The organism is Pseudomonas sp. GW821-FHT02B10, assembly GCF_059421865.1.
The window spans coordinates 1-55,607 of the sequence record NZ_JBWKVU010000022.1 but is presented as its reverse complement, the minus strand read 5'-3'; the positions used below and the strand labels follow the sequence as shown (position 1 = coordinate 55,607).

General features: G+C 62.3%; 36 protein-coding genes and 1 pseudogene. 31 read left to right on the top strand and 6 right to left on the bottom strand.

Going from position 1 to position 55,607, the window contains the following annotated elements:
- Positions 1-12,525 (top strand): polymorphic toxin type 43 domain-containing protein (locus AC07VU_RS30200; RefSeq protein ID WP_495031004.1); only part of this gene is annotated, 12,525 nt, incomplete at its 5' end.
- A complete protein-coding gene (locus tag AC07VU_RS30195) occupies positions 12,522-13,034 on the top strand; it encodes a hypothetical protein (protein ID WP_169897787.1) in 513 nt (170 codons plus the stop codon). The genes AC07VU_RS30200 and AC07VU_RS30195, both read left to right, overlap by 4 nt.
- Positions 13,035-13,223: 189 nt before the next feature.
- Here the strand turns inward: AC07VU_RS30195 and AC07VU_RS30190 are convergent, their stop codons facing one another.
- A complete protein-coding gene (locus AC07VU_RS30190) occupies positions 13,224-13,484 on the bottom strand; it encodes a hypothetical protein (RefSeq protein ID WP_169897786.1) in 261 nt (86 codons plus the stop codon).
- A gap of 336 nt (positions 13,485-13,820) precedes the next feature.
- Here AC07VU_RS30190 and AC07VU_RS30185 point away from each other — a divergent pair.
- The 4 genes and pseudogenes from AC07VU_RS30185 to AC07VU_RS30170 form a co-directional block, all read left to right on the top strand.
- Positions 13,821-17,555, top strand: a pseudogene (locus AC07VU_RS30185) (DUF637 domain-containing protein); the annotation flags it as partial.
- Positions 17,556-17,568: 13 nt separating this feature from the next.
- On the top strand, positions 17,569-17,826 hold the full coding sequence (locus AC07VU_RS30180) for a DUF8617 domain-containing protein (protein ID WP_256583187.1): 258 nt from the start codon (positions 17,569-17,571) through the stop codon (positions 17,824-17,826).
- Between the two features lie 636 nt (positions 17,827-18,462).
- Positions 18,463-18,897 carry a hypothetical protein gene (locus AC07VU_RS30175; protein WP_169897785.1) on the top strand — a complete coding sequence of 145 codons (435 nt, stop codon included), beginning with the start codon at positions 18,463-18,465 and terminating at the stop codon, positions 18,895-18,897.
- 366 nt (positions 18,898-19,263) lie between these two features.
- Positions 19,264-19,632, top strand: a complete 369-nt coding sequence (locus tag AC07VU_RS30170) for a hypothetical protein (RefSeq protein WP_169897784.1) — start codon at positions 19,264-19,266, stop codon at positions 19,630-19,632.
- Positions 19,633-19,738: 106 nt separating this feature from the next.
- On the opposite strand, the gene AC07VU_RS30165 is transcribed toward AC07VU_RS30170, so the two are convergent.
- Together AC07VU_RS30165 and AC07VU_RS30160 are read right to left on the bottom strand one after the other, a co-directional pair.
- The gene (locus tag AC07VU_RS30165) at positions 19,739-20,011 is read right to left on the bottom strand and encodes a hypothetical protein (RefSeq protein WP_169897783.1); all 273 of its coding nucleotides are present in this window, start codon (positions 20,009-20,011) and stop codon (positions 19,739-19,741) included.
- A gap of 463 nt (positions 20,012-20,474) precedes the next feature.
- Entirely contained in the window at positions 20,475-21,077 is a 603-nt protein-coding gene (locus AC07VU_RS30160) for a GNAT family N-acetyltransferase (protein ID WP_186353017.1), read from the bottom strand.
- Positions 21,078-21,353: 276 nt separating this feature from the next.
- Between AC07VU_RS30160 and AC07VU_RS30155 the strand changes: the two genes are divergently transcribed.
- The 11 genes from AC07VU_RS30155 to AC07VU_RS30105 all read left to right on the top strand — a co-directional run bounded on the left by AC07VU_RS30155 (position 21,354) and on the right by AC07VU_RS30105 (position 32,406).
- Positions 21,354-21,965, top strand: coding sequence for a transposase (locus tag AC07VU_RS30155; protein ID WP_007928988.1), 612 nt, complete (start codon positions 21,354-21,356; stop codon positions 21,963-21,965).
- Positions 21,966-22,039: 74 nt separating this feature from the next.
- A complete protein-coding gene (locus AC07VU_RS30150; protein WP_274306701.1) occupies positions 22,040-23,701 on the top strand; it encodes a ShlB/FhaC/HecB family hemolysin secretion/activation protein in 1,662 nt (553 codons plus the stop codon).
- 20 nt (positions 23,702-23,721) lie between these two features.
- On the top strand, positions 23,722-25,545 hold the full coding sequence (locus tag AC07VU_RS30145; RefSeq protein WP_495031003.1) for a DUF2341 domain-containing protein: 1,824 nt from the start codon (positions 23,722-23,724) through the stop codon (positions 25,543-25,545).
- Positions 25,546-25,556: 11 nt separating this feature from the next.
- A complete protein-coding gene (locus tag AC07VU_RS30140; RefSeq protein ID WP_007928991.1) occupies positions 25,557-25,982 on the top strand; it encodes an ExbD/TolR family protein in 426 nt (141 codons plus the stop codon).
- Between the two features lie 3 nt (positions 25,983-25,985).
- A complete protein-coding gene (locus tag AC07VU_RS30135) occupies positions 25,986-26,693 on the top strand; it encodes an energy transducer TonB family protein (protein WP_053260994.1) in 708 nt (235 codons plus the stop codon).
- Between the two features lie 43 nt (positions 26,694-26,736).
- Positions 26,737-28,431, top strand: coding sequence for a putative porin (locus AC07VU_RS30130; RefSeq protein WP_495031002.1), 1,695 nt, complete (start codon positions 26,737-26,739; stop codon positions 28,429-28,431).
- A 48-nt stretch (positions 28,432-28,479) separates the two neighbouring features.
- The gene (locus tag AC07VU_RS30125; protein ID WP_274306787.1) at positions 28,480-29,124 is read left to right on the top strand and encodes a DNA repair protein; all 645 of its coding nucleotides are present in this window, start codon (positions 28,480-28,482) and stop codon (positions 29,122-29,124) included.
- A gap of 20 nt (positions 29,125-29,144) precedes the next feature.
- Positions 29,145-29,681 (top strand): YbjN domain-containing protein, encoded by a 537-nt coding sequence (locus AC07VU_RS30120; RefSeq protein ID WP_277588937.1) that lies wholly within the window; start codon positions 29,145-29,147, stop codon positions 29,679-29,681.
- Positions 29,678-30,631: a peptidylprolyl isomerase gene (locus tag AC07VU_RS30115; RefSeq protein ID WP_495031001.1), complete on the top strand. Its 954-nt coding sequence runs from the start codon at positions 29,678-29,680 to the stop codon at positions 30,629-30,631. Before AC07VU_RS30120 ends, AC07VU_RS30115 begins: the two co-directional genes overlap by 4 nt.
- 99 nt (positions 30,632-30,730) lie before the next feature.
- Positions 30,731-31,726: a LysR family transcriptional regulator gene (locus tag AC07VU_RS30110; RefSeq protein ID WP_053260999.1), complete on the top strand. Its 996-nt coding sequence runs from the start codon at positions 30,731-30,733 to the stop codon at positions 31,724-31,726.
- Between the two features lie 161 nt (positions 31,727-31,887).
- Positions 31,888-32,406 (top strand): GNAT family N-acetyltransferase, encoded by a 519-nt coding sequence (locus AC07VU_RS30105; RefSeq protein WP_053261000.1) that lies wholly within the window; start codon positions 31,888-31,890, stop codon positions 32,404-32,406.
- A gap of 70 nt (positions 32,407-32,476) precedes the next feature.
- On the opposite strand, the gene AC07VU_RS30100 is transcribed toward AC07VU_RS30105, so the two are convergent.
- Entirely contained in the window at positions 32,477-33,178 is a 702-nt protein-coding gene (locus AC07VU_RS30100; protein WP_495031000.1) for an aspartate/glutamate racemase family protein, read from the bottom strand.
- Between the two features lie 79 nt (positions 33,179-33,257).
- Between AC07VU_RS30100 and AC07VU_RS30095 the strand changes: the two genes are divergently transcribed.
- Entirely contained in the window at positions 33,258-34,064 is an 807-nt protein-coding gene (locus tag AC07VU_RS30095) for a helix-turn-helix domain-containing protein (protein WP_277588934.1), read from the top strand.
- A 69-nt stretch (positions 34,065-34,133) separates the two neighbouring features.
- Positions 34,134-34,625 carry a hypothetical protein gene (locus AC07VU_RS30090; RefSeq protein ID WP_277588933.1) on the top strand — a complete coding sequence of 164 codons (492 nt, stop codon included), beginning with the start codon at positions 34,134-34,136 and terminating at the stop codon, positions 34,623-34,625.
- Positions 34,626-34,678: 53 nt separating this feature from the next.
- On the opposite strand, the gene AC07VU_RS30085 is transcribed toward AC07VU_RS30090, so the two are convergent.
- Both AC07VU_RS30085 and ccoN read right to left on the bottom strand, forming a co-directional pair.
- The gene (locus AC07VU_RS30085) at positions 34,679-34,906 is read right to left on the bottom strand and encodes a CcoQ/FixQ family Cbb3-type cytochrome c oxidase assembly chaperone (protein ID WP_085530978.1); all 228 of its coding nucleotides are present in this window, start codon (positions 34,904-34,906) and stop codon (positions 34,679-34,681) included.
- An 81-nt stretch (positions 34,907-34,987) separates the two neighbouring features.
- Positions 34,988-36,415, bottom strand: a complete 1,428-nt coding sequence (gene ccoN / locus AC07VU_RS30080) for a cytochrome-c oxidase, cbb3-type subunit I (protein ID WP_037035619.1) — start codon at positions 36,413-36,415, stop codon at positions 34,988-34,990.
- A 481-nt stretch (positions 36,416-36,896) separates the two neighbouring features.
- On the opposite strand from ccoN, the gene AC07VU_RS30075 reads away from it, so the two are divergent.
- From AC07VU_RS30075 to AC07VU_RS30020, 12 genes are all read left to right on the top strand, one after another.
- Entirely contained in the window at positions 36,897-38,570 is a 1,674-nt protein-coding gene (locus AC07VU_RS30075; protein WP_495030999.1) for a nitrite/sulfite reductase, read from the top strand.
- 75 nt (positions 38,571-38,645) lie between these two features.
- The gene (locus AC07VU_RS30070) at positions 38,646-39,140 is read left to right on the top strand and encodes a DUF934 domain-containing protein (protein ID WP_274306710.1); all 495 of its coding nucleotides are present in this window, start codon (positions 38,646-38,648) and stop codon (positions 39,138-39,140) included.
- Positions 39,141-39,374: 234 nt separating this feature from the next.
- Positions 39,375-40,340, top strand: coding sequence for a hypothetical protein (locus tag AC07VU_RS30065; RefSeq protein ID WP_101337832.1), 966 nt, complete (start codon positions 39,375-39,377; stop codon positions 40,338-40,340).
- Between the two features lie 171 nt (positions 40,341-40,511).
- Positions 40,512-41,183, top strand: coding sequence for a DUF3313 domain-containing protein (locus AC07VU_RS30060; RefSeq protein ID WP_007927665.1), 672 nt, complete (start codon positions 40,512-40,514; stop codon positions 41,181-41,183).
- A gap of 380 nt (positions 41,184-41,563) precedes the next feature.
- Positions 41,564-42,067 (top strand): SRPBCC family protein, encoded by a 504-nt coding sequence (locus AC07VU_RS30055; protein ID WP_495030998.1) that lies wholly within the window; start codon positions 41,564-41,566, stop codon positions 42,065-42,067.
- Between the two features lie 86 nt (positions 42,068-42,153).
- Entirely contained in the window at positions 42,154-42,654 is a 501-nt protein-coding gene (gene tpx / locus AC07VU_RS30050; RefSeq protein ID WP_087091112.1) for a thiol peroxidase, read from the top strand.
- Between the two features lie 175 nt (positions 42,655-42,829).
- Positions 42,830-44,146, top strand: coding sequence for an MdtA/MuxA family multidrug efflux RND transporter periplasmic adaptor subunit (locus tag AC07VU_RS30045; protein WP_277588930.1), 1,317 nt, complete (start codon positions 42,830-42,832; stop codon positions 44,144-44,146).
- The gene (locus AC07VU_RS30040; RefSeq protein ID WP_495030997.1) at positions 44,143-47,247 is read left to right on the top strand and encodes an MdtB/MuxB family multidrug efflux RND transporter permease subunit; all 3,105 of its coding nucleotides are present in this window, start codon (positions 44,143-44,145) and stop codon (positions 47,245-47,247) included. Before AC07VU_RS30045 ends, AC07VU_RS30040 begins: the two co-directional genes overlap by 4 nt.
- Positions 47,244-50,351 (top strand): efflux RND transporter permease subunit, encoded by a 3,108-nt coding sequence (locus AC07VU_RS30035; protein WP_150050924.1) that lies wholly within the window; start codon positions 47,244-47,246, stop codon positions 50,349-50,351. The genes AC07VU_RS30040 and AC07VU_RS30035 overlap by 4 nt, the downstream gene beginning before the upstream one ends.
- Positions 50,348-51,826: an efflux transporter outer membrane subunit gene (locus AC07VU_RS30030; RefSeq protein WP_007927657.1), complete on the top strand. Its 1,479-nt coding sequence runs from the start codon at positions 50,348-50,350 to the stop codon at positions 51,824-51,826. Before AC07VU_RS30035 ends, AC07VU_RS30030 begins: the two co-directional genes overlap by 4 nt.
- Before the next feature lie 533 nt (positions 51,827-52,359).
- Complete coding sequence (locus tag AC07VU_RS30025; RefSeq protein ID WP_277588927.1) at positions 52,360-54,438, top strand: putative bifunctional diguanylate cyclase/phosphodiesterase; 2,079 nt, start codon at positions 52,360-52,362, stop codon at positions 54,436-54,438.
- Positions 54,439-54,723: 285 nt separating this feature from the next.
- Positions 54,724-55,470 (top strand): SDR family oxidoreductase, encoded by a 747-nt coding sequence (locus AC07VU_RS30020; protein WP_053261011.1) that lies wholly within the window; start codon positions 54,724-54,726, stop codon positions 55,468-55,470.
- Positions 55,471-55,607: the final 137 nt, after the last annotated feature.

The following is a 55,607-nucleotide window of genomic DNA, read 5'->3' as shown; positions in this document are numbered from 1 at the left end:
ACGCTCAACGCCAGCAACGTCGACCGCTTCGAGATCATCACCCGCAGCGCCAGGATCAACGCCGAGATCCAGGCGAACAACCTGACCATCGTCACCGGGCGCAACGACGTCGACGCCCGCACCCTGAACGCCACGGCGCGCGCCGACGACGGCAGCATCAAGCCGGAACTGGCGATCGACTCCTCGGCCCTGGGCGGCATGTACGCCGGGGCGATCAGGCTGGTGGGCACCGAGGCCGGGGTCGGGGTAAAACTCGACGGCAAACTGATCGCCAGCGGCGGCGATATCCAGCTCGATGCCAATGGCCATCTGCGCATGGTCGACGCCTCGGCGGCCAATGGCGCGGTCAAGGTCACGGCGGCGAGTCTGGATGCCCAAGGATCGGTCCATGCCGGCAGCGCACTCACTGTGCAGACCCAGGGCGACTTGAACAACCGACAAAACCTGACCGCGCGCGACAGCATCAGCCTGAGCGCCGGCGGCCGCCTGACCAACAGCAGCATCATCGAAGCCGGAGTCAATGCCGACAACAGCCGCAATGCCAATGGCGATGTCAGCCTGAGCGCGCAGCACCTCGACAACAGCGGCAAGAGCGTGATTGCCAGCCGTAACCTGAGGGTGAACGCGGCACAGGCGCTGAACAACCAGGGCGGGACCTTGAGTGCGGGGCAGAGCGCCAACGTCAGTGCCGCGACCCTGGATAACCAGAACAAGGGGCGGGTGCTGAGCAGCGGTAGCCTGAATCTGAATGCCAACCAGTTGCTCAATAGCCAGGGCGGGCTGGTGAGCAGCAATGGTGAACTGGTCGCCAATGTGGCGGCGCTGGGTAACGCTGGCGCTGAGATTTCCAGCCTGGCCGGGGTGAGCTTGAATGTTGCCTCCCTGGATAACGTCGCCGGTCTGATAGCGGCCGGTAGCGCTCTGAATATCAATGCCAGCGGTGCCTTCAATAACCAGGGCGGCCGGGTCCAGAGCACCGGCGCTGCGCTGGTCAACAGCGCCAGCCTCGATAACAGCCAAGGCACGTTGCTGAGCAGTGCGAGCCTGAGGGCGAAAATTGCCGGGCACTTGATGAACCAGGCCGGCCTGTTGTCAGCGAACGATTGGCTGGCCCTCGACAGTGCCAGTCTCGACAACCAGCTCAAGGGACGAGTCGTCAGCAAGGGCGGCCTCGACCTGAACACGGCGGGAGTACTGGATAACCGCAGCGGCAGTGTCAGCGCCGGTGGCGTCCTGACGCTCAATGCCAACCGAGTGGATAACCGTCAGGGCGGTTCGCTGGGCGCCGTCCAGGGAATGAACCTGGGGGGTGGCAGTCTCGACAATCAGGGCGGCAGCGTCTCCAGCCAGGGCTATCTGAAACTGACGGGGACCACGCTGAATAACAGCAATGGCGGCAAACTGCTCGCCAATGGCGACATCAACCTGAACCTCGAACAACTCGACAACCAACTCGATGGCCAGTTGTCCGGGCAGGCGGCTGTGCAGGTCAAGGCTGCGCGGTTGAACAACGGCCAGGGTGGCAATCTCTACGCCAAAGGCAATCTGGACCTTGCAGCGAGCGAGCAATTGCTCAACGCCCGAGGCACGCTCAAGGGTGATGGCGCCGTTCTGCTCAAGGTCGGCAGCCTGAACAACGACGGCGGCAACCTCTCCAGCGTCAAGGATTTGAAGCTCACCAGCCCGGGAACCGTCAGCAACCTGGGCGGCACTCTGGTCAGCGGCGATACGCTCGACCTCAGCGGCGGCCAGCTCGACAACGGCGCCCAAGGCAGCATCTCCAGCACCAAGGCCCTGACGGCCAGCGTCAGCGGCCTCGATCAACAAGGCGGCAAACTGTTCAGCAGCACGGGGCTGAGCCTCGACCTGAACAACGGCCAACTGAATAACCAGGGCGGCTTGATCAACGCCCCAGGCCAGTTATTGCTGAAGAACCTCAAGGGTGTCGCGAACCAGAAGGGCGAGATTTCCAGCGACCAGGGCTTCACCCTGGCCGCGCAAACGCTGGACAACACCGACGGCAAGGTGATCAGTCAGAACGCATTGGTCCTGCGCATCGACCAAGCCTTGAACAACGTCAGGGGACTGGTGTCGGCCGATGGCCTGGATGTCCGGGCCGCTAGCATCGACAACACGGCCGGCAAGATGGGCAGCGACTCGGGCCTGGCCTTGCACGTCGAAGGTGCGGTGATCAACGTTAATGGCTCCGTTTCCAGTGCCGGGTTATCGACCTTCAAGGCGATGAGTCTGGACAATACCCAAGGCCAGCTGACGGCCGACCTTGGTCTTGGTGTCGAGTTGAGCGGGGCATTGAACAACCAAGGCGGCAAGGTCGGCTCCGGCAAGGCGTTGAACCTGGCCGCCAGCAGCCTCGACAACCGCGCGGCGGGAACGCTGCTGGCCGTCGATGGCAGCCTGACGGCAACAGTTGCTGGAGCCTTCGACAATCGGGAGTTGGGGAAACTCAGGGCCGGCGGCGGCATCGAGCTGACCACCGGCCGTCTGGATAACCGTGGCGGTAGCCTGTCCGGCAAGGATCGGCTGACCTTGCGCAGCGACCTGGCGGATAACCGGGGAGGGCTGATCCAGGCCGATAAGGACCTGAAGCTACTGGTCGGACAGTTGGATAACCGCGATAAGGGCGTGGTGACCGGCAAGGCGGCGATGGACTATGAAGGCTCGCGACTGGACAACAGCGGCGGCCTGCTCAGTGCGGTCGGTCCGTTGACGCTCAAGGCCCTGGAAGTCACCAACAGCAAAGGCCGGATCGCCAGTCAGGGCGATCTGGTCGCAACCCTCGAGACCCTGAACCAGCAGGGGGGGGAGTTGGTCGCCAAAGGCAGTTTGCTGCTGACTGGCAAGACCCTCGACAATCGCGGCGGCCTGGTGGGCAGCACCCACGCATTGACCCTCAATGTCGACCAGGTGGACAACCGGGCGGGGGAGATCTCCAGTACCGAAAGCAGCCTGAGCCACACGGGCCAGCATCTGGACAACAGCGACGCTGGCAAGCTGCTGTCCGCTAGCGACCTGCAGCTGACCGTGGCGCAACTGATCAACCAGACCAAGGGCAAGCTGTTTGCCCAGGGCGCGGCTCACCTGACCGGCACCACACTCGATAACGCCGGCGGTAGTTTCTCTGGTCTCAAGGGCCTGGATATCCGCCTGGACGGGGCCCTGCTCAACAACACCGGATTGCTCAGCAGCGAAGAGGCCCTGACCCTCAATGTCGCCACGCTGGACAACACCGCGGGCAAGCTCAGCGGCGCCCGCGCCCTGTCGCTTGCCAGCCTGGGGGCAGTGCTCAACCAGGGTGGCTCGATCATCACCGACCAAGGGTTGATCCTGTCCAGCGCCAGCCTCGATAACAGCCACAACGGCGTGATCAATGGCAAGGGCGCAACCGGTGTCACCACCGGTGTCTTGGACAACAGCCAGGGCGGCCACCTCACCAGTGACGGTACGCTGGAGCTGACCGCCACCCAGGTCAGCAACGGCGCCACCGGCCGCATTGCCAGTGAAAAGGATCTGACCGCCAGCGTCACGGGCCTGGATCAGCAAGGCGGCGAGTTCTTCAGCAAGACCCGTCTGGAGCTGGACCTGAACAACGGCCAGCTCGACAACCGCAACGGTCTGATCAACGGGCCTGTGCTGGTACTCAAGAACCTCAAGGATGTCGCCAACCAGAAAGGCGAAATTTCCAGCGCCCAGGCCTTCACCGTCGCTGCGCAAAATGTCGACAACAGCGGTGGCAAGCTGCTGAGCGACCAGGGCCTGACCCTGCGTATCGCCCAGCGCCTGAACAACCTCGACGGGCTGGTTTCCGCTGCGTCCCTCGATAGCCGCAGCACCTCCCTGGACAACAGCCGCGGCATGATCAGCAGCCGTGGCGCTGTCGATCTGGGCGTGGCCCAGACCTTCAACAACCGCAATGGCACGCTGATCGGCGACGGGGCAGTGCTGTTGGCGGCCAACCGTCTCGACAACAGCGATGGTTCGGTGGCCGGCAAGGCCGATGTGTCGGCCACCCTCGGCACCCTCGACAACCAGAACGGTGAATTTATCGCCAGCGGTGCCCTGAATCTGACCGCCAGCGCGCTCGACAACCGCCAGGATGGTCTGGTGGCGGCTACAAAAGCGCTGAAACTCGAGGTCGGCGAGATCGACAACCGGGGCGGCGAACTCTCCGGCAGTGCCGGCATCAGCCTGACCGGCAACCGCCTGGATAACAGTGACGGCGGTCAGATCATCGCGGCCATGGGCTTGAGCATGACCCTCGGCCAGGTGCTCAACCGCAATCAGGGCTTGATCGACGGCAAGGCCGGTTTGACCCTGGATGGCCAGACCCTGGACAACACCGCAGGTCACTTGCTCAGCGGGCAGGACCTGCGGCTGGGCCTGGGCAGCGACCTGACGAACGATCAGGGCCAGATCAGCAGCGAAGGCACACTCGATGTCACCGGCGCCAACCTGAGCAACGCCGGCGGCAGCCTGTCGAGCGCAGGCGCCTTGAAGGTCAAGGTCAGCGCTACGCTCGGCAACCAGGGCGGGAAACTGGTCAGCGACGGCAGCGTCGACCTGCACAGCGCCAGCCTCGACAACCGCCAGCAAGGCGTGATCAGCGGCAAGGGAGTGGTCGGCGTGACCACTGGCGCCTTCGACAACAGCCAGAAGGGTAGCCTGAACAGTGGCGACAGCCTGACCCTCAGCGCTGGCCAGGTCACCAATCGGGACGGCGGCAGCATCGGCAGCGTCAAGGCCCTCACGGCCAGCGTTACCGGCCTCGACCAGATGGGCGGCAAGCTCTTCAGCGAAACGAGCCTCACCCTCGACCTGCACCAGGGGCAACTGAATAACCGCAACGGCCTGATCAATGCGCCGTCGCTGGTGCTCGACAACCTCAAGGACGTTGACAACCAGGGCGGTGAAATCTCCAGTGCCCAGGCCTTCGCGCTTGTCGCCGACAGCCTCGACAACAGCAACGGCAAGCTCCTCGGCAACCAGGCCGTGACCCTGCGGGTCAATCAGGCCTTGAGCAACCTCAAAGGCCAGATTGCCGCGGCGGCCCTCGATGTACGCGCCGCCAGCCTGGACAACGCCGAGGGAACCGTTAACAGCCGTGGCGATTTGAACCTGAATATTACCGGTCTGTTGAGCAACCGAGACAAAGGCCTGATCAACGCGAAGCAGAACCTGACACTCGGCAGCGCTGACCTGAATAACCAGGGGGGAACCCTGCTCGGTGGCAGCGCCGTGACCCTCAATGCAATGGCACTGAACAACAGCGCCAACGGCTTGATTAACAGCCAGGGCGGTTTGAGCCTGACCGCCCACAGCCTGAACTCCAATGACGGCGGGGAAGTGTCGGCCAAAGGCGACATGGCCTTGACCCTGGGGGCATTGACCCAGAATAGCGGTCGCCTGCTGGGCGACAGCGGTGTGCGTCTCGAGTTGTCGGGCAGTGACCTCGACAACCGCAATGGCTTGCTGATCGCCAAAGGCCCGCTGAGCATCAACCGCTTGCGCGACCTGAATAACCAGAATGGAGAGATTTCCAGCAGCCAGAGTTTCAACCTTATCGGTCGTACGCTGAACAGCAGCGGTGGCAAGGTGATCAGCCAGAACCAACTCGGGCTGACAGGCGACACCTTGCTCAACCAGGGCGGCCTGATCTCTGGCTGGCAGGGGCTGGCAGTCAATGGCGGCAGCCTCGACAACCGCAACAACGGCACGCTGTCCAGCCGCAGTGGCGACCTGGATGTGAGCGTCAGCGGTGCCTTGCTCAACAGCAACGCCGGCGCGCTGGTCAGCCAGAAGACCCTGACCGTCAAGGCGGCCAGCCTGGATAACAGCGCAGGCATTCTGTCCAGCGGCGGGGCCCAGTTACTGACCGTTGGCGGGCTGTTGAACAATGCGCTGGGTGGTTCGATCGACAGCGGCGCGGCCCTGACGTTGCAAGCCATGGCCTTGAACAACGGCGGCAACATCAATGCCCAGCAGTCGCTGGGCTTTACCGGCACGACCCTGGATAACTCCGGCGGCAGCCTGGCCAGCAATGGCGCGGTGAACCTCGACCTGCTGGGCAACCTGACGAACACCAACGGCAAACTGGCCAGTGGCGGTCCGCTGGTGATCAGCCGTAGCAGCCAGATCAACAACCAGGGCGGCCAATTGGTCAGCCAGGGGTTGCTGAGCGTGCTCAGCGGTGGCCTGGATAACCGCAATCGCGGCACTGTCGCGAGCAATGACAGCCTGGTCATCAATAGCTCCGGTGCTGTCCAGAACAGCGGCGACGGCCTGATCTACAGCCAGAACGGCAACCTGCAACTCACTGCCGCCAGCCTGGGCAACGCCAAGGGCACCGTGCAAAGCCAGGGCGCGTTGAACCTGGCCGTGACCGGCGATATCGACAACCAGAGCGGCCGGCTCCTGGCCCAGAACGGCGATCTCAAGGTCAGCGCCACCAATCTCGATAACCGCGGCGGTACTCTCGCCAGCCTCAAGGGCGCGCTGGAAGCGCGTGTCGTCGGCGTGTTGAAAAATGGCTACGACCTGACCAACAACCGTCAGGGCGGCATTACTCAGGCTCAGCGCCTGAACCTCAGCGTATTGGGCGGCATCGATAACTACGGTGGGCGCATTTCGGCCCAGGGTGGCGATGCACTGATCACCACCGCCAACTTCGACAACCGTAACGGCGGCCTGTATGCCAAAGGCCTGGTCAAGGTCAGCGGTAATAACTTCGACAACAGCGGCGACAACGATGGCCAGATCGCCGGTCACCAGGTCGACCTCAGCCTCAACGGTCACTTGAACAACCGCATGGGCATCATCGAGAGCGACAGCACCCTCAGCGTGCGTGCCGCCAGCCTCGATAACCAGACCGGCCAGCTTCGGGCCCTGGGGGCCGGTGGCAAGACCGACTTCCAGATCGGCGGCCTGTTCGACAACCGCAACGGCAAACTGGAAAGCGCCAACAGTGACCTGACCCTGAATGCCGCAAGCTTCCAGAACCAGGGCGGCAGCTTGTTGCATGTGGGCAACGGCACCTTCGATATCGCCACGGCCAACGTCACCAATGCCGGTGGCAGTCTCGTCACCCGAGGCGGGCTGACGCTCGCTGCCGACAGCTGGACCAACAGCAGCGTGATCCAGGCCGGGCGCCTGACCATCAACGTCAACAACCTGACCCAGACCGGCAGTGGGCAATTGCTGGCCTCCACCAGCCTGGTGGGCAACGGCGGCAACTGGAACAACGATGGCCTGATTGCCAGCGACGGTACGGCCAGCCTGAACCTGGGCGGCAGTTATGGCGGCAACGGGCGTTATACCAGCCTGGGCGACCTGGGGCTGACGGCCGCTGCCGTGAGCCTGGGCAGTGCCGGCAGCGTCGCCAGCGGCGGCAATGCCACGATCAATATCGGCGGGCAGCTCAACAACTATGGGCGCATGACTTCTGCTTCCGGGATGAACGTCAATGCCGGGTCGATCAACAACTTCGGGACCCTGGGCAGCAGCGCCAACCTGCAGTTGGGGACGTCCAGCCTGCTGAACCAGAAAGGTTTGATCTTCAGTGGCGGCGACATGACCTTGAGCGTCGCCAACCTGACCAACCAGAACGGCGACCTGTACGGGCTCGGCAATGTGGCGATCGGCGGCTATGGCGGCGCTGCCCGGGCCGCAGGGGTCTACAACGTCTCCGGTTCGATGGAGAGCGGCGGGACCTTCGCGTTGAACGCCGATGTGTTCCAGAACCGGACCGATGGTGCAGTGGCGTCGGGCAGCCGCAAGCTGCTGTCGGGGTTTATCGCTAATTTATGTAATGACTGCCGGGGGGACTATTACACCTTCACGCTGGCTGCCCGCGAGGTCTTCGAAAGTGTCGACAACGACACCAGTGCCTCGGCGGTGCTGACCGCCGGCCAGGATCTGGTGCTCCAGGGCGGCAGCTTTCTCAATAGCAAAAGCACGGTGAGCGCCGGCGGCAATATCAATATCACGGCTGACAGTCTGCAGAACATTGGCGCGCAGAATGGGACCATTGAACGCACGCGTATGTATCAGGTCGCCGGTATGAGTGATGGCAGCACCGGGAGACTTTTCTCCAATGTCCTGATGCCCTACAACCAGCGCAACAACCCTGATTTTCCTTATGAGTACTATCTAGATCTGGATGGCGGCATCCACAAGGCCATTCCCAAGTCGGGTCATGGCAGAGAGCCAGGGCATGATGGTGGATCGTATACAACGGTGTTCCTCAAAGACAGTGAAACAGGAGCGAGCGTCAATATACGCAATGCCTATAACACTGTAATGACTGGCCTTAGTTACGGCTTCGAGAACTCGACTCCATCCCTGTACGACCCGAACAACCTGCTTGAACTGCCGAGCCAGTTCTCTCAATACAAACTGCTCAGCGACGTTGAAGTCGCCAAGGACAGTAGCGGTGCCGTTAGCACCGCAGGCAACCGTAATGCGGTCATTCAGGCAGGCGGCAATGTTTCGATCACCGCCGCCAAGGACCTGCAGAACAGCGTCATCCATCAGGACTACAGCGTCGGCGGTGGTACCAACAAAGTCGCCGATACCCGCGTAAACGCCAGCGGTACCACCGTTGTCCGGATCAATAGCCAACTGCCGCCCGACTTGGCCCAGCAACAAGTCAACCCGTTGAGCCTGCCCGGCTTCGCATTGCCGACAGGGCCCAATGGCCTGTTCCGCTTGAGTGGGCAGGGCGCAGCGGTGCAGCAGGCGACCCAGGCCAATAGCGGGCCGCAAGACTGGAGCATGGGCAGCGCCTCGGTCAGCACCGCCCAGCGTCAACAGAACCTGCCGGATATTCAGGCGCGTAGCTTCCAGATTGCCGATGTTGCCCCAGTGGCCTCCAGCGATCGACAACTGACCCGGGTTACTCGCCAGGTCACCGACAGCAACGTGGGTGCCAGTGCGCTCGATGTCAGTGCCCCGGCCGACAATGGCGGCAACCTGCTGTTGCCAGGCTATGAAGGCCATGCTGGTGCGATCACCCAGGTGGGAGCCGTGCAGGTCGAAGGCGCCAGCCATAGCGCAGTTGCCACGGGGCCGGACCTGAGCGTGCCAACGCTGCCGCTCGCCCCCTCGACCGGCGTGACCACGCCTGGGAACAGCCAAACCCCCGGTGCAATGGTCGCGACACCTGTGGCCAGCCAAACCCTGGCCCGGGTGCAGGGCCTGCCGGATACCAGTTTCAAGCCCAATCCGCAGAAGTACCTGATTGAAACCAATCCGGTGCTCACTGACCTGAAACAGTTCATGAGCTCGGACTATCTGCTCGCCAACCTGGGCTATAACCCCGACGAGAGCCAGAAGCGCCTGGGCGATGGTTTCTATGAGCAGAAGCTGATCCAGCAGGCGGTCGTCGCCCGCACTGGCCAGCGTTTTATCGACGGCCAGACCTCGGACGAAAAACTCTTCAAATACCTGATGGACAACGCCCTCACCAGCAAGCAGCAGCTCGGCCTGTCGGTGGGTGTGACGCTGACCTCACAGCAGGTCGCGGCGCTGACCCACGACATCGTGTGGCTCGAAGAGCACGAAGTGAATGGGGAAAAAGTGCTGGTGCCGGTGTTGTACCTGGCCCAGGCCGAAGGCCGCCTCGGCCCGACCGGTGCCTTGATTGCCGGTAACGATGTCAGCCTGATCGCCGGGCAGAACCTCGACAACGTCGGCACCCTGCGCGCCACCAACAATCTGTCGGCCACGGCGGGCAACAACCTGGTCAACAGTGGCCTGATCGAGGCCGGCAAGCGCCTGGACCTGTTGGCGGGCAACGATATCGTCAACAAGGCGGGCGGCATCATCGCTGGCCGCGACGTGACCATGACCGCGATCGGCGGCGATGTGCTCAACGAGCGCAGCGTCACCTCGGCGGACAGCGTGGCACGGGGCTATTCGCACAAGGATTACGCCAACAGCGCCGCGCGTGTCGAAGCCGCCAACGACATGAGCATTTCCGCCGGTCGTGACCTCAGCACCCCTGGTGGTGTGCTGCAAAGCGGCCGGGACATGAGCCTGAGCGCGGGGCGCGACGCCAATCTGGTGTCCACTGAACTCAGCAACAGCCTGGTGCTGGGTAAAAAACACTACAGCAGCGATATCACCCAGATCGGCGCCGAGGTCAGTGCCGGCCGCGACCTGACGGTCAAGGCCGGTCGCGACATCAACGCCATCGCCAGCGAAATCGAGGCCAAGCGCAACATCGCCATGGCGGCCACCGAGAACCTGACCCTGTCCTCGGCGGCCGACGAGCAGCACTCCTACGAAAAAACCAAAAAAGTCACCCGCCAGGAAGACCACGTCAGCCAGGTCGCCACCACCCTCAACGCCGGCGGCGATGTCTCGCTCAGTGCCGGCAAGGACATGGCGCTGATCTCCAGCCGCATCACCGCGGGCGACGAAGCCTACCTGGTGGCCGGTGACAAGCTTGAACTGCTGGCGGCGCAAGACAGTGACTATTCGCTGTACGACAAAAAGAAAAAGGGCAGTTTTGGCAGTAAGCAAACCAAGCGCGACGAAGTCACCGATGTGAAAAACATCGGCAGCGAAATCACCACCGGCGGCGACCTGACCCTGGTCAGCGGCGGCGACCAGAAGTATCAGGCCGCCAAGCTGGAAAGCGGCAATGACCTGACGGTGCAGAGCGGTGGGGCGATCACCTTTGAGGGGGTGAAGGATCTGCATCAGGAGAGTCACGAGAAGAGCAGTAGCAGCCTGTCGTGGAACAGTGCCAAGGGTAAAGGCAACACCGATGAAACCTTGCGCCAGAGCCAACTGGTAGCGCAAGGCGATCTGGTGATCAAAGCCGTTGATGGTCTGAAAATCGATATCAAGCAGATCGACCAGAAATCGGTGAGCCAGACCATCGATGCGATGGTCAAGGCCGACCCGCAACTGGCTTGGCTCAAAGACGCCGAGAAGCGTGGTGATGTGGATTGGCGCCTGGTGAAGGAAACTCACGAGTCGTTCAAATACAGCCACTCCGGCCTTGGCCAGGGTGCGATGTTGGCGATCATCATCATCGTGACGGTATTGACGGCCGGTACTGCTAGCGCGGCGGTGGGGACTGCTGCCAGTGCGACGGCGGGCTCTGGATCTGCGATGGCAGCGGCGACCACTGCTGAGGCGGTTGCCGCAGGGGCTGAGGCTGTGGCTGCTGGTTGGGGGAATGTGATGGCCTCAACAGCGCTTACCTCAATGGCAGGCACTGGTGCAGTGAGTGTGATTAATAACAAAGGCAATTTTGGGGAAGCCCTCAAGGACACCTTCAGATCCAATAGCCTTAAGAACGCTGCTATTGGAGGTTTAACTGCTGGCGCGATCAGTTATGTCGACAGCAATTGGTTCCAGGCTCCCAGTGGTGCAACTAATGGCGGCTCGAAGGTTATAGGAGCTGGTCCAGTCCAGAATCCTGGGTACTCAAAAGACATGCTCAGCTGGAGCAATGCTGAGCAAACAGTGCTTAGAAGTGGAACCCATGCCCTCATCAACAGCGGCGTTTCCACAGCCATCAACGGTGGAAGTTTTGGCAAGAACCTTGGCGGTGCAGTCGTCGGGGAGGGGTTTGATCTCGCGGCTGCCGCCGGGAACAAAGGGATAGGGGATCTTGCCGATAAGCTTAAGGTTGGCCCAGGAACCGCAAAGGCGATGTTTTTCCATGCGGCTTTGGGGGGCTTGATATCCACAGCTAAAGGAGAGGGGTTTACCAGTGGAGCTCTTGCCGGAGGAATTGCCGAGGGGCTCACACCGCTGGCCAATGAGGTTTTGGCACAGCATGTGAGCGACTACTTCAAGGCAAACGATCTGAGTGTGCAGGGCAGTCAAGCGAAGATAACGACGGCTCAGATTATTGGATTGCTGTCCGCTGCAATGGTAGGCGGTAATCCTGATACAGGTAGCTTGATTGGTGGCGCAGGAGAGAAGTACAACAGCGAGCTGCATCGAAATCAGCAAGAAGAAACTGATTATGAACTGAGGAAAATGATGGGGGAGCCTATCCCCCAGCAAGAACAGGATGAGCTTGGTAAGGTGGAGCCCATTGAGATTATGCAGGGGCCTCATGGGGGAGGCAGTCCTTCTGGCTCTAGCCTTCCCGGGTTGAGTAAGATTCCAGTTATTGGGGGAGCAAACTCAGGTGGAAGTGGGCCCGCGAAGGGATTTCTAGAAGTGAGTGATGGGTACTCATCTTCAAATGCGGTAAAAAATCTAAGCAACTCTAAACCGATCGACTTTATCTTTGATCCACAAAGTCAAAGATTTATAATGGGTAAAAATCGATTTGGGCATGATGGGATTTTGGATGCAGGAAAAATTCCATCATCTGATAGCATTCTTGGTGGTGGAATTTGGCGGGAAAATGGTGCTCTCCGCACATATGAGTGGAGTGGGCATTATGGAATGAACTGGAATCCTGAACTTCGTGAGCAGTTTAAAAAATTCATGAGTAGTCATGGCGTGGAAGTTGTCCATACTCCAGGAATATCGAGATGAAAGAAAACCTAAAAATGACGTTTGCTAAGGATCTGGAGGCGCTCGTTATTCCATGGAATAAAAGTCCTCAGTGCGATTCTGAAAAAGCGCAAGATTACTATTGGCTGCCGATTTTGGATTTGTCAGAAGGGCGAGCCAAGGTAGGCATTACCCCTGAAGGGGTGTGGGGTATAGCTAAAGATGGTTGTATTCGAATCTTGTCTGATGAAAGGTCCTATGTTTTCTTGCTTCCTATTCTAGAAAAAAGCCCTCAAGCTGCCTTCTCGTTAATAGCTGAAGGTTTTATAAATATTGGACTGTCTAGAGAATATTTAGATTTGTTCCCCTTCGAAGGCGTGATTCTTGCAGCTCTTAAAAGTAACAGTGAATATTGGTCAAGTATGGGATTGCAATGGGTTGGGCTCTTTGTCAGGACTCCCGAGCTACAAGTTTCTTTAGAAGTTTTAAGCAGGGAAGGCGCTACTCAGGAAGTTCGTCATCGGGCCAGGAAGCTTGCCAGGTATAGATAGTTTTGCCTTGTTTGTGTCGTGATCTTCTGGGTAAAGTATGACATCCCTGAAGTCGATGTGCTGACAGTCAACTAATTCGGTAATTATCTTTGTGGTCAGCGGAATGTTGGAATTTTAAATGGCTGATAAGAGGTGTCGAAAGGTAAAGCGAGCGACTTTAAGGTCGCCCGCTATTACTTAGGCTAAAAGCTATTCCTGTAGTTTTCGTCCAGTTACATCTAGAAGGTCACAACCATCGCGCAGCAGAATAGTGCAGACCAACGTCAACTCCTGAAGAACCACAGGGTGGCTTCCAGCATTTTCAGGTTCCACAAAATTTTCCAGCAGTTGGGTCACCGCACGAATGCGATAAGCCGCTGCATCGTGAAGCACATCGACAGGTGCTTGGGTGTCGATCAGCAGGTAGGGGATGTTGCAATTGTGGCCGGTAATGGGCATGTAGCGATTCATAGGTGTAACTCCATTCAGTTGAAAAGAGCTATCACTCAAACGTCGCCAAACGAAAGGTGGCAGCTGTACGCGGGTTGGCGAGCCGGGAATGGAAAACCGACAGGCCCGAAGGCCTCCCGCGCACAACTGCCATAAAGCAGCTTTGCATGTGCAAAAGCTTCTGTAATCAGAAATCTTTTGCACTCCATTCACCAGGTCGCCAAACCTAGTCGCCATCTGGGCGACCGAACGACTGTAGACCGTACTGTGGTCGGCAGAAATAAGGGGAGTGCACTGCAGGCTGTAGGGTATTTCTGATTAGTCGATCGAGATGTATCTGTGAGTTGATCGCATCTGCTTTATTGCAAGCAGCAGCTCAACTTAGTGCTCTGCGTTGATCTGACTTCCGAGCAGGTTACAGCCCTGATCCATGACATCGTCTGGCCCGAAGAGCACGAAGTGAATGGGGAAAAAGTGCTGGTACCGGTGTTGTACCTGGCCCAGGCCGAAGGCCGCCTCGGCCCGACCGGTGCCTTGATTGCCGGTAACGATGTCAGACTGATCGCCGGGCAGAACCTCGACAACGTCGGCACCCTGCGTGCCACCAACAACCTGTCGGCCACGGCGGGCAACAACCTGGTCAACAGCGGCCTGATCGAGGCCGGCAAACGCCTGGACCTGCTGGCGGGCAACGACATCGTCAACAAGGCGGGCGGCATCATCGCCGGGCGTGATGTGACGATGACCACGATTAGCGGCGATGTGCTCAACGAGCGCAGCGTCACCTCGGCGGACAGCGTGGCACGGGGCTATTCGCACAAGGATTACGCCAACAGCGCCGCGCGTGTCGAAGCCGCCAACGACATGAGCATTTCCGCCGGTCGTGACCTCAGCACCCCTGGTGGTGTGCTGCAAAGCGGCCGGGACATGAGCCTGAGCGCGGGGCGCGACGCCAATCTGGTGTCCACTGAGCTCAGCAACAGCCTGGTGCTGGGTAAAAAACACTACAGCAGCGATATCACCCAGATCGGCGCCGAAGTCAGCGCCGGCCGTGACCTGACGGTCAAGGCCGGTCGCGACATCAATGCCATCGCCAGCGAAATCGAGGCCAAGCGCAACATCGCCATGGCGGCCACCGAGAACCTGACACTGTCCTCGGCGGCCGACGAGCAGCACTCCTACGAAAAGACCAAGAAAGTCACCCGCCAGGAAGACCACGTCAGCCAGGTCGCCACCACCCTCAGCGCCGGCGGCGATGTCTCGCTCAGTGCCGGCAACGACATGGCGCTGATCTCCAGCCGCATCACCGCCGGCGACGAAGCCTACCTGGTGGCTGGCAATAACCTCGAATTGCTGGCGGCACAAGACAGCGATTACTCGCTGTACGACAAGAAGAAAAAGGGCAGTTTTGGCAGCAAGCAGACCAAGCGCGACGAAGTCACCGATGTGAAAAACATCGGCAGCGAAATCAAGACCGGTGGGGATCTGACGCTGGTTAGCGGTGGGGACCAGAAGTATCAGGCTGCCAAGCTGGAAAGCGGTAATGACCTGACGGTGCAGAGTGGTGGGGAGATCACCTTTGAAGGGGTGAAGGATCTGCATCAGGAGAGTCACGAGAAGAGCAGCAACAGTCTGTCGTGGACCAGTGCCAAGGGTAAAGGCAACACCGATGAAACCTTGCGGCAGAGCGAGCTGGTGGCCCAGGGACAATTGGCGATGAAGGCGGTCGATGGCCTGAAAATCGATATCAAGCAGATCGACCAGAAATCGGTGAGCCAGACCATCGATGCCATGGTGCAGGCAGACCCACAACTGGCGTGGCTCAAGGAGGCCGAAAAACGCGGTGACGTGGACTGGCGCAAGGTGCAGGAGGTTCACGAAAGCTTCAAGTACAGCCACTCGGGCCTTGGCCAGGGGGCGATGCTGGCGGTCATCATTATTGTGACGGTGCTGACGGCGGGGGCTGCTAGTGCAGCGGTAGGAGCCGCGACGAATGCTGCAGCAGGGAGCACCATGGCTGCAGCGACGACAGCAACTGCAACATCAGCGGCAACGAGTGCGGGTTTAGGAAACGTCATCGCTTCGGCTGCTTTAACGTCAATGGCCAGTACAGGTGCTGTCAGTGTCATTAACAACAAAGGCAATGTAGGCGCTGCTTTCAAGGACACATTCAGCAGTGACAGCCTGAGTCAGGCATTGATCGCAGGTGCTTCAGCAGGCTTTATCAATTACGCCAGTGGCAACTGGTTTGGAGCACAAACCGACCCAGTTACAAACAAGGTCACTGGCCCGAGCGTAGTCCCTCATCTGGCTGACCCGGCCGCTATTGGACGTTTCGGAGCGGTCCAGCTTGCGGGAGGCGCTGTCCGAGGGACACTGTCCGAGGCTCTTGGACAGGGAAAATTCAAGGATGCGATGACAGGGGCCTTTTTTGACATCCTGCAAGCGACAGCCTTTACGGGTGCAGGTGATCTAGGCGCAGAGTTTAAGCTTCAAGACAGTCGCCCCGGCAAAATTGCATTACATGCTGCTATCGGTGGATTGCTTTCAGAAGCAATGGGGGGGGATTTCAAGACTGGGGCGATTGCTGCGGGTGCTAATGAGGCACTCATTACCACGCTTGAGAAGAGCCCGCTATTGAGAGGTGACAATCCAGCTGAGCATGATCGGCTTGTAAACGCGGCCTCCAAACTCGTCGGTCTGTTGGCGGCTGCTGGCGTCAATGGTGATGTTGCACTGGGGTCTCAGATAGCTGGTAACGCGCAGTCGTACAACCGCAAACTCCATGCTTTAGAGGAAAAACGGCTTGCTGAAGAAGCTAAAAAGCTGGAAGCATCATTAGGTAAAAGTAGTTCCGGCCTTGATTGGGGCATGTTGCTCACCTATGCCGCTGATGGCGAACTTGATGCGCAGTCTAATAAACAGCTACAGGCAATCTTGATCGGTTATGGGCCGAACAACCCTGAGGGCGTGCATCTGGCTGAGGACCTTGATAGAGCCAGGGATGTTGTTAAGCAACTACAGAGTGAAAAAGTTCTTCTGACTTGGGCGGATGGTTCTCCTATCGTTGCGAATGGCGACAAGGTTTACGCATTTGGTGCAACCTCCAAGCAGTACAAGGACCCTCTGCTGTTCAACTCTGCAAGTAATACCACTTACAACAACTCTCCGGATGGATCGGGTGTCGTTCCTGATAAATGGATTGATCAGTATGGTGAGTCAGTTGCAACCAAGAAGCTCCGAGAGATCGGGGCTATCAGTAACGATGCTGAACTCACGGAGGCCCAATGGGGCGCGCTGAGACGTTACGCGACTGGTGGAGTTACCTCAGATATTGATCTAGAGGCGCTTCTCGCGGTGTTGCCGGTAGGTAGGGCAAGCAAGGGAAGCATTGCTGGCTTTTTGAAAGAGTTGGTGTCGCGTGATGCGCTTGCGACTAAAGGAGCACTCACTGCGGAGAAAACCGCACTGCCGGTAGGTTATCGCGAAGGCGCTTCAGTAGGGGCTGCTTTCAATGAGACGGGGGGGTTACCAGAGGGCTATCGCCGGGTTATCAATACCAAGACTGGCAACACAGAAGTTTTAGCTGCGGATGGCAAGCTTTATTTTGAGACCAGTAATGGACTGAAGCCGAAAGAGGGAGGTAATCTAGCGGGGTTGGTTGAGGCAGAGAAAAATATTGCTGGTGCGAAAGTAGCAGGTGCAGGGAAGATAAAAGTAGAAGTAGGTGCAATACCTGATGCAAATGAAGTGCGTGCAGGACAAGGGTTGTCAAGTCTCGGTTACGATGTTACTCACCTGGCAACAGCATCATCGAAAGGTGTTCAGGGACAACGTACTGCGGATTTAAAGGTTGATGGACTAGGGGCGATTGACGTGTACACACCGCAAAATTTGTCTCCTTCAAATATAGTTAAAAATATTGAGAAGAAATCAAATCAGGCGGGTGGCGTATTTGTTCAGGCGGATCTATCAAGTGAGGATATGTCTTCAATTGCAGCTCGAATGTGGGGTAAACCCAATGCTCAAAGCATAAAGACTTTGTTTTTTCAGAAAGCTGACGGCTCTGTCGCTCGCTACGATCGTCCTTAAGGAAATGATCAATATGTCGAAATTTGCATGTGTTTGTGGATATATAATTAATCTATCTAATGGAACATCTGAGTCTGAAATGAGCTTGATTTCAGAAAGAAAGATAGATGATATTGGTAGTTTGCTTTCTGTTAGAAGCATGTCCGAAGATGAGTTTTATGATGCGATAGGTGAGGGGGCGAAAACAGTTTATTCTTGCCCGAAGTGCGGTCGGCTCCATGTGGATGAAGGAGATGGGGTGTTTCGTTCCTACATTAAAGAAGGGATGTAGTCGGCACGAGAAAGGAACTGCTCAAACTACGTTTAGGCTTGGTGGAAAGTGGTTGGTGATGTAGGATTTCGCATGTGGTAAGCAGATTGTGAATGTATTGTATTCTTCAGAATAGAAAGCTTGACCTCTCAGTTTTTAGAGAGTTTATAAATATCCTTGAGGGGGTCATAAATATCCCTGGCGTTGCTGGGATGTTTTTTATTCTTTCATTGTAACCAGGCGCCCTTTTGTTGTTTGATCTAATGCTCTCAGTTATATTGCCCAGTCTCACCTTAGTTGCAGTCCTTGTGACTTTATATTCAGGGTGGGCTTTTCCGTATTGCTGGATGAGTAGTGGTCTATGACGACTTTTAACTTTAAGCCAACTAAAAAATTGGCGGCCTGAAATCGCGCATTACTACTTGTACTGAAAGCCATTCTTATAACTTTCGTCCCGCCACATCCATCAAATCACAACCATCGCGCAGCATGATGCTGCAAGCCAAGGTCAGTTCCTGAAGGAGAACAGGTTCGGGACGAGGGACGTCAGCTATCAAATTAATGCTTTGATCGAAAGGAAGACGCACCACATCTCACGTTTTATGGTACTTCTGGGAAAGTAAAAATTGACTGAACAGTTTAAAAGGTAGTTGGCTGATGGGCCAGTATTTTGATGGGGAATTGATTTCAGAGTTGGAACAGTATATCGCGTCTGGGGAGGTGGCGATTGTTGATAATATTGACTGTTATGTGGATGGGATAAATTCACGGTTGCCTATTAAGAATCGAAAGCTAGATTGGAGTGCGAGTTTTTTAGCTGCGGGGCTCGAGGTTGATCGCAGGAAGAAGGCGTCAGCATTTTCAGTTTTTTTTCAAGAGGTAAAGTTAAGGTATGGGTTGGAGGGAAAGGTTTTTTATATAGGGGATGGGGCTACCGATATTGTTGTTCTTGGAGATATAGATATTTTTGTGAAGGTTCTAGATTACTTTGTTACGATTCCGCAGCATCATTATTTTTTAGCGGAGGATTATTCTTGGTTTATATGCTTTTCGATAGAAGGAGATATGGGGTTTGATTTTTTGAAAAATTAATTGTTTTTCTTCTGCCAGTGTAAGTAGTCGCCAAGCGAGTAAGTGACAGCTATACGCAGGTTGGCGAACCGACACCAGAGGTAGGGCCGGCAGATCCGAAAAAACGCTCCTGTGTAGATAATAGTCAAAAAGTGCAGTTGATTTAAATACGCTTGTTGGTAAGGAGCTGCTCGACTTCCTGAAACGTGATGTTCCTTATGATATGCCGGGGCTGCTGACGGGTAACCCAGGGGCGATTGCTGTTCCTGCGCAGGGTGTTGACGGTTGGGGGCATTGTTTGCCTCTGATAAACAGATGGTCTATGCGAAGAACCTCGCAACACCCAGAGGGACGTTGAGTATGCTCGTGAGTTATTGAGGGATTTGAATGATGCACTCAAGCGATAAGGTGTTTACTGGATTTGTAAGTCGGTTGCTCTCTCTGCGGCTTTTTTCTGAGGAGCAACTGCTTGAGATACTTGAGGAGTTTGATGGTGCTCAGGGGGTTGTAGAAAGCAATTTGTATATATCGGCATACGAGGAAATTGCTCGCTACCTTGCCCGCTTTCAATCGCTTGATGAAATGATTTGCTTTGTCGAGTCGAACAGTGAAATGTTGAGCGAATTGCCAGGGGAGCAGTACTACTTCGTTGAGGCATTAGTTGATGCTTACTCTGCTGGCGGGGTAAATGTAGCCACCTTGATTAATGCTTCGTCGGAAAGATACAGGGGGTATTTGATTAAGCGCTTTGGGTAGTTGGTGCAAAAGGTACTACTGAACTACTGAAGCCCGCTGTAGAGCTGTTAGGTGTTATCGATTTTGAAAAGTAAAAAATGGGCGGCCCAACACCGCCCATCACGATTCAAACCAAAATCTTTTCTTGCAACTTCCGTCCCGCCACATCCATCAAATCACACCCATCGCGCAGCATGATGCTGCAAACCAGCGTCAGTTCCTGAAGAAGAACAGATTCATGCCGAGGGGTATCCGCTACCGAAAAGCTTTCCAGCAATCGGGTCACCGCACGTATTCGATAAGCCGCCGCATCGTGCAGCACATCGATAGGCGCTTGGGTATCTATAAGCAAGGAAGGGATGTTGCAGTCGTGGCCGGTAATTGGCACGTAACGGTTCATAAACTCACCTCTGGTTGATTATCTGAGCTGTCACCCCATCGTCGCCAAACGAAAAGGGTGACGGCTGTACGCAGGTTGGCGAACCGACACCAGAAGTAAAGCCGGCAGACCCGAAGATCTCCCACGCACAGCCGTCATCAAGCGGTCGTGCGGATGCAAAAGTACCTGCAAGCAGGAGGTTTTGCATCAGTTCTGGTGTCAGGTCGCCAAACCCGGTCGCCATTTGGGCGACTAGTCGAAGGTAAACCGGCCTGTGCTGGGCGGGAATAAGGCGAGTTCACCGCCGCTTGTAAGGCTTTTCTGGTTATCAACGCAGCAGGCAGTTCTGTTTGATCTAGTCCTTCTCAAGGCATGACGACGTCGCGGCCGTTCCGGCCGATCGCAGCCTGCGGCAGCGGCTACGGGGGATCGCGCTCGATGCCTGCTGCGCAGCAGCGGCCTGCCCATCACCCCAGCCCTGTCACTACAAAAACTGTCCATCCGGAAGGTCGAGATCGATGACCCCGTGGGTCAATACAGAGGCTGCCGCGATTGCCTTGGGTGAAAACAGGCGCAACAGAACGACTTTACCCAGCGTATCGCTGTGTAACGCCATTTCGTGCCGATTGCCGATCAGCACTATATCGGGCGCAATGGGCCAGCCGCCTGCCCGGGCATAAAAGCGCGCCAGCGGTGGGTCGCAGGTGAAGACGCCGATATCGAGGTTGCTGTGTTCCATGCAGCGCGTGGCCGCGGCGACGGTTCTCAGGCCCAGGCCTTGTCCCTGGCAAGCGGGATCGGTCATGACGCAGCTGAGCCCGGCGATGTCGAATGTGTGGCCGGCATGCTCGATCGTCTTCATGGCGACAGCGGCGTAGCTGAGCACCCGGTCGGGTGCGCAGATGTAGAACGAGAAGGTGTCGAACACGGGAGCGTGCAGCGGGGCGTCTTCGGCGTCTTCAGGCGCGTCCGGCTCGGGATAGACGCGTTGCTGCAGCAAGGCAAATGCTCGCTGCAAGGCCGAGGAGGCCCGCTGGTAGGCGATGGCGTCGACAGCCCCGGGTTCCGTGGGCCTGAGGTCTGTCATGGGTGTGTCCTTGTCGGCAATAGCCTGGTTGAGGGATCGATATTCTCGCATGCCGGCCGTGTGGCGTTCACCGCTCCCCACCTTTCCACTCCATATTTCCGAGCCGAGCACCCTGGCGCCCTCTGGTCTGTCCTGGCCGAACCTTCCTGGGGTGAATGAAGCTTTTGTGACAAAAGTTCGGTAGCACTTCGCCAGTCCCGTCATGGATATGTGACGCGCTTGAGGGGGCCTTCTGGCCACTGTTCTGAGCCGAGGCGGGACGCCGGGAGTGAGGTGATGGGGACTATGGAACGCTACGCGAAAGTGGGCATGCAGGAGCTGGACCAGCGGTTGTCGAAGATCGTCGAAGCCGCGCGCAAGAAGCCGGTATCGGTCTATCGCTACGGGGCGCCGTGGGTCTGGATCGTTTCCCAGGATGACTGGCAGGGCGCCTTGAAGGAGGTGTCGAGCTACATCCCGCCGGGCCATTCGCTGGTGTTGCTGCGTCCGCAGATCGACGCCTTGCTCGACCAGCACCGCGACATTCTCCAGGGCCTGGATGCCGAGCCCGGCATGCTTATCGCCCCACGCACGGTGATGCACATCCTGCTGTTGCAGCTCTTGTACTCGGTGCCCGGCGAGCAGCAGCTGTACGAGCAGCTCAATTACAACCTGCTGTTTCGCTGGTTCGTCGGCCTGGACCTGAACCACAAGGTCTGGAGCCTCGGCGTGCTGAGCCGCGATATCGCCACGCTGTTGAACGATGCGCGGGCGGTGCTGCTGATCCAGAAAATCATCGGTGAAGTGTTCTGTGGCGCCTTGCTGCAAATGCCCGAGTTCTCGTTGAACTTCGCGCTGCTGCACAGCTGGCTGGCCAAGCACGCCACGACATCGACCTTGAGCAATTGAGGCGGCCAAACGCCGTACAGACGGCGACGGCGGTTTCGACGCGGTTGGACATTCTTGGAAATCTAGGGGGCGGTGTGGAGCATCTGTTCGATAGGGGGCGGCCGGGGCCGACCAGGCGCTGGCTGCCGGTATGCGGCTGGCTGGCGCTGGTCGCGCTGAGCCAGCCGTTGTTGGCCGAGGAGGGCGGCCCGGTGGAGGGCGAACCGGTGCAAGGCGGCGCATCGCAAGGCGCGGCCGCGCCCGCGCGGCTGGTGGATGTGAATGAGTACTTCGTGCGCGGCAACACCGTGCTCGATGCCCGGGCCATCGAAGAAGCGGTGTATCCCTTCCTCGGCCCGCAGAAAGCCCTGAGCGATATCGAGGGCGCCCGCGACGCCTTGCAGAAGGTCTACCAGGCCCGCGGCTACCAGTCGGTGTTCGTCGAGCTGCCGGAGCAGAAGGTCGAGGACGGCATCGTCTACCTGCAGGTCAGCGAGACCAAGGTCGGGCGGGTGCGGGTGGTGGGGGCCAAGCATTATTCGCCGGTGGAAATCCGCGACGAGGTGCCGGCGTTGCAGGAAGGCGAGGTGCCGGACTTCGCCAAGGTCCAGGGCCAGCTGGCGAGCCTGAACAAGACCCCCGGGCGCCAGGTCATGCCGCTGGTTCGCGAAGGCCAGCGCCCCGGCACCATGGACGTCGACCTGCAGGTGGAAGACCAGAACCCGTGGCAGGCCAGCGTCGGCCTGAACAACGACTACAGCGCCGACACCAAGCACCTGCGGGCGGTCACCAGCCTGGGCTACAACAACCTCTGGCAACTGGGCCACAGCATTTCCCTGACCTATTTCACCGCGCCCGAGGACCAGGACAACGCCAAGGTCTGGTCCGGTTCCTACACCGCGCCGCTGAACGAGCGCTGGAGCCTGCAGTTCGCCGGCTACCAGTCCGACAGCAACGTCGCCACCATCGGCGGCAGCAACGTGCTGGGCAAGGGGCACTCCTACGGCCTGTCGCTGATCTACAGCCTGCCGGCCAGCGGCAGCTGGGCCAATTCGTTCTCGGTCGGGGTGGATTTCAAGGACTTCGAGGAGGAGCTGAGCCTGGGCGGCGACAGCGACAAGGTGCCGCTCAAGTACGCGCCGTTCACCTTCGCCTACAACGGTTTCCGCTACACCGAGACTTCCCAGCTGGGCCTCGGCCTGAGCCTGGTGGCCGGCACCCGCAGCCTGTTCGGCTATGGCAGCTCGGACGAAGACTTCGACTACAAGCGCTACCGCGCCAACCCCAGTTTCGCCGTGCTCAAGGGCGACCTGAATTACACCTACACCTTCGCCAACGACTGGCAGACCGGGTCCAAGGCGGCGTTCCAGCTGGCCTCGGGGCCGCTGGTGTCCAACGAGCAGTTCTCCGCCGGCGGCGCCACCTCGGTGCGCGGCTATCTGGCGGCCGAGCGCACCAGTGACGACGGCTACCTGTTTTCCCAGGAGCTGCGCACGCCGTCCCTGGCCAAGTACCTGGGCGGTTATGTCAACGAATGGCGCTTCTACGCCTTCGCCGAAGGCGCACGGATGTACCTGCGCGACGAGCTTCCCGACCAGGAGGCCGACTACAGCCTGGCCAGCGTCGGCCTGGGCACCCGCGCCAGCTTGAGCAAATGGCTTTCCGGCAGCCTGGACTGGGGTTACCCGCTGCTTGATGGACCGAACACCCAGAAACAGGACTCGCGCGTGCACTTCAGTGTGCAGGCGACGTTTTGATCTTTCACGGAGTAACTTTCATGCAGCGCTTACTGATTTCCCTGTTGATCTGCCTGGGCTTGGTGCTCCCGGCGACCGCCCAGGCGTGGTGGCAGGACGACTGGCACTACCGCAAGCAGATCTCGATCGACACCACGCCGCAAGGCGCGGCCATCAACCAGGCCCTGGGCCGCACCGCGCTGCTGGTGCGCCTGCACACCGGCAACTTCAGCTTCGACGGGGTCAAGGAAGACGGCTCCGACCTGCGCTTCGTCAGCGCCGATGACAAGACCGTGTTCAACCACCAGATCGAAAGCTTCGATCCGCTGATGGGTATGGCCCTGGTCTGGGTCGATGTGCCGAACGTGGAGGGCGGCCAGCGCCAGGACATCTGGATGTACTACGGCAACCAGAAGGCCCCGGCGACCGCCAACGGCCAGCTGACCTTCGACCCGAACTACATCGCCCTCTATCACTTCGACGGTGCCAACGGCACCCCGGCCAAGGACACCACGGCCTACGGCAACCATGCGCAGAACGCCACCGGCGCGAGCATCGACGGGGTCATTGGCCGGGCCTTGCAGTTCAACGGCCAGCCGCTGCTGTTGCCGGCCAGCCCGTCGCTGCAACACAGCGCCGACGGCGCCTTTACCTTCAGTGCCTGGCTGCGTCTGGACCAGGCCAGCGGCGAACAGTTGCTGCTGGCCCGGCGTGAAGGGGCCAGCAGCCTGCTGATCGGGGTCAACCAGGGCGTGCCTTTTGTCGAGGTCGACGGCCAGCGCGCGGTGTCGACCCAGCCGCTCAATCCCGGGCAGTGGCAGCACCTGGCCCTGACCGCCCAGGGCAGCCAGTTGGCATTGTTGGTCAATGGCCGCGAAAGCGCGCGCCTGGCGGTGGCGCTGCCGGCGTTCAATTCGCCGCTGGCCATCGGCGCCGATTTGCCGCCGGCATCAACGCCAGGGGCAGCGGCCGAGGCCAGTGCCTTCCTGCCGTTCAATGGCGCCATCGACGAGCTGCGCCTGTCCAAGGTGGCCCGTCCCGCTGGCCTGCTGCTGGCCGATGCCGTGGCCCAGGGCGCCGAGTCGAAGCTGGTGGTGTACGGCGTCGATGAAGAACAGTCGGGCTTCGGTTTCGGCAGCCTGGGCTTTTTGCTCAAGGCCGTGCCGGTGGACGCCTGGGTGATCATCGCGGTGCTGGTGCTGATGATGTTCCAGTCGTGGATCATCATGATCCGCAAGAACCGCATGGTCGGCCGCGTCAGCAGTGCCAACCAGCTGTTCCGCGAGCAGTTCGCCCGGGTCGGCACCCGCCTGGAAATGTTCGTCGACGATCGCGAGCTGGCCCAGCGCCTGGAGCATTCCTCGCTGTGGCGCCTGTACCAGGTGGCGGTCCAGGAGATCCGCACCCGTCGCGAGCAGGGCGCCGACACCTCGTCGGTCTCGGCGGCGACCATCGAGGCCATCCGCTGCTCCATGGACGGCGTGCGCACCCGCGAGAACCAGCAGCTCGGTTCCAAGCTCTCGACCCTGTCCAACGCCATCGCCGGCGGGCCCTACATCGGCCTGCTGGGCACGGTGCTGGGGATCATGGTGGTGTTCCTCGGCACGGCCATGGCCGGCGACGTGAACATCAACGCCATCGCCCCGGGCATGGCCGCGGCCCTGCTGGCCACCGCCATGGGCCTGTTCGTCGCGATCCCGGCGCTGTTTGGCTACAACCGGCTGATCACCCGCAACAAGGAAGTCAGTGCCGACATGCGGGTGTTCGTCGACGAGTTCATCACCCGCCTGGCCGAGTTGCATGGCGCCAGCCAGTCCAGTGAAGCCGCGCCCGCGCGGGCTCATAACGCCAGCGTGCCGGCCTGAGGAGAAACGTCATGGCTTCTGTGAACGCCTCCCACGACGACGATGACGACGCGCCAGTGGACAGCATCAACATCACGCCCCTGGTGGACGTGCTGATGGTGGTGCTGGTGATGTTCATCCTCACCGCCACCGCCCAGGTCTCCGGGATCCAGATCAACCTGCCCAAGGCCAGCGCTTCGGTGTCGCTGTCCGAGGCCAAGACCAAGGCGATCTCGGTCAACGACGGCGGCCAGGTGTTCCTCGACGCCTACCCGGTGACGCTGCCGGAGCTGGAAGAACGCCTGCGCATGGAAAAGGCCTTGAACCCGGACTTCCCGGTGATCGTGCGCGGCGACGCCACGGTGCAGTACCAGAAGGTCATCGAGGTCCTGGACCTGTTGCGCCGGCTGGAGCTGTCCCAGGTCGGGCTGGTCACCGGCAAACCGAGCCAGGGCTGAGCCATGACCGCACAACAACCTATCCAGTTGCCGCCAGTGAAGAACCGCACGGCGCCGCGCCTGCTCAAGTGGGGCGTGGGCCTGCTGCTGGGCGCCGGCGCCGCCTGGCTGCTCTGGCAGTGGGCCAACGACATGAGCGGCGTGCGCCGTGAGGCGCCCAAGGTGCCGACCATCATCCCGCTGCCGCCACCACCGCCACCGCCGCCGGAAAAGCCCAAGGAGCCGGAGCCGCCGGTCGAGGAGAAGGTGCCCGAACCGGAACCGACCCCGGAGCCGGAGCAGGTCAAGCCCGAGGAAGAGGCACCGCCGTCGCCGGTGGACGACCTGGCCAATCCCATGCAGATGGATGGCGATGCCCAGGCCGGCAGCGACGCTTTCAATATCGGCGCCGGCAAGGGCGGTGGCATGGCCGGCTCCGGCGGTGGGCGCCTGGGCAACGGCACCTACAGCCAGTTCCTGGCCTTCACCTTCCAGCGCGTGCTGCGGGAAAACCCGGACCTGCGCAACCAGGCCTTTTCGCTGCAAACCGACGTCTGGCTGAGCGCCGTCGGCGAGATCACCCGGGTCGAGCTGGTCAAGTCCAGCGGCAACCCGCAAATCGACACCCAGGTGCTGGCCGCCTTGCGCGGCGCGGCGCATTTGACGGAGCGGCCACCGGCCTCCCTGACCCTGCCTGTACGCCTGTCCCTGCAGGGGCGGCGTCCGGGTTAACCGAACGACTGATGCAAGTTTTGCCAAAAGGAGCTGTGTGCAAATGATTTCCAACGTGAATCGATTGTCCCTGGCGATCGGCATGGTCATCGCGACCCTGGTGGGACCGGTAGCGGCCGCGCCCGCTGCGCCCTCGGAAAACGCCACGATCAATCTGATCCGTTTGCTGGTGCAGCAGGGCGTGCTGAAACAGGAACAGGCCGACGGCCTGATCGCCCAGGCCGAGCGCGAAGCGCAGCAGGCGCGCCAGGCCAGCACCGCGGTGGCGGCAGGACCGGCGGCAACGCCGGGGGATGTGCGGGTGCAATACGTGCCGGCCATCGTCCGCGACCAGATCCGCGACCAGGTCAAGGCCGAGGTCATGGCCACCGCCAAGCAGGAAAACTGGGCCCAGCCCAATACCTTCCCGGACTGGGTGTCGCGCATCAGTTTCGACGGCGACATTCGCCTGCGCGACGAGTCGCGCTACTACTCGGGCAGCAACAGCAACGAAATCGTCGACTTCGCCAAGCTCAACGACAAGGGCCCGTACGACGTCAACCCCAACAGCAGTTCCAACCTGCCGCCCTTGCTCAACACCCGCGAGGACCGCGAGAACCTGTTCCGCCTGCGCGCCCGGCTGGGCATGAAGGCCCAGGTCGCCGAGGACTGGACCGCCGGCATCCGCATCGGCACCGGCTCGGACAACAACCCGGTGTCCACCACCCAGACCCTGGGCGGCGGGTTCGGCAAGAAGGACATCTGGCTCGACCAGGGCTACCTGACCTGGAAGGCCACCGACGCGCTGACCCTGACCGGCGGGCGGATCGCCAACCCGTTCTTCTCCACCGACCTGTTGTATTCCAACGACCTGAATTTCGACGGTGTGGCGGCGATCTTCAACCACAAGCTCAATCGCGACTGGGGCCTGTTCGGCACGGTCGGCGCGTTCCCGGTGGAGTACACCAACGACACCTCCACCAGCAATGGCTTCGACAAGGAAGAGAGCGACAACAAATGGCTGTACGGCGCGCAGATCGGCGCCAACTGGGCGATCAACGGCAACCACCGGCTCAAGGGCGCGTTGGCCTACTACCGCTTCGACGACATCGAGGGCCAGCGCTCCGGTGCCTGCGAACCCTGGGCCGGGGCGCCGGGCTGCGACAGCGACGGCAGCCGCGTGGCCTTCATGCAGAAGGGCAACAGCGTGTTCCTGCTGCGCGACATCACGCCCAACCCGCTCAACCCGGCTGCCACCGCGCAGCCGCAGTTCGTCGGCCTGGCTTCGGAGTTCAACCTGCTGGACTTGAACCTGGTGTGGGACGCCGACCTGCCGGAGAACTTCAAGCTGCGCAGCCAGGCCAACTACGTCCACAACCTGGGTTACGACGAAGGCGAGATGCGCAAGCGCTCCGCGGGCCAGATCGTCAACAACCTGGACAGCGACGGCGAGCTGGAAAGCGGCGCCAACGCCTGGATGGTGCAGTTCACCCTGGGCAACAGCCTGGAGCTGGCCAAGCAGGGCGACTGGAACCTGTTCGCCGGCTACAAGTACATCCAGCCCGATGCGCTGCCTGACGGCTTCAACGATTCCTCGTTCCACCTCGGCGGCACCAACGCCAAGGGTTATTTCCTCGGTGGCAACTACGGCCTGGCCAAGAATGTCTTCGCCACCGGCCGCTGGCTGAGTTCCGAGGCGGTGTACGGTGCGCCGTTCGACATCGATGTCTTGCAGCTTGAAATCAACACGCGCTTCTAGGGCGCAAGGGGCATTGTCATGACCAGTCTTGCTATGAACAGCACGGCGATGAACACGCGAGCCAGGGCAGGGCGCTGCCTGTTGTTGGCCCTGGGCGTGCTGATGGCCAGCGGGGCCAGCGCCGAAGGCATGGAGGAGCGCCTGCGCACCCAGTTGCGCAGCACCACCCAGCAGTTGCAGGCCCTGCAGAGCGAACAGGCCCAGGCCAGCGCGGCCCGGGTCGCCGCCGAGAACCAGGCCAAGCAGGCGCAGGCGCAGATCAAGCAACTGAGCGCCGACCTGGCCAAGGCCCGCGGTGTCGCCGAGCAACTGGCCGGCCAGCAGCAGAACCTGCACAGCCAGGCCCAGGCGCAGATGGCCGCCAGCAGCGAGCAGATCGGCAAGTTCAAGAAGGCCTATGACGAACTGCTGGTCATGGCCCGGGCCAAAGAGGCCGAACGGGCCAGGCTTGAGGCGCAATTGAGCGAACGTGACACACAAGTGCAGCAATGTTCGGTCAAGAATCAGCAGATGTATGGCGTGGCCAAAGAGATCCTCGCGGCCTACGAGAAGATCGACGTGGCGCAGGTGATGAAAATCCGCCAGCCCTTCGCCGGCGGCGCCCGGGTCAAGTTCGAGGAACTGGCCCAGGGCTTTGGCGACGAGCTGTACAAAACCCAGTTCGATGCCCCCCGGGCAGCGAGCACCCACTGAATATCAGGGAAGAATCGAGCATGACTGAACAAGCGCAACTGATCGCCAGCGTCACCCCGCAGAGCCTCACCGAGCTGCTGCAAGGGGCCGGCTACCGGGTCAACCAGACCGACCAGAACGGCATCGTGCAACTGCTCAGCGCCAGCCAGGGCATCGGCTACGCCGTGCGCTTCGGCAACGCGGTGGGGGCTGAACAGGGCCGCTATGTGGACTTCACCTTCAGCTGCGCGCTGCGGGTCCAGGGCGAGTTGCCGGCGGGCCTGGCCGAGCTGTGGAACGCCTCGCGGCGCTTTGCCCGGCTGTCGGTGCAGGGCGAGTTCCTGGTGATGGAAATGGACGTGGTGGTGGCCGGGGTTGGCCACGATCACCTGCGCAGCCAGCTGGAACTGTGGGATCGGCTGTTGCAGGAGTTCATCGTCTACCTGCGCGACTACAGCCAGCACGCCGCGCGCCTGCAGGCCCAGCCTGAAGCCACGCCGCAAGCCACGCCAGAAACCATGCCTGAAGCAGTGCCCGAGGCCGTCGCCGAGGCTGTCGTTGAGGTGCCTGGGCAGTGAAGAAGCCAAGCCTGGTGGTCGGTGTCGGCGCCCTGGCCCTGGTGGCGCTGGCGGTGTGGCTGGGCATGCGTCCGGGCAGCGATCTGGTGGCGGCGCAACAGCCCAGGGTGGCGCTAGCCAGCCCGGTCGATGACGGCCCGGCGGTGGCGCGCCTGGGCAACCAGCGGGTGGCACCGGAGGAGCTCAAGGCGCTGTTCGCGGCGTTGCCCGAGGCGTCCCGCGAGCAGCTGCGGGGCAATCGCCCGGCCCTGGAAAACTGGATTCGCACGCGCCTGGCGGAAAAGGCCGTGCTCGAACAGGCCGATGCCCAGGGCTGGCGCCAGCGTCCGGAGGTGGCCTTGCAGACCCGGGTGGCCACCGAACAGATCGTCTTTCGCGACTACTTGCGTTCGGTCAGCCAAGTCCCGGACGGCTACCCGAGCGAGGCCGAATTGCAGCAGGCCTACGACGCCGGCAAGGCGCAGTGGCAGACCCCGGCCTTGTACCGGGTCAGCCAGATCTTCCTCGCGGTGAATGACCCGCAGGCGCTGGAGGCGACGCGCAAGCAGGCCCAGGAACTGAGCAAGAAGGCCCAGGCCGCCCCCGGCGAATTCGCCGCCCTGGCCAGCCAGTATTCCCAGGACCCCGACAGCGCCCGGCGTGGCGGCGACTCCGGGTTGCAGCCGTTGCAGCAACTGCTGCCCGAGGTCCGCGGCGCGGTGGCGCGCCTGAAGGTCGGCGCGGTGTCCGATGCGGTGCGGAGCGCGGCGGGTTTTCATGTGCTCAGGCTGACCGAGCAGCAACCGGCCCGCACGGCGACCCTGGACGAGTTGCGCGAACGCCTGACCCAGGCCCTGCGGGCGCAGCGCCAGGAACAGATCGCCAAGGCCTACCTGGAAGGCATGCTCGACACCGCGACCCTGAGTATCGACGGCGCGCAGTTGAACAAGGTGCTGGAGGAGAAGCTGTAGGGGGCGGTGTGGCCGATACCGCTATGGACGGCAACGCCGGCCAACCTGCTATGAATAACGTGCAATGGATGCCATCACCCACACGACAGGGAGTCACTCATGTCCTTTCTCGAACCCGTCCCGATCTCGGGCATCACCCCCTACATCGCCCAGGCCGAACCCCGGGAAGCCTGGCTGGCCCTGGCCGCCGGGATCGAGCCGGAGCTGGCCCAGTATTTCCTGGTCACCGCCCGTTGCGGCTGCTTCATGCAGGCAGCGCGCAGCCTGAACATCAAGTCGACGCTGCTGCGCAAACAGCTGGCGCACCTGGAGGAACAGTTGCGCCGCCCCTTGTTCAGCTTCCAGGGCAGCGCCCTGAGCCTCAGCCGCGAAGGCCAGCAGCTCAAGGCGCAACTGATCGCCCTGGCCCATGAGCGCATGCTACCGGTGCTCGAACAGCCGCTGCTGCGCCTGGCCGTGGCCGAATCGATCCTGCACGACATCCTCGGGCGCGACCTGATTGCCCTGTTGCGGCGCAACGCCAGCGTGCGCCTGGAGATCATCTCCATCGACAGCGAGCTGTCGCTGCGGGCCCTGAGCGCGGACGTGGTGGTGTGGCTGGGCGGGGTGGATTCACCCAAGCCGGGGCCGAGTTTCGTCACCAGCGCGCCGCAGCCGCTGGTGCGCCTGGACTACCTGCCGCATATTGCCAAGCGGTATTCGCGGGTCGCGGCGCGCCCCGACAGCCTGGACGATCTGGCCGACTACATGCTGGTGCAATGGCAGCAGGACCGTCAGGTCGAGCCGCTGCGGCCATGGAACCAGCTGGTGGAGCAGCGCCTGGCGGGGGTGGTGCAGGTGCATTCCTACGAGCTGATGCTGGAGATGATCCGCTGCAGCGCCTGCATCGGCCTGCTGCCTCATTACATGAGCCGCTTCGACCGTGGCCTGACGGCACTGCCCGGGCTGTTCGACGAGGCCATGGCGCGCCAGGTGTGGATGGCGGTGAACGCCGAAGTGGAGCACGACGCCGAAGTACAACAACTGGTCGACCTGATCCTCAACACCTTCCGGGAACGCAGCGAGTGGTTCGACTTCGACGGCACGCCTCCGTAGGAGCGAAGTTTGCTCGCGATGGCGTCCTGCCTGATACACCGCGGCGCAGGCATCGCCAGCAAGCTGGCTCCTACGGAGAGAATTCCTGTGTCCGGCGCTCGCCATCCGCTGCGCTGGCGCTCTACACTCATCGGCCGTATCGCATGAACCAAGGAAGACTTATGCCCGCCGAGACCCCCACCATCGTCATCGAACGTTTCAGCGAAGCCCATGTGCAGGGCGTCACCGCGCTGTACAACGACCCTGCGGTCGCCTGTCAGACCCTGCAAATGCCGTTTCAACCTTCGGAGGTCTGGCGTAATCGCCTGGCGCCGAACAACGAACGGCTGGTATCGCTGGTGGCGCTGCACCAGGGCGCGGTGATCGGCAGTTGCAGCATCGAGCAGTACTCGCGCATCCGCCGCGCCCACTGCGGCGGCGTCGGCATGGGCGTGGCGGTGGAATGGCAGGGCCAGGGCGTCGGCAGCCGCTTGTTGGCGGCAGTGCTGGACGTGGCGGACAACTGGATGAACCTGCATCGGGTAGAACTGACGGTGTTCGCCGACAACGAAGCCGCCCTGGGCCTGTACCGCAAGTTCGGCTTCGAGCGCGAAGGTCTGCTGCGTGATTACGCCGTGCGCGACGGCCAGTACGTCGACGTCCTGAGCATGGCGCGCCTGCGCCGCACGCCCCAGGCCTGACTCGCCCCTGTAGCCGCTGCCGCAGGCTGCGATCGCCCGGACCATCGCAGCCTGCGGCAGCGGTTACAGATCATGTCTCTTGATCGCCCAGGGCAAACGCCACTGTCGCCCGCGCATGCAGCTCGGTGGTGTCCAGCAGCGGCAGGGGGCTGTGTTCGGGCTTGAGCAGCAGGCCGATCTCGGTGCAGCCGAGGATGATGGCCTGGGCGCCGCGCTCCATCAGGGCCTGGATCACCTGCTGGTAGCGCTGGCGCGAGGCCTCGCTGATGACGCCCACGCACAGCTCGTCGTAGATGACCCGGTGCACGGCCTGGCGGTCCACGGCGTCCGGCACCAGTACCTTGAGGCCGCGATCGACCAGGCGCTGCTTGAGAAAATCCTGTTCCATGGTGAAGGCCGTGCCCAGCAGGCCCACGCTGAGGGTGCCGGCCTCGAGGGCGGCTTCGGCGGTCGGGTCGGCGATGTGCAGGAAGGGCACCGACAGCACGGCCTGAATCTCGTCGGCGACCTTGTGCATGGTGTTGGTACAGAGCACCACGCATTCGGCGCCACCGGCCTCCAGGCGGCGCGCCGCATCCACCAGGATCCCGGCCGCGAGGTCCCAGCGCCCGGCGTGCTGGGCCTGTTCGACAGGCCCGAAGTCGACGCTGTACATTAGCAACCGCGCCGAACGCAGCGGCCCGAGACGGTCTCGTACCTGTTGGTTGATAAGGCGGTAATACTCGGCGCTGGACTCCCAGCTCATGCCGCCGATAAGGCCGATGGTGCGCATACACAGCTCCTGTTGCTGACAAACCTGAATGCCGAGAGTGTCCCGTGACGCAGCCCCGCGATCTATCAAGAAATTTCACATGCCCGGCGTGCTGAGCAGCAAAGTCCAGGATCACGAGCTGCTGCGCCGCGAACTGCTGGGCGGCACGCTCGACCTGCAATTGCTGCCGCGCGCGGCCTACAGTGCGCGCGATCCGCTGCAGTGGCAAAGCCTCGGCGTGAGCCTGGAGCGCCAGCAGGGCGTGCATGCCATCGGCAGCGACCGGCGCGAGGATTTCGACAGCTGGCCGGGAACCCTGGCCTTGACCCCGGCCGGGGTCGAGGTGTTTTCCGAGTCGCCCCAGGGCGGTGAATACCTGCTGCTGCGCTGGCTGGCCGACCCCCAGGCCCTGGGCATCGCCCGCGGTTCGCGACGCTTGCAACGGCCCGGACACGCCCGGGCCCTGGCGCTGGGACGCCAGGCGCGGCGGCTGTTGCTGGAACCCACCGGCGATCCGTTGGCCCTGGAACAATGTGCCCTGCAGTTCGCCGGCCTGGCCGCCCTCGACCCAGCACCGGCCAAGGCCGCCAGGCGCACCGAGTTCAGCCGGGTGCTGACGCTGATCGAGCAGCAGTACGCCGAGCCGCTGTCGCTCACTGAACTGGCGGCCTGCACCGGGCGCAACGAACTGCGCTTTTTACGCGACTTCACCCGCGCCATCGGCATGACGCCCCATGCCTGGCTGGTCGAAGTCCGGGTGCAGGCGGCGCGCCGGCTGATCGAACGCAGCGACCTGCCGCTCGCCGCCATCGCCCTGGAAACCGGCTTCGCCCACCAGTCCCATATGGGCAGCGCCTTTCGCAAGATACTCGGCCTGACCCCGAGCCAGTACCGCGCAGGTTTTTAGTCATACGCCGACACCCCCCATCTGCCATGCTCAAGGTCCGCAACCGCGGTTTCTCGAAGAGGCATGAACATGGACGACATACGGCAACTGGGCGAGATGCTTCGGCGCTATGCAGAAAGCGAAGCCCACAAGAAACAGCTGTTCGAAAGCCAGAAGGTGCTCTGGGCGAGCCGTATCACCGAGCTGTTCGAGCATATCCAGCAGTGGCTGGCACCGGTGCTGATGCCGGACCTGCTGGCCTTGAGCCGCGAACCCTACCTGGCCTTCAGCCCCAGCGTCCCGGTGAAAACCTCGACCTTCAAGACCGAGAAACTGACCATCGTCATCGCCGGCAAACCGGTGGAGTTCGTGCCCGATGTGATGGGCGCCGCCGGGCAGATTTCCCTGGCGGTCATGGGCCTGACCGCCGCGCGTTACGGCAGCGTGTCCCTGATGGGCTTAGCCGACGGCAGCTGGCAATGGCGCCAGGCCAACGGCCTGAAGGAGTCCGACGTCTTTACCTTCGACGGCAACTTCCTGGCGTCGCAGTTGCAGGCGCTGATTCCCCGGGAGCGTGGGTAAGGCACTAGCTGTCTGGTGGCCTGGGCGTCTACCAGACCCATCAAGGGCATTCTTCAGATCTCTACATTGCCCCAGCCGGGCCTGGCGGTTTGCGGTTCCGGCGCCACGGCGTCGATTTTCTTGCCGGTGGCCAGTTCCACCCGGCGCGCCACGTCCGGGTCGTCGGCGAAGGGGATCAGGCTGGCGTCGTCGAGGCTCTTGGCCGATTGATGGCGCAGGCAGTAGCCGATGCTGAGGTAGAGGAAGGTCACGCCGAGCAGGTCAAGGGCGAATTCGATCATCGGGGGGCTCGCTGTGCTGCAGGAGGGATGAACGACGCGGGCCGGGTGTGGCCCGTGTCGTGCTCTTGGGCGATCAGGCGATCAAGCGATCTGGGCGTCGCTGAGGGCCAGGCGCGGGTCGGCCACGCGCACGGTGCGCCAGGTGTTGTAGGCCATCAGCAGCATGCCGCTGAGGAAGAACACACCCCCGGCGAAGCGCACGATAAAGCCAGGGTGGCTGGCCTGCAGGGCCTCGACGAAGGAGTAGGTGAGGGTGCCGTCGTCGTTGACCGCGCGCCACATCAGGCCCTGGGTGATGCCGTTGACCCACATCGAGGCGATGTACAGCACGGTGCCGATGGTCGCCAGCCAGAAGTGCAGGTTGATCAGTGGGATGCTGTGCATCTGCTCACGGCCGAAGACCTTGGGCACCATGTGGTAGATGGCGCCGAAGGTGATCATCGCCACCCAGCCCAGGGCCCCGGCGTGGACGTGGCCGATGGTCCAGTCGGTGTAGTGCGACAGGGCGTTGACCGTCTTGATCGCCATCATCGGCCCCTCGAAGGTCGACATGCCGTAGAAGGCCAGGGACAGCACCAGGAACCGCAGGATCGGGTCGGTGCGCAACTTATGCCAGGCGCCCGAGAGGGTCATCATGCCGTTGATCATGCCGCCCCAGCTCGGCGCCAGGAGGATCAGCGACATGGCCATGCCCAGCGATTGCGCCCAGTCCGGCAGGGCGGTGTAGTGCAGGTGGTGCGGACCGGCCCAGATGTACAGGGTGATCAGCGCCCAGAAGTGCACGATGGACAGGCGATAGGAATACACCGGGCGCCCGACCTGCTTGGGCACGAAGTAATACATCATCCCGAGGAAACCGGTGGTGAGGAAGAAACCCACCGCGTTATGGCCGTACCACCACTGGACCATGGCGTCGGTGGCGCCGGAATACACCGGGTAGGACTTGAACCAGTCCACCGGAATCGACAGGTGATTGACCACGTGGAGCATGGCGATCACCAGGATAAAGGCGCCGAAGAACCAGTTGCCGACGTAGATGTGTTTGGTCTTGCGCTGCACCACGGTGGTGAAGAACACGATGCCGTAGACCACCCAGACCACGGCCATCCACACCGCGCCGGAGAATTCGATTTCCGCGTATTCCTTGGTGGTGGTGTAGCCCAGCGGCAGGGTGACCAGCATGATCAGGATCACTGACTGCCAGCCCCAGAAGGTGAAGGCGGCGAGCTTGTCGGAATACAGCCGCACCTGGCAGGTGCGCTGGACCGCGTAGTAACTGGCGGCGAACTGGGCGCTGCCGGCGAAGCCGAAGATCACCAGGCTGGTGTGCAGCGGGCGCAGGCGGCCGAAGCTGGTCCAGGGCAGGTCGAGGTTCATTTGCGGCCAGACCAGCTGGGAGGCGATCCACACCCCCATGGCCATGCCGATCACGCCCCAGACCACGGTGGCGATGACGAATTGGCGTACCACCTTGTAGTTGTAGGCCGGTTCCATTGTTGCTGTGCTCATGGTCAATGCTTCCACGGTTGCAAAGGCTTGCCAGGCCACCCGGCCTGGCATGCCATGCACTGTAGAAAGCACGGGCGAAACAAAACAGGCTCAGAAAAACTGCATTAATACGGATCAGATTGACCGCCTGCCAGCACAGGCCCGAGAGCTGCTGATACGGTTTTTTAGCGTTTACCTGAATCTGTAACGTCCTGAGCCGCAAGTGCATAGTCACCGCCACACCAAAACCCCCGGTTCACCCCTGGAATGCATAACCCCGTGGCCCTGTAGCCGCTGCCGAGCGCAGCGAGGCTGCGATCGGCTGCAAAGCAGCCGCAAGACCGGCACATGCGTGCTGTCTTCCAGACCGCATAGCCTGGATTGCGAGCGCTCAGTCGGGATGCCGCCCAACTCGGTCGCAGCCTCGCTGCGCTCGGCAGCGGCTACAGGATTGCAGCGGCTTCAAGGGCGGGATCGGGGTCAGCACTGATGAGGCCGTGACATGTATCACTATGACGAGTACGACCGGGCCCTGGTCTTTGAACGGGTGGCGCAGTTTCGCGATCAGGTCGAACGCTTCATGGCCGGCGAGCTGAGCGAAGAGGAGTTCCTGCCGCTGCGCCTGCAGAACGGCCTGTATATGCAGAAACACGCCTACATGCTGCGGGTGGCCATCCCTTACGGCACCCTCAGTGCGCGGCAGATGCGCACCCTGGCCAGCATCGCCCGCGACTACGACCGTGGCTACGGCCACTTCACCACCCGGCAGAACATGCAGTTCAACTGGATCGAGCTGGCCCAGGTGCCGGACATCCTCGAACGCCTGGCCAATGTCGAGATGCATGCGATCCAGACCTCCGGCAACTGCGTGCGCAACATCACCACCGAAGCCTTCGCCGGGGTGGCCGCCGACGAGCTGATGGACCCGCGGCCCCTGGCGGAGATCCTGCGCCAGTGGTCGACCATCAACCCGGAATTCCTGTTCCTGCCGCGCAAGTTCAAGATCGCCATCTGCTCGGCCCGCCAGGACCGGGCGGCGATCATGATGCATGACATCGGCCTGTACCTGTACCGCGACTGGCGCGGGCAGATGCTGCTGCGGGTGATGGTCGGCGGCGGCCTGGGGCGCACGCCGATCCTCAGCCAGCAGATCCGCGACGGCCTGCCGTGGCAGCACCTGCTGTCCTATGTCGAGGCGGTGCTGCGGGTGTATAACCGCCACGGCCGGCGTGACAACAAGTACAAGGCGCGGATCAAGATACTGGTCAAGGCCCTGGGTATCGAGGCCTTCGCCAAAGAGGTGGAGGAGGAGTGGCAGCACCTCAAGGACGGCCCGGCGCAACTGACCGAGGCCGAATACCAGCGGGTCGCCAGTGCCTTTGTGCCGCCGCTCTACGAACGCCAGCCGGCCACCGATCTCGACTACGGCAGCCGCCTGGCCGAGGAGCCGGCCTTCGAACGCTGGGTGGCGCACAACATGCAGCCGCACAAGGTGCCGGGCTATGCCAGCGTGGTGCTGTCGACCAAGCCCGGCAGCGCCTCACCGCCCGGAGACGTGACGGCGGCGCAGATGGAGGCGGTGGCCGACTGGTCCGAGGCCTTCGGTTTCGGGGAAATCCGTATCGCCCACGAACAGAACATCGTCCTGCCGGACGTGCCCAAGACCGCGCTGCATGAACTGTGGCGGCTGGCCGGCGAACAGGGCCTGGGCTGCGCCAACGTCGGCCTGCTGACCGACATCATCGCCTGTCCCGGCGGCGACTTCTGCGCCCTGGCCAACGCCAAGTCGATCCCCATCGCCCAGGCGATCCAGGCGCGTTTCGACAACCTCGACTACCTGCACGACCTGGGCGACATCAGCCTGAACATATCCGGCTGCATGAACGCCTGCGGCCATCACCACATCGGCAATATCGGCATCCTCGGCGTCGATAAGAACGGCAGCGAGTGGTACCAGATCACCCTCGGCGGCGCCCAGGGCAAGCACAGCGCGTTGGGTAAGGTCATCGGCCCGTCGTTCAGCGCCGAGCAAGTGCCGGGGGTGATCGAGCGCATCATCGCCACCTTCGTGCGTTACCGAGAGAGCGAAGAACTGTTCGTCGACACCGTGCAGCGCATCGGCCTGGAGCCGTTCAAGGAGCGGGTCTACCCGAAAGTGCTGGAGGCGCAGCCATGAGCCCCCAGCGCGACCGCGCAATAGAAAGCACAGCCGTGAGCCAGGAGTTACAGCCGTGAGCGAGAGACTAAAACCATGAATAATCTGCTGTGTCTGCAAGATGGCCAGGCCGGGCGGGTCGAGGACGATCCCTGGAGCCTGGTGCGCGAGGTGGACGGCCCGCTGCCCCAGGGCCCGTTGATTCTGCCGCTGGCCCGCTGGCTGATCCGCCGTATCGAGCACGAGCCGGCGCGGGACGGGGTCTGGCTCGGCCCGGACGACGAGGTGGAAAGCCTGCGGCCCTGGCTCAAGCTGATCCCGCTGATCGCCCTGGACTTTCCCAGCTTCCGTGACGGCCGTGCCTACAGCCAGGCCTACCTGCTGCGCACCCGGCTGGGCTGGATGGGCGAATTGCGGGCGGTGGGCGATGTGCTGCGCGACCAGCTCAGCCATATGCGCCAATGCGGTTTTGACAGCTTTGCCATCCGCGAAGACAAATGCGCCGACGACGCCCTCAAGGGGCTGGCGGGCATGAGCGTGCTCTACGGGCGCTCGGCGATCGAGCCGCGGCCGCTGTTCCGGCGCCGCTGAGGTCCGCCGCCGCTGAAGAGCAGCGCCTGCCCGGGCCGGCGCTTCGATCGATGCTCAGTCGCCCGGGAACAGGGCAGGCAACGGCCATTGTCTGGTCGCCAGGGGCATTTGTCCTTGGGTCGATGATGGCGCTTTGGTAGAGTCGCACCTCTTATGACGGAGCCAGGGATCGGCGTCCGGCGATCAGTCGCCGGCGTGCCTGGCATGGGCCATCCATGGAAGAGAGTCGCGGCTGTGAGCGTTGCTAAAAAGATACTCGGGTTGTTTTCGTTGTTGCTGCTCCTGACCCTGTGGGTCGGCTATTTCTATGTGTACCAGGATGCCCGCAGCGGGCGCCTCGGCGACCCTCTCGACAGCTACGGCTGGTGCGGCCCCGCCGCGGATTCGGCGCATTCCTTCAAGCGCGACTACCTGCTGCTCAGGGTCACCAACAGCACCCAGGGCGAGTTCAAGGTCTCGGGGGAGGTCAACGTTTCGGAGCGCACCTACAACCGCTACGAGCTGGGCCGCTACCCGCTGAAACTGCGCCTGGAACCCTTGCAGTCCACCTACAGCATGCCGCCGTTGTTCTTTGAAGAGGTCAAGGTCAAGCCCTTGAACCGCAACTTCAGTTCGCCGCACAAGAATGCCTACGCTGACCTGGAGAGCCGGCCGATCCGGGTCAACGGCGAGTCCAGCCGGTTTCCCTTCGAGGTCTACCGTTACGGCTACAAGCCAGTGCTGTACATCCTCAAGGGCAACGAGCAGGTCGACCTGCCGTTCAAGCGCATCACCACGCAGCTGAACCTGTCCAATACCTTTACCCCGACCCGCCTGTACAACCCGGCGGACTACATCGCCGAGCAGAACAGCCTGGTCCGGCCCGGCGACTATCCCGCCTATGGCGCCAGCGAGTGCGCCTTCAGCATCGAGCGCAAAGGCTCGTTCAAGATCATCGTGCTGCTGTTGTTGCTGGTGCTGTGCCTGCCGCTGTTGATGGTGCTGTATCGCGACGAGCCGACCATCGACTTTCTTGCTACCTTGCTGGGCGTGGCGGCGGTGCGGGTGTTCCTGGTCGGGCCGTTGCAGGACTACCAGTTGTACGGCATCGACTTCGTATTTGGCGCCGTGATCATCCTGGCCGGGACCTTTTCCCTGCTCAAGGCCATGCGCATCAATGCCTTGCGCGAGGCGGCGGCAAGGCGCGGAACCACCTGGTAATGGGGAGAGGTGCAGCGTTGACGCTGCACCTGTATCTTTCCGATCTGCTAAGAATTCTCTGGCCTGCTTTGGCGATTAATCCGCTTTTGCTGTGCTGATATGCCCGCTATTGGCTATACCTACACTTCCTCAAACCAGTAGCGCTTCCGGATTTCTGACAGGAGTTACCCTATGAAGCTCGCATCAATGATGAGCACGCTGTGCCTGGCCTCCCTAGGGTTGGTGGGCTGTTCCAGCAACGTCACCCAACCCGACGAGTACTCCGGTTTTCTCGGCGACTACAGCCAGCTCAAGGAAGCCAAGTCGCCGTCCGGCGTCGAGGTGATGCGCTGGGTCGATCCCAAGCTGGACCTGAAGCAGTACCGCAGCGTCTATATCGAGCCCACCCAGTTCTACCCCAAGCCGCAGCCGACGGTGAAGATCCCGCAGAACACCTTGTACGGCATCAACCGCTATTACGACGAGGCGCTCAAGCGCGAGATCGGCAAGGACTTGCCGCTAGCCACCGCGCCGGGGCCGGGGGTGATTGTGGTGCGCGCGGCGATCACGGCCGTGAGCAGCAAGACCGAAGGCCTGAAGCCTTACGAAATCATTCCCATCGCCCTGGTGGCGGCGGCGGTGAGCACGGCCAGCGGCATCCGCGACCAGGAAACCACCCTGGGTACCGAGGCGCAGTTCATCGACGGCGGCAACAACAAGGTGATCGCCCAGGTGGTACGCAAAGGCAGCGGTAAGCCGCTGCAGAACGACACCCAGGTCATGCAGCCTGCGGACGTGAAAAACGTCATCGACGGCTGGGCCTCCGACCTGCATCAGTCCTTCCAGAAACTGAAAAAACAGTAGGGCCGGGGTTTCTCCCCGAGCTTTTTTGCCCACTGCGTCGGGGGTCAGGGCGAATACCTGACCCCTTCACTGAGCAGTTCCGGCAGTCAATCAAGAACACAGGTTTCGCTGGCGAGGCGAGGGCGCAAGGCCTGCTGACGGCATCGTCCGTGACAGGTTTTCACATCCGCGGCAGGGCGGCCTGCTCCAGAATCGAGTGGCAGCAGAGTTTCAGGCTGCGCCTTCTGGTTCATGTGAATTGTGATTATTTCCATTCTTTTAGAGTGGTTAAGTTAAAGTGATTTATTAAGTTAAATAAATTCAATTAAAACATATAGATAGAAAGTATTTATGATGTCTTGAATGAGATTTTTTTGAGGCTTTCAAGAGGATTTTCCAGCATGCCTGTGCTCGAACGCACGACTTTCATTGCCGGTCGCAGCCCGGCCCAGGTGCTGGATTTCTGTCTTGAAGGCGCCAACTTCCCGAAGATCTTTCCCGAGCGCACCAGTCCCTTGCGGGGCATGGATATCAATGACCTGCGGATCAGCGCCGGGCGCCAGTTCAGCTTTCACCACTGGATGTGGAGTGTCATACCGGCGACATGGGCGGTGGTTATACGTAAAGTCAGCGATCGCCATTTCGTCGACCAGAGGCTCCAGGGGCCGCTGCGTGCCTTCCGTCATGTTGCGCTTGCTGGGTTGAAGCAGGCCCTTGTAGCCGCTGCCGCAGGCTGCGATCGACCGCAACGCGGGCGTGGGATATCGATATCGCCGAAGGCCTGCGGCCTTATCGCAGCCTGCGGCAGCGGCTACAGTGTTTTCGCGTTCCGCCGGTATTTCAACGGCCTCCAGAGTTGCGCTCCGCTCTCGGGGCTTGTTCTACAATTTGTATCCCGGGCATAGGTGGCCGGGCCATTTCATGTTTAACTTCCGGCCTCTCGATTTTCTTTACAGCTGTTCAATGACCATCGTTTAAAAGGACTCCGTTCATGGCTCAAGTCACCCTTAAAGGCAACCCGGTTCAAGTCAACGGCCAACTGCCACAAACCGGCGCCAAGGCGCCCGCGTTCTCCCTGGTGGGCGCCGGTCTGGCCGACATCACCCTGAGCAGCTTTGCCGGCAAGCGCAAAGTGCTGAACATCTTCCCGAGCGTCGACACCCCGACCTGCGCCACTTCCGTGCGCAAGTTCAACGCCCAGGCCAGCGGCCTGAACAACACCGTGGTGCTGTGCATCTCGGCTGACCTGCCGTTCGCCCAGGCCCGTTTCTGCGGCGCCGAAGGCCTGGAAAACGTGCAGAACCTGTCGACCCTGCGTGGCCGCGAGTTCATCGAGAACTACGGCGTGGCCATTGCCGACGGCCCGCTGGCCGGCCTGACTGCCCGCGCGGTGGTGGTACTGGACGAGAACGACACCGTGCTGCACAGCGAGCTGGTCAAGGAAATCGCTGAAGAACCGAACTACGACGCGGCCTTGGCCGTTCTGAAGTAACAGGTTTTACAATTATTCACGGCCTGGCCCTGTCCAGGCCGTTTTTATTTGTGCTTCAGTGGCTTAGCAGACACTTGCAAACGTAAGCCCAAGGTAAATTGCCGGTAAAGGCGCTTTGCTAAACACCGGCCAGTGCTTATCTTTCAGCCTTCTGAAAAAGATCCCCTCGCGCCCAATGGTTGATCACTCCATGCAATCCTCCGTTTCCCGCAACTCCCGTCGCTGGCTGCTCGGCCTGCTTGTCCTGTTGGCCATCGTCGGCCTGTGCTGGAAGTTCTGGCCGGCCTCGACCACCCCAAAGGATGCCACCGGGCAAAAGGTTGCGGCCGGACACACCGGTCGCAGCGGGTCCATGCGGCCGGGGTTTGGCGGCGCGAGCGGGCCGATCCCGGTGCGGGTGGCGCCGGCCACGCGTGGGGACTTCGCGCTGTATTACAAGGCGCTGGGCACCGTCACCGCGCTGAACACCATCAATGTGCGCAGCCGGGTGGCCGGTGAGTTGGTCAAGGTGGCCTTCGAGGAAGGGCAGATGGTCAAGGCCGGCGACCTGCTGGCGGAAATCGACCCGCGGCCATACCAGAACGCCTTGCTCCAGGCCGAAGGCACGCTGTTGCAGAACCAGGCGCAACTGAAGAACGCCCAGGTCGACTACGAGCGTTATCGCGGCCTGTATGCCCAGGACAGTATCGCCAAGCAGACCCTGGACACCGCCGCGGCGCTGGTCGGCCAGTACCAGGGTACGGTCAAGACCAACCAGGCGGCGGTCAACGACGCCAAGCTCAACCTCGAATTCACCAAGATCCGCGCGCCGATCACCGGCCGCGTCGGCCTGCGCCAGCTGGACGTCGGCAACCTGGTGGCGGCCAACGACACTACCGCGCTGGCGATCATCACCCAGACCCAGCCGATCAGCGTGGCCTTCACCCTGCCGGAGAATAACCTGAGCAGGGTGTTGGAGCGTTATCGCAGCGGCGCCAGGCTGCCGGTGGAAGCCTGGGACCGCGGCGACCAGGCGCTGCAGGCCAGCGGCGTGCTGCAAAGCCTCGATAACCAGATCGACACCACCACCGGCACCCTGAAGTTCAAGGCGCGCTACGAGAACCGCGACCAGGCGCTGTTCCCCAATCAGTTCGTCAACGTGCGTGTGCTTGCCGACACCCTGAAAAACGTGGTGCTGGCGCCGTCGGCGGCGATCCAGTTCGGCACCAACGGCACCTTCGTCTATGCCCTGGACGGCGCCAACAAGGTCAAGATCCGCCAGTTGCAAGTCGGCGACAGCAACGGCGATTCCACCGTGATCAAGGCCGGCCTGGAAGCCGGCGACCGCGTGGTGCTGGAAGGCACCGATCGCCTCAAGGACGGCAGTGAAGTGGAAGTGGTCAACACCCCCGAAGAAGTGCCGGCCACCCCGACCCAGCACCTGCAGGGCCAACCGGCCAGCTCGGCGACCACGCCGGCCACCGAGACGCCGGCGGGCAAGGTCGGCGCATGAATATCTCGCGGCTGTTCATCCTCCGTCCGGTAGCCACCACCCTGAGCATGCTGGCCATTGTCCTGGCCGGCCTGATCGCCTATCGCCTGTTGCCGGTTTCGGCGTTGCCCCAGGTCGATTATCCGACCATCCGGGTGATGACCCTGTACCCCGGCGCCAGCCCCGACGTGATGACCAGCGCGGTCACCGCGCCCCTGGAGCGTCAGTTCGGGCAGATGCCCGGCCTGACCCAGATGGCCTCCACCAGCTCCGGCGGCGCCTCGGTGCTGACCCTGCGCTTCAACCTCGACATCAATATGGATGTCGCCGAGCAGCAGGTGCAGGCGGCGATCAACGCCGCGACCAACCTGCTGCCCAGCGATCTGCCGGCGCCGCCGGTGTACAACAAGGTCAACCCGGCGGACACCCCGGTGCTGACCCTGGCCATCACCTCCAAGACCATGCTGCTGCCCAAGCTCAACGACCTGGTCGACACCCGCATGGCGCAGAAGATCGCGCAGATCAGCGGCGTCGGCATGGTCAGCATCGCCGGCGGCCAGCGCCAGGCGGTGCGGATCAAGGTCAACCCCGAGGCCCTGGCGGCCAACGGCCTCAACCTGTCGGACGTGCGCACCCTGATCGGCGCCTCCAACGTCAACCAGCCCAAGGGCAACTTCGACGGCCCGACCCGGGTGTCGATGCTCGACGCCAACGACCAGCTGACCTCGCCCAAGGATTACGCCGAGCTGATCCTGGCCTACAAGAATGGCGCGCCGCTGCGCCTGAAAGACGTCGCGCAGATCGCCGGCGGCGCCGAGAACGAACGCCTGGCGGCCTGGGCCAATGAGAACCAGGCGGTGCTGCTGAATATCCAGCGCCAGCCCGGGGCCAACGTGATCGAGGTGGTGGACCGGATCAAGGCGCTGCTGCCGAGCATCACCGACAACCTGCCGGCGGGCCTTGACGTCACCGTGCTCACCGACCGCACCCAGACCATCCGCGCCTCGGTCACCGACGTGCAGCACGAATTGCTGATCGCCATCGCCCTGGTGGTGATGGTGACCTTCCTGTTCCTGCGCCGGGCCAGCGCCACGGTGATCCCGTCGATCGCCGTGCCACTGTCGCTGATCGGCACCTTCGGCGTGATGTACCTGGCGGGCTTCTCGGTCAACAACCTGACCCTGATGGCCCTGACCATCGCCACCGGCTTCGTGGTCGACGATGCGATCGTGATGCTGGAGAACATCTCGCGCTTCATCGAGGAGGGCGACAGCCCGATGCAGGCCGCGCTCAAGGGCGCCAGGCAGATCGGCTTCACCCTGGTGTCGCTGACCCTGTCGCTGATCGCCGTATTGATCCCGCTGCTGTTCATGGCTGACGTGGTCGGGCGGCTATTCCGCGAATTCGCCATCACCCTGGCGGTGGCGATCCTGATTTCCCTGGTGGTGTCCCTGACCCTGACGCCGATGATGTGCGCGCGCCTGCTCAAGCGTGAGCCCAAGGAGCAAGAGCAGGGCCGGTTCTACCGGGCCAGCGGCGCCTGGATCGACTGGCTGATCGCCAGCTACGGACGCCGCTTGCAGTGGGTGCTCAAGCATCAGCCGCTGACCCTGCTGGTGGCCGTCGGCACCCTGGCACTGACCGTGTTCCTGTATATGGTGGTGCCCAAGGGCTTCTTCCCGGTGCAGGACACCGGGGTGATCCAGGGCATTTCCGAAGCGCCGCAGTCGGTGTCCTTCGCCGCCATGAGCCAGCGTCAGCAGGACCTGGCGAAAATCATCCTGGCCGACCCGGCGGTGCAAAGCCTGTCGTCCTATATCGGGGTCGACGGCGACAACGCCACCCTCAACAGCGGCCGGCTGCTGATCAACCTCAAGCCGCACCGCGAACGCGACCTCAGCGCCGCCGAGGTGATCGCGCGCATCCAGCCCCAGGTCGACCAGTTGGTGGGCATCCGCCTGTTCATGCAGCCGGTGCAGGACCTGACCATCGAGGACCGGGTCAGCCGTACCCAGTACCAGTTCAGCCTGTCGTCGCCGGATGCCGACCTGCTGGCCCTGTGGAGCGGGCGCCTGGTGGATGCCCTGACCCACAGGCCGGAGCTGACCGACGTCGCCAGCGACCTGCAGGACAAGGGTTTGCAGGTGTATCTGGTGATCGACCGCGACGCCGCGTCGCGCATCGGCGTCTCGGTGTCGAACATCACCGACGCGCTGTACGACGCCTTCGGCCAGCGGCAGATTTCCACCATCTACACCCAGGCCAGCCAGTACCGCGTGGTGTTGCAGGCCCAGGCCGGGGAAACCATCGGCCCGCAGGCGCTGGAACAGATCCATGTGAAGACCACCGACGGCGGCCAGGTGCGGCTGTCGAGCCTGGCCCGGGTCGAGGAGCGCCAGGCGCAACTGGCCATCGCCCATATCGGCCAGTTCCCGGCGGTGATGATGTCGTTCAACCTGGCGCCCGGCGTGGCCCTGGGCGAGGCGGTGAACGTCATCGAACAGGTGCAGCAGGACATCGGCATGCCGGTGGGCGTGCAGACCCAGTTCCAGGGCGCGGCCCAGGCGTTCCAGGCCTCGCTGTCGAGCACCTTGCTGCTGATCCTGGCGGCGGTGGTGACCATGTACATCGTGCTCGGGGTGCTCTACGAGAGCTACATCCACCCGATCACCATCCTCTCCACGCTGCCGTCGGCGGCGGTGGGCGCCTTGCTGGCGCTGATCCTCAGCGGCAACGACCTGGGCATGATCGCGATCATCGGCATCATCCTGCTGATCGGCATCGTCAAGAAGAATGCGATCATGATGATCGACTTCGCCCTCGACGCCGAACGCAACCAGGGCATGACCCCTGAGCAGGCGATCTACCAGGCGGCGCTCCTGCGTTTCCGGCCGATCCTGATGACCACCCTGGCCGCGCTGTTCGGCGCCGTGCCGCTGATGCTCGCTACCGGTTCCGGTGCCGAACTGCGCCAGCCCCTGGGCCTGGTGATGGTCGGTGGTCTGTTGCTGAGCCAGATCCTGACCCTGTTCACCACGCCGGTGATCTACCTGTACTTCGACCGCCTGGGCCGGCGCTGGCGTTCGGCGCCTGAGCCCGCGGAGCCGGTAGAGCAGCCATGAACCTGTCCGGACCCTTTATCCGCCGGCCGGTGGCCACCATGTTGCTGAGCCTGGCGATCATGCTTCTGGGCGGTGTCAGCTTCGGCCTGCTGCCGGTGTCGCCGCTGCCGCAGATGGACTTCCCGGTGATCGTGGTCCAGGCCAGCCTGCCGGGGGCCAGCCCCGAGGTGATGGCGTCCACCGTGGCCACGCCCCTGGAGCGTTCCTTCGGTGCGATCGCCGGGGTCAACACCATGAGCAGCCGCTCCAGCCAGGGTTCGACCCGGGTCATCCTGCAATTCGACCTGGACCGCGACATCAACGGCGCGGCGCGGGAAGTGCAGGCGGCGATCAACGCTTCGCGCAACCTGCTGCCCAGCGGCATGCGCAGCATGCCTACCTACAAGAAGGTCAACCCGTCCCAGGCGCCGATCATGGTGCTGTCGCTGACCTCCGATGTGCTGGAAAAGGGCCAGCTCTACGACTTGGCCTCGACCATCCTGTCCCAGAGCCTGTCCCAGGTGTCCGGGGTGGGCGAGGTGCAGATCGGCGGCAGTTCGCTGCCGGCGGTGCGCATCGAGCTGGAGCCGCAGTTGCTCAACCAGTACGGCGTGGCCCTCGACGATGTGCGCAAGACCATCGCCGAAGCCAACGTGCGCCGGCCCAAGGGCTCGGTGGAGAACAGCGAGCAGATGTGGCAGGTGCAGGCCAACGACCAGCTGGAGAAGGCCAAGGATTACGAGCCGCTGATCATCCACTACAAGGACGGCGCGGCCCTGCGCCTGAAAGACGTGGCCAAGGTCAGCGACGGCGTCGAGGACCGCTACAACAGCGGCTTCTTCAACGACGATGCGGCGGTGCTGCTGGTGATCAACCGCCAGGCCGGGGCCAACATCATCGAGACGGTCAACGAGATCAAGGCGCAACTGCCGGCGTTGCAGGCGGTGCTGCCGGCCAGCGTCAAGCTCAACCTGGCGATGGATCGTTCGCCGGTGATCAAGGCCACCCTGCATGAGGCCGAGATGACCCTGCTGATCGCCGTGGCCCTGGTGATACTGGTCGTCTACCTGTTCCTCGGCAATCTGCGCGCCTCGCTGATCCCGACCCTGGCGGTGCCGGTGTCGCTGGTGGGCACCTTCGCGGTGATGTACCTGTACGGTTTTTCCCTGAACAACCTGTCGCTGATGGCGCTGATTCTCGCCACCGGGCTGGTGGTGGACGACGCCATCGTGGTGCTGGAGAACATTTCCCGGCACATCGACGAAGGCATCGCACCGATCAAGGCGGCCTACCTGGGAGCCAAGGAAGTCGGCTTCACCCTGTTGTCGATGAACGTCTCGCTGGTGGCGGTGTTCCTGTCGATCCTGTTCATGGGCGGGATCATTCAAAGCCTGTTCCGCGAATTTTCCATCACCCTGGCGGCGGCCATCGTCGTGTCCCTGGTGGTGTCCCTGACCCTGACCCCGATGCTCTGCGCCCGCTGGCTCAAGCCCCATGTGCCGGGCCGGGAGAACGGCCTGCAGCGCTGGAGCCAGCACGCCAACGACTGGATGGTGGCCAGATACGCCAGCAGCCTGGACTGGGTGCTGCGCCACAAGCGCCTGACCCTGCTCAGCCTGTTCGTGACCATCGGCGTCAACATCGCGCTGTACGTGGTAGTGCCCAAGACTTTCATGCCGCAGCAGGACACCGGCCAGTTGATCGGTTTCGTGCGTGGCGACGACGGCCTGTCGTTCACCGTGATGCAGCCGAAGATGGAGATCTTCCGCCGCGAAGTGCTCAAGGACCCGGCGGTGGAGAGCGTGGCCGGTTTCATCGGTGGCAATAACGGCACCAACAACGCCTTTATGCTGGTGCGCCTCAAGCCGATCAAGGAACGCAACATTTCCGCGCAGAAGGTCATCGAGCGCCTGCGCAAGGAAATGCCCAAGGTGCCCGGCGCCCAGCTGATGCTGATGGCCGACCAGGACCTGCAGTTCGGCGGCGGCCGCGAGCAGACCACCTCGCAGTATTCCTACATCATCCAGAGCGGCGACCTGGGGTCGTTGCGTGAGTGGTACCCGAAAGTGGTCACCGCGCTGCGTGCCTTGCCGGAGCTGACGGCGATCGACGCCCGCGAAGGGCGGGGCGCCCAGCAGGTGACCCTGGTGGTCGACCGCGACCAGGCCAAGCGCCTGGGGATCGACATGAACATGGTCACCGCGGTGCTCAACAACGCCTACAGCCAGCGGCAGATTTCCACCATCTACGACAGCCTCAACCAGTATCAGGTGGTGATGGAGGTCAACCCGAAATACGCCCAGGACCCGGTCACCCTCAACCAGGTGCAAGTGATCACCGCCGATGGCGCGCGGGTGCCGCTGTCGACCATCGCCCACTATGAAAACAGCCTGGAAGACGACCGGGTCAGCCACGAAGGCCAGTTCGCCTCGGAAAGCATTTCCTTCGACATGGCCGAAGGGGTGACGGTGGAGCAGGGCACGGCGGCCATCGAACGGGCGATCGCCAAGGTCGGCATGCCCGAAGACGTGATCGTCAAGATGGCCGGCACCGCCGACGCCTTCGCCGCGACCCAGAAGAGCCAGCCGTTCATGATCCTCGGCGCGCTGCTGGCGGTGTACCTGGTGCTGGGCGTGCTCTATGAAAGCTACATTCACCCGCTGACCATTCTCTCCACGCTGCCGTCGGCCGGGGTCGGCGCCTTGCTGTCGATCTACGTGCTGGGCGGCGAGTTCAGCCTGATCTCGCTGCTGGGCTTGTTCCTGCTGATCGGCGTGGTGAAGAAAAACGCCATCCTCATGATTGACCTGGCGTTGCAGCTGGAGCGTCACCAGGGCCTGGGCCCGCTGGAGTCGATCCGCAGCGCCTGCCTGCTGCGCCTGCGGCCGATCCTGATGACCACCCTGGCGGCGATCCTCGGCGCCTTGCCGTTGCTGCTCGGTAGCGCCGAAGGCGCGGAAATGCGCCAGCCCCTGGGCCTGACCATTATCGGCGGCCTGGTCTTCAGCCAGGTCCTGACCCTCTACACCACCCCGGTGGTCTACCTCTATCTCGATCGCCTGCGCCATAAGTTCAACCACTGGCGTGGGGTCCGTACCGATGCCGCTCTGGAAACGCCGCTATGACTGACTGCTCGCCCCGCAACCTTCCTCAGCGCCTGGCCCTGGCCCGCGGTTCGCGGCTGTTGAGCCTGAGCTTGAGCCTGGCGCTGCTCAGCGCCTGCGCCATTGGCCCGGACTATCAGCGCCCGCAAGTCGCCGAGCCCGCGCAATACAAGGAAGCGGCGGGCTGGCGCCAGGCCAGCCCCAGCGATTCCCTGGCCCGCGGCGCCTGGTGGGAGCTGTACGGCGACCGCCAGCTCAACGGCCTGATCGACAAGCTCAACAGCGCCAACCAGAGCGTGGCGCAGTCCGAGGCCCAGTACCGCCAGGCCCAGGCCCTGGTGCGCAGCGCCCGTGGCTCGCTGTTCCCCACGGTGGACCTGAGCGCCGGCAAAACCCGCGCCAGCCAGGGCACCGGCAGCAGCAGTTCGGCCCTGAGCAGCTCCTCCAGCGGCATTCGCGATACTTACAACACCCAGCTCGGGGTGAGCTGGGAGGCCGATGTCTGGGGCAAGCTGCGCCGCGGCCTGGAAGCCAACGAAGCCAGCGCCGAGGCCAGCTTCGCCGACCTCGCGGCGATGCGCCTGAGCCAGCAGTCGGAGTTGGTGCAGAACTACCTGCAACTGCGGGTCATGGACCAGCAGAAGCGCCTGCTCGAAGCCACGGTGGCGGCCTACCAGCGCTCGCTGACCATGACCGAGAATCAGTACCGCGCCGGGGTGTCCGGCAAGGACGCGGTGGCCCAGGCGCAAACCCAGCTGAAAACCACCCAGGCCGACCTGATCGACCTGATCTGGCAGCGCGCCCAGCTGGAAAACGCCATCGCGGTGCTGATCGGCCTGCCGCCGGCCGAGTTCAGCCTGGCCGAGACCCAGGACATCCCGGCCTTGCCCCAGGTGCCGCTGAGCCTGCCGTCGCAGCTGCTGGAGCGGCGCCCGGACATCGCCTCGGCCGAGCGTTCGGTGATCGCCGCCAACGCCAATATCGGCGTGGCCAAGGCCGCCTATTACCCGGACCTGACCCTGAGCCTGGCGGGCGGCTACAGCAGCAGTACCTACGCCGACTGGATCAGCCTGCCGAACCGCTTCTGGTCGGTGGGGCCGAAACTGGCCATGACCCTGTTCGACGGCGGCCAGCGTTCGGCGGAAGTCGACCGCACCGAGGCGGCCTACGACCAGACCGTGGCCAAGTACCGTCAGACCGTGCTCGATGGCTTTCGCGAGGTGGAGAACTACCTGGTGCAGCTCAAGGTCCTGGAAGACGAGGCCGCGGTGCGCCAGCAGGCCCTGGATTCGGCGCGCGAGTCGTTGCGCCTGACCGAGAACCAGTATAAGGCCGGGGTGATCGCCTACCTGGACGTGGTGGTGGTGCAGGCCACGGCGTTGAGCAACGAACGCAGCGTGCTGACCCTGCTGCAAAGCCGGCTGGTCACCAGCGTGCAACTGATCGCCGCCCTCGGCGGCGGCTGGGACGGCCAGCTGCAGGCCAGCAAGGAGTAACAGGCAGAATCCGCGATCCGCCTGTTTTTCGCAGGCTACGGACAGCCTGTAGCCGCTGCCGAGCCTGCGAGGCTGCGAACGGTTCGCGCAGCGACCGCAAACCCTGAATCCGCGCTCCATCTGGTTTCACACGTTGTCCGCTTTGCGAGCGCTGCGCGCTCGATCGCAGGCTACGCCAGCGGCTACAGACAGCGTGTAGCCGCTGCCGAGCTTGCGAGGCTGCGAACGGTTCGCGCAGCGACCGCAAACCCCGAATCCGCGCTCCATCTGGCCTCACACGTTGTCCGTCCTACGACCGCCATGCGCTCGATCGCAGGCTGCGCCAGCGGCTACATCGATAGCGGCGTCCCTGGCGTTGTGTCACCGTTGCCAGCGGTCGAGTCGCTGTAACCGGTTTGTTTTATCAACCGGCTACTTTCGTCCGACTGATGGCTTTTTGCTTACTTTGTGAATGTGTTTCTATACGCAAGCAGTACAATTGCGCCTTTTTACCGCCGGGCATGGACGCTTCCGGCTAACGCCACGAGACGTTCATGCTCACCGGTACCTACTCTCCCGCCCTGGTTCTGATTTCCCTGTTTGTGGCGATTCTCGCCTCTTACACCGCGCTCGACCTGACCGGTCGCATCGCCACCACGCGTGGTCGGGCGGCGTTGCTGTGGATGGCCGGCGGCGCCCTGGCCATGGGCATCGGGGTGTGGTCGATGCACTTTATCGGCATGCTCGCCTTCAGCCTGCCCATCGACCTGGGCTACGACACTGGCATCACCGCGTTGTCGCTGCTGATTTCCGTGCTGTCCTGCGGTTTCGCCCTGTGGCTGGTGAGCCAGCAGAGCCTGCCGCTCTGGCAGCTGGCCTTCGGCGCGCTGATCATGGGCGCCGGGATCAGCGCCATGCATTACACCGGCATGGCGGCGATGCGCATGCAGCCGGGCATCGACTACGACCCGAGCCTGTTCGGCGCCTCGCTGCTGATTGCCGTCGGCGCCTCGGCCGCGGCGCTGTGGATCGCCTTTCACCTGCGCCGTAATACCCCTTATGTACGCCTGGCCCGTTGTGGGGCCGCGGTGGTGATGGGCATCGCCATTGTCGGCATGCACTACACCGGCATGGCCGCGGCGCGCTTCGCCGACGGCAGTTTCTGTGGCGCGGCGGTGGACGGCCTGAGCGGCAAGGGCCTGGACAACCTGGTGCTGATCACCACCCTGGCGGTGCTGGTCATTGCCTTGCTGACCTCGGTACTCGACGCGCGCTTGGAAGCGCGCACCGCGGTGCTCGCCGAGTCGCTGACCGTGGCCAACCGCGAGCTGACCCAACTGGCGCTGCACGACACCCTGACCGGCCTGCCGAACCGCACGCTGCTGGCCGACCGTATCGACCAGGCGATGCAGCGGGTGACGGAGCAGGGCGGTTGTTTCGCGCTGATGTTCATCGACCTGGACGGCTTCAAGCCGGTCAACGATGCCTTCGGCCATCACATGGGCGACCAGTTGCTGCGCGAGGTGGCGGTGCGCTTGCGCGAAGACCTGCGCAGCCAGGACACCCTGGCGCGGATCGGCGGTGACGAGTTCGTGCTGCTGGTGCAACTGAACGAGGCGGAGGATGCCTTGCGCCTGGCCGCGCGCCAGGTGGGTCTGATCGGCCGGGCGTTCCGGGTCGCCGAGCACGAGTTGCAGATCTCCGCCAGCGTCGGCATCGCGGTGTACCCGGGCAACGGCCTGACGCCCCAGGAACTGCTGATGAACGCCGATGCGGCGATGTATCACGCCAAGGGCACCGGCAAGAACGGCTACAGCTTCTTCGACGCCTCGATGAACAGCGACGCGCGCCGGCAACTGCAACTGTTGCAGGACCTGCGCCATGCCGTCGAGCACGGCGAGTTCCGGCTCTATTACCAGCCCAAGTTCGATGCCACCAACGGCTTGCCGGTGGGCGCCGAAGCCTTGTTGCGCTGGGAGCACCCGCAACTGGGGCTGCTGCTGCCGGACAAGTTCATCGACCTTGCGGAAAAGACCGGGCTGATCATCCCCATCGGCGAGTGGGTGCTCAACGAGGCCTGCCGGCAGATGCGCGAGTGGTACAGCGAAGGTTATGAAGGCTGGCGGATCGCGGTGAATATCTCCGCGTTGCAGTTCTGCCATGCCGGGCTGGTCGACAGCGTGGCCAAGGCGCTGAGCCTGCACTGCTTGCCGGCCAACAGCCTGACCCTGGAGATCACCGAGACCACGGCCATGAGCGATGCCGATGCCAGCATGACTGTGCTCAAGCAACTGGCGGAGATGGGCGTGGACCTGTCCATCGACGACTTCGGTACCGGTTATTCGAGCCTGATGTACCTCAAGCGCTTGCCGGCCAACGAGTTGAAGATCGACCGCGGTTTCGTCCGCGACCTGGAGCACGACAGCGACGACGCGGCGATCGTCTCGGCCATCGTCGCCCTGGGCCGGGCCCTGGGCTTGCGGATTGTCGCCGAGGGCGTGGAAACCGACGTGCAGCAGACCTTCCTGACCCAGCTGGGCTGCGATTCGCTGCAAGGCTATTTCCTCGGCCATCCGTTGCCGGCCGCACGCTTCATGCAGAACATCCATCAGGCCGAACAGCTGGCGCTCTGAGCGCGTCGAACGCCTGCCTGCTTCGCAGGTTCGCAGCCTTCGGCAGCGGCTACATCGATCGCGTTTTAGCCGACTCCTGTAGCCGCTGCCGAGCCTGCGAGGCTGCGTCCGGTCTGGGCGGCATTCCGACGCAGCGAGCGCAAACCCCAAGCCCGCGATCTGCCTGGAAAGACACGCCGACCGGCGATCAGCCAGGGGGCGGATGACGGCCCCGAGAAGGTTTGCAACGCTCGCCGCAGGGTGTTTAATTGCTGGCGTTCAAAGATCAGCGAGGGAGTTGGCAGCATGGACAAAGTCATCCTCATCACCGGTGGCGGTCGCGGTATTGGCGCGGCCACCGCGCTGCTGGCCGCGCAACAGGGCTATCGCATCTGCATCAACTACCAGGCCGACGAACAGGCGGCCTTCCAGGTGCTGGAGCAGGTGCGCGGCCTGGGCGCCCAGGCGATTGCCGTGCGGGCCGATGTCAGCATCGAGGACGAAGTGATCGCCCTCTACCAGCGGGTCGACGCCGAACTGGGGCGGGTCACCGCGCTGGTGAACAACGCCGGGACCGTCGGGCAGAAGTCGCGGCTCGACGAAATGTCCGAATTCCGCATTCTCAAGATCATCAAGACCAACGTGCTCGGGCCGATCCTCTGCGCCAAGCACGCGGTGCTGCGCATGTCGCCAAGGCATGGCGGGCAGGGCGGCAGCATCGTCAATGTGTCCTCGGTCGCCGCCCGCCTGGGCGCGCCCGGCGAGTACATCGACTACGCCGCCTCCAAGGGGGCGCTGGACACCTTCACCATCGGCCTGTCCAAGGAAGTCGCCGGCGAAGGTATTCGCGTCAACGGCGTGCGCCCGGGCTATATCTACACCGACTTCCATGCCCTGAGCGGCGACGCCGACCGCGTCAGCAAGCTGGAATCCGCCATCCCCATGGGCCGCGGCGGCCGCCCGGACGAAGTGGCGGAGGCGATCATCTGGCTGCTGTCGGACAAGGCCTCATATTCCACCGGGACCTTTATCGACCTGGGCGGCGGCCGCTGAGAGCCTCACGCGTGTAGCCGCTGCCGCAGGCTGCGATCGGCCCGGAACGGGACGTGCTCTTGAGGCCGTCGAAGGTCCTGCGGACCTTGTCGCAGCTTCGCGGGCTCGGCAGGGGCTACAGGGAGCGCGATCGGTGT

Excerpts from the sequence above, each read along its gene's own strand:
- AC07VU_RS30055 (WP_495030998.1), top strand. The coding sequence starts at position 41,564 with ATGCCTGTGCTCGAACGCACGACTTTCATTGCCGGTCGCAGCCCGGCC.
- AC07VU_RS30170 (WP_169897784.1), top strand. The coding sequence starts at position 19,264 with ATGATGCACTCAAGCGATAAGGTGTTTACTGGATTTGTAAGTCGGTTG.
- AC07VU_RS30040 (WP_495030997.1), top strand. The coding sequence starts at position 44,143 with ATGAATATCTCGCGGCTGTTCATCCTCCGTCCGGTAGCCACCACCCTG.
- AC07VU_RS30045 (WP_277588930.1), top strand. The coding sequence starts at position 42,830 with ATGGTTGATCACTCCATGCAATCCTCCGTTTCCCGCAACTCCCGTCGC.
- AC07VU_RS30195 (WP_169897787.1), top strand. The coding sequence starts at position 12,522 with ATGAAAGAAAACCTAAAAATGACGTTTGCTAAGGATCTGGAGGCGCTC.
- AC07VU_RS30160 (WP_186353017.1), bottom strand. The coding sequence starts at position 21,077 with ATGACAGACCTCAGGCCCACGGAACCCGGGGCTGTCGACGCCATCGCC.
- AC07VU_RS30035 (WP_150050924.1), top strand. The coding sequence starts at position 47,244 with ATGAACCTGTCCGGACCCTTTATCCGCCGGCCGGTGGCCACCATGTTG.
- AC07VU_RS30175 (WP_169897785.1), top strand. The coding sequence starts at position 18,463 with ATGGGCCAGTATTTTGATGGGGAATTGATTTCAGAGTTGGAACAGTAT.
- AC07VU_RS30190 (WP_169897786.1), bottom strand. The coding sequence starts at position 13,484 with ATGAATCGCTACATGCCCATTACCGGCCACAATTGCAACATCCCCTAC.
- AC07VU_RS30030 (WP_007927657.1), top strand. The coding sequence starts at position 50,348 with ATGACTGACTGCTCGCCCCGCAACCTTCCTCAGCGCCTGGCCCTGGCC.
- AC07VU_RS30110 (WP_053260999.1), top strand. The coding sequence starts at position 30,731 with ATGTCCTTTCTCGAACCCGTCCCGATCTCGGGCATCACCCCCTACATC.
- AC07VU_RS30075 (WP_495030999.1), top strand. The coding sequence starts at position 36,897 with ATGTATCACTATGACGAGTACGACCGGGCCCTGGTCTTTGAACGGGTG.
- AC07VU_RS30120 (WP_277588937.1), top strand. The coding sequence starts at position 29,145 with ATGACTGAACAAGCGCAACTGATCGCCAGCGTCACCCCGCAGAGCCTC.
- AC07VU_RS30135 (WP_053260994.1), top strand. The coding sequence starts at position 25,986 with ATGACCGCACAACAACCTATCCAGTTGCCGCCAGTGAAGAACCGCACG.
- AC07VU_RS30125 (WP_274306787.1), top strand. The coding sequence starts at position 28,480 with ATGAACACGCGAGCCAGGGCAGGGCGCTGCCTGTTGTTGGCCCTGGGC.
- AC07VU_RS30165 (WP_169897783.1), bottom strand. The coding sequence starts at position 20,011 with ATGAACCGTTACGTGCCAATTACCGGCCACGACTGCAACATCCCTTCC.
- AC07VU_RS30100 (WP_495031000.1), bottom strand. The coding sequence starts at position 33,178 with ATGCGCACCATCGGCCTTATCGGCGGCATGAGCTGGGAGTCCAGCGCC.
- tpx (WP_087091112.1), top strand. The coding sequence starts at position 42,154 with ATGGCTCAAGTCACCCTTAAAGGCAACCCGGTTCAAGTCAACGGCCAA.
- AC07VU_RS30155 (WP_007928988.1), top strand. The coding sequence starts at position 21,354 with ATGGGGACTATGGAACGCTACGCGAAAGTGGGCATGCAGGAGCTGGAC.
- AC07VU_RS30070 (WP_274306710.1), top strand. The coding sequence starts at position 38,646 with ATGAATAATCTGCTGTGTCTGCAAGATGGCCAGGCCGGGCGGGTCGAG.
- AC07VU_RS30180 (WP_256583187.1), top strand. The coding sequence starts at position 17,569 with ATGTCGAAATTTGCATGTGTTTGTGGATATATAATTAATCTATCTAAT.
- ccoN (WP_037035619.1), bottom strand. The coding sequence starts at position 36,415 with ATGAGCACAGCAACAATGGAACCGGCCTACAACTACAAGGTGGTACGC.
- AC07VU_RS30060 (WP_007927665.1), top strand. The coding sequence starts at position 40,512 with ATGAAGCTCGCATCAATGATGAGCACGCTGTGCCTGGCCTCCCTAGGG.
- AC07VU_RS30090 (WP_277588933.1), top strand. The coding sequence starts at position 34,134 with ATGGACGACATACGGCAACTGGGCGAGATGCTTCGGCGCTATGCAGAA.
- AC07VU_RS30085 (WP_085530978.1), bottom strand. The coding sequence starts at position 34,906 with ATGATCGAATTCGCCCTTGACCTGCTCGGCGTGACCTTCCTCTACCTC.
- AC07VU_RS30025 (WP_277588927.1), top strand. The coding sequence starts at position 52,360 with ATGCTCACCGGTACCTACTCTCCCGCCCTGGTTCTGATTTCCCTGTTT.
- AC07VU_RS30145 (WP_495031003.1), top strand. The coding sequence starts at position 23,722 with ATGCAGCGCTTACTGATTTCCCTGTTGATCTGCCTGGGCTTGGTGCTC.
- AC07VU_RS30130 (WP_495031002.1), top strand. The coding sequence starts at position 26,737 with ATGATTTCCAACGTGAATCGATTGTCCCTGGCGATCGGCATGGTCATC.
- AC07VU_RS30105 (WP_053261000.1), top strand. The coding sequence starts at position 31,888 with ATGCCCGCCGAGACCCCCACCATCGTCATCGAACGTTTCAGCGAAGCC.
- AC07VU_RS30020 (WP_053261011.1), top strand. The coding sequence starts at position 54,724 with ATGGACAAAGTCATCCTCATCACCGGTGGCGGTCGCGGTATTGGCGCG.
- AC07VU_RS30095 (WP_277588934.1), top strand. The coding sequence starts at position 33,258 with ATGCCCGGCGTGCTGAGCAGCAAAGTCCAGGATCACGAGCTGCTGCGC.
- AC07VU_RS30140 (WP_007928991.1), top strand. The coding sequence starts at position 25,557 with ATGGCTTCTGTGAACGCCTCCCACGACGACGATGACGACGCGCCAGTG.